The sequence below is a fragment of the Paenibacillus sp. NPDC057886 genome (genome assembly GCF_042796655.1).
Taxonomy (GTDB): domain Bacteria; phylum Bacillota; class Bacilli; order Paenibacillales; family Paenibacillaceae; genus Paenibacillus.
The window spans coordinates 346,029-403,699 of the sequence record NZ_JBHVMZ010000003.1; the positions used below are offsets into that span (position 1 = coordinate 346,029).

The window sequence follows — 57,671 nt, forward strand, 5'->3', positions numbered from 1 at the left end:
CATCTGTTCGTGCTGGATAATCAGGATCAAATCCGATATTCGGCCTCCGGGTACAAGATTGGTACAGGCAAGGAAGCTCTGCAGATTGCTGCTGCGATATCTCAATCATTGAATGGATCGGAGTGAAGAGGATGACGAAATATATTGCTGCTGGTTATGTCGTCGATTCTGTTCTTCCTGACATGTCGCATGAGGATCTGTTGAAGTTAACACATCTGAATGTAGCCTTCGGTCATGTCAAGAATGATGAAATCACCACCGAGCATTTAAAAAACGGAGAGGTTATCCGGAATATTAAGCGGGAGCATCCGAGTCTAACGGTGCTGCTGTCCGTTGGCGGATGGAGCGCGGGTGGTTTCTCTGAAGCCGCCTCAACTCAGGCGGGCAGGGACAGCATGGCCGCATCGGCGGTCCGGGTGCTGGAGGAGTACCCTTTTGACGGAATTGATCTGGACTGGGAGTACCCTTGTTACGGTGAAGCCGGTATCGCATCAAGTCCTGAAGATAAAAGGAACTTCACCTTACTTCTCAAGGCGATCCGGGAGACACTGGATGCCAAGGGCGCCGAGGATGGCCGTCATTATCTGCTCACGATTGCGGCAGGGGCTGATCAATACTACGTCGACGGTACAGAGATGGCTGAGGTGCAGCAGTACCTGGATTTTGTGCAGTTGATGACCTATGATATGCGCGGCGGTTTTCAGGTTCTGACCGGACATCATACGAATCTGTATACGCCAACCGGAGATCTTTTCCGAATTAGTACAGATGCTTCTGTGAACCTGTTCGTTCGCGCCGGCGTTCCGAAGGAGAAGATTGTTATCGGCGCTGCGTTTTACTCCCGGATCTGGACTGAGGTTCCTGACCGAAATCACGGCCTTCACCAAATGGCCGGTAGTACAGGCGGCTATGGTCCGGCATTTGCTGAGCTGGAAGCCAAGTACATCAATAAGAATGGTTACATCCGTTATTGGGATGAGGAAGCCTGTGCGCCGTTCCTGTTTAACGGGTCCACGCTAATATCTTATGATGATGAAGAGTCGATTCGGTGCAAATGCGATTACGTGAAGGACCAAGGCCTGGCCGGGATCATGTTCTGGGAATACAGCTGTGATCCGACCCGCCGTCTGTTGGGTGCGATCCATCAAGGGCTTCAAGGTATTTCGGCTGCAAAATAGAAGAAGCTCGGCGTACGAGGTCGTTCAGATCTCTCGAAAAGTGAACTTGAAAATACGAAAACCTCCCCTTAATCATACGGTAAAAGGGAGGTTTTCGTATTTATTCGGTGAATCGGTTATCCGATGCATTCCTTAACGACGTCGTTCGAAGCCTTTATCCGATACACTCCTCGTCGTCATCATCCGGGGAATCAGCGGAGCCGTTGGGACGATGCATTTTGCGGTACTGTCCGGGTGTGTAACCCGTCTCTTTCTTGAATCTGCGGATGAAGTTCGGTGTATCCAAGTAACCGACGCGCGTGATGATATCTTTTAACGGATCGGTTGTATGCAGCAGCAGCCGGATGACTTCATCCATCCGTTTCTGCCAGATGTATTGGGTAAAGTTCATACCGATCTTCTCTTTGAAGGAACGGCTGAAATACGATGAAGAGATCGTGAATTTAGATGAAATCGTACCCAGGCTGAGGTCATAATCCGAGAAATTGGCATCAATATAAGCAACGATCTCATCCATGAGGGAGCTTTCTGCTGTCTCACTCTTCGCCTCGACATGAGCGCAGATTTCGGCGGCGAGACCTGTCAGTTTTTTCTCCAAGTCCTCCAGCGAGTCATAGGAAGTGATCCTTGGAAGTTGATTAACCACGTGATGAATGCCGAGCTCCGAGGCCGTTTTGAGCATTGTATTCAGAATATCAAAGCAGATGCAGCGCAGCAGCGGTACAGACGGCATTTCGGATTTCAGGGTATCCAACGCGGTCGATACCATCTGAACCGCCACATCGTAACTACCTTGTTTCAAGCTCTGAACCAGCTTCAGCATCACATCCTTAGCTACCCAGAAGGAAGAATCCTGTGCACCGGAACCGGAAAGGGCGTTGAAGAAGGTGCTGCTGCCTTGTCCGTGCAGCATGGATGCTTCCAGCGCGGTTGATGCCTCGATGTAGGATTGGTTCAGCTGCAATGGAGAACTGTAGCTGTTACCGATCCCGATCGCGGGAGCTACTCCGACGTGCTCTGTTACCATCGATTGAAGTGATTCAACAATAGACTCCATACGAGCATTCAAGTTAGATTCATGGCCAATTTCGGCATCAAATCCGACGATGAGGGCCATTTGGTCTGGCTGCGGAAGCTCCACGCCATAAGCATAAGCAGACAACTCCGGCAGTTCCATATCGTTGATCAACTGCATGGCAGTACGCTGTTCGGGATGATCTCCGCTGGGAAAAGCGTGCATTTCCAAGCCCAAGGTCATGACAAAGTAATGGGATCGGTTAAAGCGTATGCCGAGATTGTCCGTAAACTCAGAGGGGAGCTCTCCGGTATGTCCATGCTTCAGTAGCATGAGCAGAATATGATTCCGAGCGTAGGGCTCCTGAAGGTCCACGCGCTGGCTGTAATCATGCAGCGTTTTCTTAATCCATTCCAGCTCGTTGCTGGTTGTGGCAGGTTCAGGATGATTCTTTAAACGAATGAACTCCATCAAGTCTGAAATCGGATGATATTGTCTTCGGGCCAACATAATGGCGAGGAACGTGCCCATCACCACCACGAAGGAGAAAACAAGAACAATAAAGGTACGAATATGGACGATTCGGCTAAAAAATTGATTGCTTGGCATAGCGGTTACATAAGTCCAGCCAGCGTCTGATTTGACGGATACAACCGAATGCGGTTCTTGATTTAAGGAGAGACTGTGCGTTCCCGGCTCAAGTGCAAACAGAGATTTGACTTCCTGTTCGGTAATGGTTTCCCCCTTATAATTGGCGGCCAGCACCTGCCCATAATTATCGAAAATATAAGTCATCCCATGGTAGTCGCTGAGAATGGAATCAATCAATCCGGTCAGATTGGACTCGTGAATCAGGTACATGACAGTGCCGTGGGCGGGCGTATTGTTAGGCGCAATCGGTACAAGGTAGGCCAGCATGGAATTGGGTATTTTGGTTCCTTGAACGACTTGCTCTGCCGGTCTGATCGTAGGAAACTGAACGTTATTCAAATCCCGGATCATGTCCGTTTCGTTCCAGGTGTTAAATTTGTAGCGGCCAGTGAATACATCCAGGTTCTCAGAGCCCTGGGACGAGTAGATGCTCTCATCTCCGCGGAAGAACAGGAATAGTTCATCGATAATGGAACTGGTGGCTTTGTATTTGACCAAGGCACCAATCGATTCCCGGCTATAATAGGGATGATGGGTCCAATACCGCGTTAGCTGCTCATCGTAGGCGATACGAAATGCGATGTCCTGTAATTCCTTCATGCGGTCATCAATGACCGTTTTTGCTTGGGTCAATTGATTGACATTGGTCTGTTCAATCTCTGAACGGAGCGTGTCCACAGCATTGTGATAAATAATAATAGTTAATATAACAAGAGGTATAAGGAAAATGGAGATATAGGATAGTGTGTACTTAAGCAGAAGCTTGGACTTGAAGTGATTCCATTTCATATCTGCAACCTCCCGTTTTTCTTTAGAGCTGCAGCGATAGCGCTCTCATAAAGACAGTAAAGCTGTTGCCATGATGCCGAGCTATTGGGTGTACCTACTAAAAATACTAGGAGAACTTCTCTAATAAATCAATGGATCTTTTCTGAAATTTAAGGGAAGTCATGCAGAACGTTTCTTGAGAGAATCGATGTATGTAACCATAGTAAAATCCCCTTCAAGTTCACTCCTTTCCTTATGTTACCACACAAGGCTTTTCAAAGAGTATCTACTTGAAGGGGATAATGATAATAGAGAGTATATTTTGTTTTTTACATTAAACGTGTTAGATCAAACCATTATTTAATCCAGCGGTTCATAATCAAACCAATCGAACAGGCTGGGTGCACCTTCTCCCGATGGACTGTAGGCATACATGGCAATGATGACTCCTGTGAAGCCACCCGCCACTTCAGTAGAGAGCAGATGGGTTTCGCCTGAGCCGAGGACAGCGGCAGCTGTTGAACCTTGCTGTACGGAGAATGTGAACATATCACGCTGGGCCTGAATCTGTAATATTGCAGGTCCAGCTCCACAATCCCGAATTACCTCTGTTCTTAAAGAACCAACCGTTCGCCGGAATATCATTTTTTTGTGACCGTCGACCCGCGTTATAGCCAGATCATAATGATATTTCTCATTCATGTAGACGGTCAATCCCGCTTCGTCGCCATCATGCGTTGGTTCAAAGCTCAGTTTGGCAGCCATGCTGCATAAGAAATGGCTCAAGCGACGACCGATAAAGGCGGGGTTTCTGCCATCATTGAGAGACATGGGGTTCCCTCGCAGAACAAGATGGCCCGGGTGTTCTGTGAGTGACCAACTGTCAGGATCCGGATTTCGCAGAAAGATCCAGTCCAGGTCCAGTATGGATACATCGAAATCATCCCGGATTGCCTTGTGAGGCCAATGAACTTCAGGCAGCTGCGGTCCGGTCATGACGGGCTCAATATGTCCGTCATGACCGATTATCGGCCATCCGTCATTCGTCCACGTCACGGGTGCGAGGAATGTCTCACGCCCCAAGTGATGCCGCATGGGGTAGGCAGCAGGGCGAATTCCCAGGCATACCGCCCACCAGCTCCCGTCATGGGCTTGCACCAGATCAGCATGTCCAGTGGCGTGAATACTGCTTTTCATGCTTCGGTTCGACAGGATTGGATTGTGAGGGCAGGGATCGAATGGCCCATACGGATCAGTGCTTCGCGCAATGGTTTCCATATGCCCGTATTCCGTTCCCCCTTCAGCAATCATTAGATAATAGAGGCCATTTATCTTGTACAAGTGAGGGGCCTCAGGTGCAGCACCGCCGGTTCCTCTCCAAATGAATTGGCTCTCTGTCAGCTTGTTACCCGTCAAGATGTCGATCTCACATTGATAAATTCCTTCTCCTGCATCACCATTACAGGCGGATTGAAAGTAAATACGACCATCATCATCAAAGAATAGGGAGGGGTCTATACCGTCCTGGGCAACAAAAATGGGATCGGACCAAGGTCCTTCAGGTTGCTTGCTTCGTACATAGAAGTTGCCGCCTCCGCTTACATTGGTAGTTATCATGTAGAACCAGTCATCATGGTGGCGTAGGGTCGGTGCATAAATGCCGCCGGAACTGCCCGCTTTGGCGAGTGGAAGTTGTTCGGCAGAAGTGAGAACATGGCCGATCTGGTGCCAATTCACAAGATCTTTGCTGTGAAAAAGAGGTACACCTGGGAAATATTCAAATGTGCTGGTTACGAGGTAATAATCTTCGTCTACCCGACAGATGCTGGGATCTGGATAGAAGCCCGGAATCACGGGATTGGTGTAGTTCATCATGTAGTGCTCCTATTCATTCCAGAGTTTAATGCGATCCTGGACGTATTTGGTGAATCCCTGCTCCATTTTTTCGACACCTGCATCAATAAGCTTTTGCTGATAGTCATTCCAGAGGGCATCGAATTCTTCCGGTTTGGCCATAACGGCCTGTGGAATCTGCTTCCATGTAATGTCCTTCACCTTGTTAGCTATAATGTTGATTTCATCTTCACTAGGCACAGATAAATTCCATACCGCTCCCCATGGTTTTACCGGGAAATCCTTCTCGTTTGGAAACAGATCCATCCAGGTCGTTGCATCATAAGCTTTAAGGGTCTCTTTCTCTGCATCCGTGTAATTCTCAATAATCTGTTCCGGGAAGTTCTTAGTATAATAATTGCCAGTGGAATCCTTCACACCATCCCCGTAATGACCACCAATATTGGTGTAAAGGCCTACGCCGGATTCTCTGGTAAAGGCGATATTGTCATTGATAATGCGCTGCTGCACATCCGCAGGCACAACACGCTTACCATCCTCTACGGTATATTGCTTGCCTTCTATGCCCCAATAGTTGAGGATCTGGCCTTCTTCGGAAGCGAGGAAATCCAGAAATTTAATGGCTCGGACCGGATCCTCTGCGCTTTCAGTTATGCCTACTCCCCAGCCAGCCATGAACCCAGTGGACTGATGTCGGTTATCCTTGTACTGGTCAGACAGTGTGACTGAATAATGTCCATAGGTTTGATCATTTTTTCCTGCAGCCTTCAGCGCCTTCTCTCCATCGGAGTAGCCCCAGTCTGCATCGATCAGACCAATGACGCGACCAGAAGCGACTTTGGCCAGATATTGATCGTTTTTCTGAACAAAAGATTCCTGATCAAGCAACCCGGTATTATACATATGGTTAAGCCATTGGAAGTACTCTTTCTCACCTTCCGTGCGGAAATGGTAAGTTGCTTCATGCGTTTCCGGATCAATGTAGTACTCTCCATCACCAGATTTACCAGTGGTCTCAGCTGCAGGATTTGTCACGGTAATTTGAATATGCCAGTCATCAGCGTTCAATGTCATTCCGATATTTTTGTTGCCGTTCTCATCGGTAGGGTGCTTCTCCAGATAGGATCGAATGACATTTTCATAATCTTGCAGTGTATTGATCTGTGGATACCCGGCTTCCTTCACAGCACGATGCTGAAGCTCGAAACCTGCGCCTGCCACAAAGCTGACTCCGTCTATGGCGGAATAGGTAGGAATGACATAGATGGAGGGGTCATCGTTACTGTAGCGCAGACGTTTGATTTGGTCACCGAAGAGCTTCTTGATGTTTGGCGCATGTTGATCGATCAAATCGGTAAGGTCCAGCATTGCTCCTGCATCAACCAATTTGCCCAAATCCCCCTTGGGACTAATCAGATCAGGGTAATCACCACTTGCTGCGATCAGTGCCAGTCTCTGCGAGGGGTCCGATACTGCGAATTCGGCATCCAGTGTGATGCCTGTCTGCTTGGTAATCTCCTTGCCGACATCATCCTGCATCTTATTCCAATTTGCGTTGGAATCTGCTCCGAAGAAAGTCAACGTCATCGGCGAAGTTTCACTGGCATTCTCTTCATTGCTTTCCAAGCTGTCATTGCCACTACTGCATCCTGCCAGCAAGCTTAACGAGAGTGCAAGTGCGACAGAACATTTTGGAATCTTTCTCGATAGTTTAGTCATATTAACCCCCTGATATGATCCATATAATTGGTCTGAGAGACTTTCTGACGCATGTTACGTATAGAGCCCGCTAAAAGAAGCCTCTATAGAATTGAATGCGTTTACAAAATGGTGATGAGAAACATGCACTCGACAGATTAACGGTATGATGTAATCTCTAACCAACTGCACCCCCTTAGATGTCAGGTTCTTCTACAGTTACAAGAGGAATTATATCGGCTCAGAGATCGACAAACCTTGATTTTTCGGTCCTGGAGTAGCATGATATAGACATTCAGCCCAACAATGTTCGCGGAGGGGGATCTTTTGAGTAATGCATATTTGAGGTGGTTTACTTCAGACCACGAATTTCCATTTTTTATTCAATACGGCGGACACGACGAAGACATGGAACTTCATAGGCATGTTGATTTTTCTGAACTCGTGATCGTACTGAATGGGAATGCCACGCATATCGTCAACACTGAGGAATCATTTATCAAGAAGGGAAATGTATTCGTGATCAATGGGGACACGCCGCATGCATACAAAGACCCCTATGATTTTCAGATATGCAATATTATGTTCAGACCGGAGATGCTCGCTTCGACTGGACCGGATCTGAGGAAATCCAATGGCTTTCAGGCACTGTTTGTTTTGGAACCGTTTTATCGTAATCTTCACTCTTATCCGAGTAAACTGGCTTTACCTATCCCCAGCCTGGAATATGTTGAATTGCTGATTTCGGTTATGATTGAGGAGTATAAAAGTAAGCAGCAAGGGTATCAGACAATGCTGATCTCCCGTTTTACGGAGTTGGTTGTCTATCTGTCGAGGCATTATGATACACAGGAGAAGGCCATAGAAGGCAATAATTTGATGCATCTGGCGAATGCCATTTCTTATATTGAGGATCATTATTTGGAACCCGTGTCCTTGGAAGAGATTGCAGGTAAATCGAATGTTTCGGTAAGGCATCTGAACCGGATCTTTCGATCCTATTATCAGATGACACCGATCTCCTATTTGCAGAAGCTGCGTCTGGAAAAGGCATGCAATCTCTTAAAACACGGGAACCTGTCCATTACGGAAATTTCTTATAAATGCGGGTTTAACGACAGTAATTATTTTACCCGCCAGTTCACAAAGGCGTATGGCATGTCTCCCAAAACGTACAGGCAATCTCTATAACATTCCACTGTGGTGTGATGGACGGAAGGAGGGTGAGTGTGAGAGGAACTTGTGTTCCAACTGGCATGGCGCCAAAAGATACCGGCTTTGGATCCCAAAGTTGAATATTCATTATCGGAACGGGGGCGTTCACTCATGCCACTATTAAATATGATGTGTGATTGGGGAGAAGCCAATATGGTGTCTGCCCCGGAGCATGTAAAACGATAGTGAGGCCGAATACAAAAAAACAGGATCACCTGATTAGGGAGGTCCTGTTTTGCGTTGCAATGACAAACTTCAGCATTTTGATCATTCGATTCAGTGGTTCTAGCGCATTTTAATAATCAAGAAGACGTCCATGCTCCTGCAACCAAATTCTCAAATCTTCCCTCGATGTTCCTTCAATTTCCATCGATGAAATATCATCCATTTTCTCTATACTGTAGCGGGTTCCTGGTACCAAAAAAGGGCATAGTCGTTCATGATGGATGCGTGACCTAACTGATGCAACATGGTAGACACATTGCCTCTGTGATAGGTCCCGTGATTGACCAGTTGCAGCACAATTTCCGAAAGGCGGGTTTGGCGGATTCTTGCATATGGATTGTCGAGCAGGATCGTTTGCTCGAGATCATCTTGGCTTTGGAACCATTCTTTGTATTCGTCCGATAACTGGGCAAACAGATGGATGTATTCATCTGCTGAATCCAGGATGTTTTCATTTAACGGCATACATGTTTGCAGCGCTTCTCGCATATCCATCCCGGTCAAAACCAGATACCACGTCTTATCAACCACATAGATATGGTTAAGAGCATGTGCGAGGGTTGGGAACGAGCTGTTTACTTCCTGACTCAGCACAGAGGACGGGAGTTCCTTGATTCTTCCCAAGATCGTTTGGTTGGCCCATGTGTGGTAGTTATACATTTGTTCTGGATGGTTCATTTGTATCGTCTCCTTTGGAATGGTTATGGATGTGATTGTTTATAAAATGATTATAAAAAAAGAAGTATGACAACAGACTGTCATACTTCCTCATAAAGTTGGAGTGCGCTTTGAAGTTGTTCTTTTATGATTCCTCGCAGTTCAAGAGGTTCAAGGACTTTAACCCCACTACCCAAGCTCAGTAGAAAAGAGCAAAGCCATCTCGCTTCCAGCGGTTGATAAACCGAGATGCGCATCGTCATACTTCCATCGTCATGAAATTGTTTATCCGCTTCGTGAAAATGATCCATGGCCTCTGCCAACGCCTCCGGGCTCACTCGAAACACCACATCACGAACCTCATTTTTCCATTCCCTGTTAGACAAAACAACCTCTTTTGGCACATCGAGATGAGGCTGAAAGGATTCCTCTGTCAGGGACACATTCATCATCCGGGATAGTCGAAACTCCCGATAATCCTGTCGTGTTCGGCAAAATCCATAAACGTACCAGTTTCGATATTTAAAATGAAGTCTCACCGGTTCCAAACCACGGGTCGTACGTTCATTTTTTGTATTGATGTATTCAAAAGAGATGACTTTACGCTCGGTAATGCCCGTGCGTAAATCACGAAGTACATCCGGATTCGTTCGATGAGTTTCAAGATTAACCTCTAGACTTGACGTTTGCTGCTGCGTTCCAACTGTTTTCAGTCTTTCAATCGTCCCTTGCGCTCGCGTGTCTTCAAACACGGTGGAGAGACTGCTAATTACGGTGATCAGGGAATCGACATCGTACGAACCGAGCAAGCTTTTATCCATTTTGTATCCGTCCATCATGCCATATCCGCCCTTATGTCCTTGAAACGATATGACTGGGAAGCCAGCAGCACAGATGGCATCGATATCCCGATAGATGGTCCTTTGGGAAACTTGAAACTCTTCGGCAAGCCTAGAGGCAGACAACACTTCATGATTCAGTAGCTTGAAGATGATTGAGATCAATCGCTCCAATTTCATATATAATCCCCACCTGTTATTCCATTTCGTAACATGGTGATTATTATTACAGATTGTCAATAAAATTCAAATAGCCTGTGTAAGTTCCATTTGAATTATTCAATAAAGATAAAGGTAGGACTCCATAAAGAATATTCCTTTACAGGAATATTCTTTATGGAGTATACTTTGGATATCAGGAAGAAGAACATTTTGGTGAAGGAGATGAAATTCTACCGATACACTATAACTGAATGAGGTGAAAGGCATGTCAGGACACAATCCGGGTATGGACATGACCTTGCTGGGCGCTTTGGCTGAACCGAATCGTATGCATATCGTCGAACTATTGCGTGATGGTCCTCTTACGGTGGGGGAAATTGCTGAACGGCTGGGATTACGCCAGCCTCAAGCTTCGAAGCATTTGAAAGTGCTCAGTGATAACGGCATTTTAGAGGTAAAGGCCGAAGCCAACCGCAGGATCTACAAGCTCCGTCCCGAACCTTTTCAAACATTGGATGCCTGGGTGCAGTCGTTTCAGAGCGTCATGGAAGAACGTTTTGACAATTTGGATCATTATTTGCGTGAACTGCAAAATAAGAAAGACAAACCATAAGTATTCTTAATTCATAAGGAGGAATTATAATGTTAAACAACGGAATGGTTTCGAGAGTGGAAAATGAACAGGTACTTGTACTTGAGCGTGTTTTTGACGCACCTCGTGAGCTCGTGTTCAGCATGTTCAAGGAATCGGAACATCTTCAGCGCTGGTGGGGACCGAGAGGTTGGTCGATTCCCGTCTGTAACGTAGATTTTCGGCCAGGCGGCGTTTGGCATTACTGCATGAAATGTGAGGATAAGAACCAGGGTGATTTTTACGGTATGGAATCCTGGGGGAAAGCTGTGTATAAGGACATTGTTGAGCCTGAGTTGATTGTATACACGGATTACTTCTCTGATGCCGATGGGAATACGGATGAGAGCCTGCCGTCAACTGAGGTGACGATGCAATTTATTGACTTCGACGGCAAGACGAAGATCGTCAACCGCTCTGAATATGTATCCGCAGAGGCACTCCAAACGGTCATGGATATGGGAATGTTGCAGGGAATCACGGAAACCTGGGACCGTCTTGCAGAGCGTCTGGGCGAGGTTAAGTAACAGAAATGAATATTAGCCGCCATGCTTTCGCTTGGCGGCTATTTGTTGATTTTTTAAGTTATAACACGGTTTATTTGTGACCTATTCCTCTTGCACATTATAGAGTACACGGGCAAGCAGGTTTTGCCCGTAGTTGCCGAAATTCTTGCCAAAGATCGTCAATCCCCGCTTGTTCAAAGGTCCATCTGTCACGGCAATACGAAAGTGGATATCGCTTTTGTAATCCAGTCCGATTTCGTCCAACGTTACGTCCGAAATGCGGCATCCATCGATGTAGCTGCCTTCCTGCGTAATGCGGATTAGTTTGAGCATTCCGTATTGATTGAGATGGGGCGGCCACCAGTCCGGGTTGAATGTACCGCGTGTATTGCCGAAATCACCTGGACTCGTCCAGCACCCAATCTCAATCCCGTTGACGTAGAAATAAATATCCGAAGGGTAATTGTCGCAAAAGCCCGGTGCCTCCGAACCCAGTTCCATCGACAGCTGAATTTCGCTAAACGTCTGATTGGGCTTGAGATAGTTAGGAATCCGATACTCCAGATAACCTTCAGCCAGCCAGATCATCTCCGCATCAATTCGCAGCGGATCAGCAAAGTAGCGTGGATCATCGAACTCACCGACGATGCTGTCGCGGGTAGCGAGACCACATGTAGGGGCTGCCTGATAATCGCTGTAATGACCTACCTGAATTTCAACCTCGTACCGGTTATTAATTTCCTGTGAACGCAGGTCCACCATTAGTTTTTCCTCATTGAGATAACAAATCTTCTGAATTCCGTGTTTGCCAACCGCAGTATTGATCTCAATCAATCCGCTTTCTTCCAACTTTTTGATATGCATGGTGATGGCGCCGTTGCTCAGTCCAAGTTTGGTTGCAAGATCATTGAGATTAAGACTTTGGTTCTTCGCCAGCAGTTCAATGATCTGAATCCGTATTTCCGAACTGAGCGCCTTGAAAATATTCACACCCGACATTAGATCTTTAATATAAATCATAGGTGGAGTTCCTTTCCCCGTTCTGAACAAAGCCCTTCTGAATCATGGGCTTCTGCACATTTATATGTTTTATTTCAAATAATTATAAATGATTACCCGATGGAAGGGAAGGGCGGAGAAAAGGAAGCCAAATCCCTTGTATACATAGCATAAATGAGCGTATTATTCATAAATCGTTGAATATTTACTTTAAAAAATAACTTAAATCAATTCATATATATTTGAAATATACCATTGAATTGCGATGTAACCGCTTTTATAATCCTAGTATACCTAAATTGATTTAATACTTCATGAACCAAATTAACTATTTGATCAGGAGAGGTGGAATTCGATTTGGAGAAGTTCAAAGGAATGACAGGATTCAGAAAGAAACGTTGGGCATTACCCGCACTGCTTGTACTTGTATTGCTACTGGCGGGTCAATCTCGGGCATTCGCAGCATTCTGGAATTTGACCGGAGATATTGCAGTCCACGATCCTTCCATCATCAAAGAGGGAAGCTCATGGTACACCTTTTCAACCGGTCCGGGCATTCAGGTACTGAAATCGGATAACGGGTCATCCTGGTATCGTGTTCCACAAATCTTTCTGAGCAAACCTTCCTGGTGGGCCACTGCCGTTCCGGGACAGAGCGGTTTGGACGTATGGGCACCTGATATTGAGCAATATAACGGTAAAGTGTGGCTGTATTATTCCATTTCTACCTTTGGCTCGAATAGATCCGCAATTGGTCTTGCATCTGCGAACAGCATAGGTGCGGGGCAGTGGAAGGATGAGGGGCTGGTGCTTCAGACTACATCTGCCAATAACTACAACGCCATTGATCCGAATCTGGTCATCGATGCCTCAGGCAACCCCTGGCTGGCTTTCGGTTCTTTCTGGAGCGGCCTGAAGATTGTGAAACTCGACAAAACCACGATGAAACCGACCGGAAGCATATCCTCCATTGCGGCGCGTCCGAATAATGGCGGAGCCATTGAAGCTCCAAGTATTGTGTACCGGAATGGTTATTATTACTTGTTTGCCTCGATTGATTCTTGCTGCCAGGGCGTGAACAGCACGTACAAAATGGTCTATGGTCGTTCAACGAGTATAACAGGTCCGTATGTGGACAAAAACGGCGTGAACATGTTGAATGGCGGAGGAACCCTATTGGATTCGGGGAATGCCAAGTGGAAGGGACCCGGCGGTCAGGATGTGTATAACGGTAATGTGATTGCGCGCCACGCGTACGATGCCGATGATAATGGCAATCCGAAATTGCTAATTAACGACTTGCTGTGGGATTCCAGCGGATGGCCAACCTACTAGTTTATTTTAAATAAATATAAAATGTTTTAATAAAGTATTGACTAAAGTGATCTGGGTTTGATAAATTTAACAACAGAAATCTTATTTTACTGAATTGAATACGGTTACAAATCCAGATCAGGAGGGGTTCAGATGGTAAAGAAAAAAAGATTGGTCACACTTATGCTTCTAATGCTGGTAAGTGCACTCGTGTTTGCGGGCTGCGGAGGAAGCAGCGGATCAAGCGGGGACAAGGAATTGACATTCATGTTCCGGGGTGGCACGGATGAACAGAAGGCATATCAAGCAGTGGTTAAGAAATTCGAAGAAGAGCATCCCGGCGTCAAAGTCAAAATTATCGTAACAGCTGCGGATCAATACGCAACAAAATTGAGAGCTGCCATTACAGGCAACAGCTTGCCGGACGTGTTTTATTTTAACCCTGGCGATGTGAAAGCTTATGTAAACAGCAATGTACTGATGAACCTGACACCTTACATTGAAAATAATGCGGACGTAGATCTGGACAACATCTGGAAATATGGTATGGACTTGTATCGCTATGATGGCAAAATGGCAGGTCAGGGCGATATCTACGGCATGCCGAAAGATTTGGGTCCGTTTGCACTCGGTTATAACAAGACGTTATTTGAAAAAGAGGGCATCCCATTCCCTGACAAGGACAAGCCATACACATGGGAAGAATTCATCCAAGTCAACCAGCAAGCGACCAAGGATACGAATGGCGATGGTAAACCGGACGTATTTGGTACGGGCTTTAACGTACAGTGGGCGTTGCAGTCCTTTGTATGGAGCAATGGTGCAGACTGGCTGGATGAGAGCAAAACGAAGGTAACCATTGATGATCCGAAATTCGCGGAAGCACTTCAATTCTTTGCGGACATGCAAAACAAATACAAAATCACGCCTTCCATTGAGGAAGCGCAAACATTGGATACGTATCAACGCTGGATGAAAGGGGAAATGGCCTTCTTCCCTGTAGGTCCGTGGGATATGAGTACATTCGAGAAACTGCCTTTCGAGTATGATTTGCTGCCTTTCCCTGCGGGCTCTACCGGAAAATCAGCGACGTGGATCGGTTCCCTGGGTATCGGTGTATCGGCCAAAACGAAACATCCGGAAGAAGCTGCAGCATTGGTTAATTACCTCACAGCTTCGAAGGAAGGCATGCAGCAACTAGTGGATGCCAAAGTACAGATTCCTAATCTGCTTGATATGGCAGATGAATGGGCCAAGGATACTTCAACGAAACCTGCCAACAAACAGGAATTCATTGATATCGTAGAAGATTACGGCCGTGCTCTGCCAGGTAACTACACGTACAATGCGGAGTGGTATGACCTGTTCTTCACCGACATTCAGCCGGTGTTGGATGGCAAGATTACAGCTGCAGATTATGTGAAGCAGCAGCAGCCCAAAATGCAAAAACTGTTGGACAAAGCGGTAGAGCAAGAGAAGAAATCTCAGAAATAAGCATTTTGTAAAGTGCTGAACTGTGAATGAAAAGATTGAAGGGTAGGTTCTAGAGAGAAGCAGCCTACGCAGAATGGATAGAGTAGTGAATTCCGTGTTCAAAAAAAGGCGGTGCCAGCAGCCTGCTATCACGCTGCTGGCATCATTTTGGATTCCATGCGGGCATGTTGCATGAATTGATCAAGCAAGCAGGCATCCATCGATTCATGCAACATGCTGATATTAGAAACAGGGGTGAGCGCAGTGATTACAAAATCTAGTTTGTATCGCAAAGAGAGGCTGTACGGATATTTGTTTATTTTGCCTCCGGTTCTTGGTTTGCTGATCTTTGTCCTGTTCCCTTTCCTTTATTCCTTGTACGGTTCGTTTACGGATTGGGATGGCTTGGGACAGATGAACTTTATCGGTTTAGCCAATTTTAAGGATTTGCTCACGGATGATCTGTTTTACAAAGCGATGTTCAACACCTTTTATCTGATGCTGGGTATCCCGATTGGTTTGTTGCTTGCCTTGCTGCTGGCGATGGGTCTGAATCGTAAAATTCCCGGCACAACGACGTTCCGTGTGATCTATTATATTCCGGTCATTTCTTCCCTCGCAGCGGTGTCGATCATGTGGAACTGGGCGTACAACGGGGATTACGGATTAGTAAACCAATTCCTTGATCTGTTCGGGATTGAAGGCCCTAACTGGCTCGCAAACAAAAACACGGTTAAACCGGCCCTGATAATTATGACGGTGTGGAAAGGCCTGGGATACACGATGTTATTGTACCTGGCTGCATTGCAAAGTGTATCACGTACCTATTACGAAGCCGCTGAGCTGGATGGAGCGAACGGGTTTCAGATCTTCCGCAACATTACCTGGCCGATGGTGAAGCCGGTTACCTTTTTCCTCGTTGTTACGAATATTATTGGTGGTTCCCAAATCTTTACCGAAATGAACATTATGACGCCTACGGGTGGTCCTGAATATTCATCCGCATCAATTGTCTTCTACATCTGGCAGAAAGCCTTCAGTAACCTGCAAATGGGTTATGCCTCTGCAATGGCCATGATTCTTGGTATTTTCATTTTTGTCATTACCTTGGTGCAATTCAAAATGAACGAAAAATCAGCCTATGATGGGGATTAATGGTCTAGGAAAGGAGTGAACCGGAGATGTCTTACAGTCAAAAGAGGAGATTAACGAACTCTATCATTTTTATCGTTTTGGCGATTGGTGCTATTGCGATGATTGCACCACTGATCTGGATGTTGTCTACTTCCGTGAAGGAGAAACAGGATGTGTTCGCACTTCCGCCCGTGTGGATACCTGAAGTGTTCCAATTCGGAAAGTATAAGGAAATCTGGGAAGCAGGTCCGCTACTCAGCGGGATCAAAAACAGCTTGATCGTGGCGGTAAGTGTTACCGTTGTCGGGACGTTTACGTCCAGTATCGCTGCCTTTGCTTTTGCCAAATTGAGATTTCCGCATAAAAATAAACTGTTTCTTGCTTTGCTTGCATCCATGATGATTCCGTATCCGACAGTCATGATTCCGCAATTCATCATGTTCTCGAAGCTGGGCTGGGTGGACACGCTGTTACCGCTGATCGTTCCAGGATTATTTGGTAATGTTGTCATGATCTTCTTCCTTCGTCAATACCTGCTTAGTGTGCCTGATGCCATTATTGAAGCAGCGAAAATTGATGGCAGCTCCTATTTCCGACTGTACTCGAGCATTACGTTCCCGCTCATTAAACCGGCGATTGCAGCTCAACTGATTCTCTGGTTCATGGGCATCTGGAATGATTATCTGGCACCGATTATTTATCTGAATTCACCTGAAAAACAGACCTTGCAGCTCGTCATTGCGAACTTCAATGCCACGTATGCAATCCAGACGGATTATCCGCTCATTATGGCGGCGTCTATTGTTGCGCTGTTGCCGGTATTAATTATCTTCCTGATCTTCCAGAAGCAGATTATTGAATCGGTAGCGATCTCTGGAGTGAAAGGATGAATCAGCGGAGAGCATTCCGCAGGTGGACAAATTCAGGAAAAGGAGTTGTTGTTTCCATGTTGCTGCTGCTGTTGGTTGGAGCTACAGGCTGTTCTGGAAATGGAGTGGGGGAAGCCGTTTCCCCACCAGTTTTTCCGGATGCTCCCCAAGATACTCCATTGTATGACACCTCCATTCTGGACGACGAATCCCGTTGGACGGTGAACAATGCACATGACCCGGCCATTATCAAAACAGATCAGGGATATTACGTCTATTCCACAGACGTTCGTGTAGCAGGGGAAGCGAAACCCGGCGTCATGGTACGCAAATCGGATGATCTGATCAACTGGTCATGGGTAGGTCAGGCTTTGCCGGGTATTCCGAAGGAAGCCCTCGATTGGACTGGGGCAGTAAATCTGTGGGCACCGGATGTGATTCAGGTTGGCGACACCTACCGGATGTATTATTCGGCTTCGACCTTTGGCAGTACACGTTCGGCTATTGGTTTGCAGACATCCTCGTCCCCGGAAGGCCCTTGGACAGATGAAGGGTTGGTTGTTAAAACATCCGAGAACGAAAAGGATAAGTTAAATGCCATTGATGCCAATCCGGTATTGGATGCCGAAGGCAATTCATGGATGGTCTACGGGTCCTTTTTCGACGGAATATACATTGCACCTCTCGATCCGGAAACCGGAAAGTTCAAGGAGGAGGGGTATGGTACCCGCATTGCCGCCCGCGATCGTGCTACGGAAGAAGGTGCGGTGGAGGGTCCATATATTGTGTATAACCCGGAGTTTAAAAAGTATTATCTCTTCGTCTCATATGATTCCTTATTCGAAGATTATAACGTACGTGTAGCCCGCGCTGATTCCATTACAGGCCCCTACACGGACGTAAATGGCATGAACATGCTGGATACGGAGCACCTGCCTCAATATGAAGTCGGAACCAAAATTCTGGGCGGCTACCGCTTCACCGAAGGTGAGGGCTGGGTTGCACCTGGGCATAACTCGGTCCTTCAAGATGGCGACGATTATTATATCGTGCATCATGCGAGAGGCGAGACAGATAAAAACTGGCCGTATCTGCATGTACGTAAAATGCTGTGGACCAAGGACGGATGGCCTGTTGTGTCACCAGAACGTTATGCAGGTGAGTACGCACAGGACATTCCGAAGTCGATGATCGCCGGGGAGTGGGAAGGCCTGGCTGTTGATCCGTCGGTGGACGGACAGGTGCAGGCAGTGCCTTACACCTTGCAAGGCAGCGGCAAAATCAAAAGCGAAAACGGTTCAGGCAAATGGACGTTTGATGGCAAACAAACACTGACGTTGGAGTGGAAAGAAAGCCCGTGGGGCGGAGCTTCCACAGAAGAGCTCAAGCTGCTCCCATCCTGGGACTGGGAGCGAAGCCAGCCTGCGCTTGTGGTTACGGGCCTGAACGACCGCGGCATTGCCGTCTGGGGCAAGCAGATCAGCGCCGCGGAGGAATAGCGAGCCATAGATATGGCTCGAAGTTAGGTGGAGTCGACCGAGCGAAGCGGTCGACCCATAGACCGAGCCACACCGATGGCTCGGAGTTTGGATTTGGTTCAGCGAGCGCGGTTAGAGCGAAGCTGTTGCTTTTAAGGTGCACAAGCAGCGTAGGGGGAGGAAGGAGCCAAAGGAGCGTCTTTGGCATCCGATTTCAACCGCCAAGAGCGGTGTGAAAGGAAATCGGAGGACAAGAGAGCGACAAGGCCTTACCACCCCCGAAGCGTCCGTGGTGCACCAGCATAGGTTTTACGTTTTTCGCTCAAAGGCTACAAATCTTACTCCGAGCCATACACACACATTTGAGGGGAGCATTCCCATGACTGATTCCATTACATTTACCAATCCCATCTTGGAGCAGCGTGCTGATCCGTGGGTGTACCGTCATACAGATGGTTACTATTATTTCTCTGCTTCCGTGCCAGCCTTTGACCGGATTGAGATCCGCCGTGCACTGACTTTGGAAGAGTTGAGAGATGCCGAGCCCGTAACGGCATGGTACAAACATGATACAGGACCGATGAGTGCCAACATCTGGGCGCCCGAAATCCATTTTATCGATGGCAAATGGTACATATACTACGCTGCTGCCCACACGAGCGAGACCAACGAAGGTCTTTTCGACCACCGGATGTATGTATTGGAGAATGATTCTGCGAATCCACTGGAAGGTGAATGGGTAGAAAAAGGACAAATTCATACGCGCTGGGAGACGTTTGCACTGGATGAAACGACTTTTGAGCATAAGGGAATCCGTTATCTGGTCTGGGCGCAGAAAGATCCAGCCATTGTAGGTAACTCGAACCTGTACATTTCCGAAATGGAAAATCCGTGGACACTGCGTGGAGAACAGGTGATGATCGCGACACCTGAATTTGATTGGGAGATCATCGGCTTCAAGGTAAATGAAGGGGCAGCAGTACTGCATCGCAATGGGCGGATCTTCATTGGCTACTCTGCGAGTGCGACCGACTATAATTATTGTATGGGTTTGCTCACTGCGGATGAAGACGCCGACTTGCTTGATCCAGCGAGCTGGGTGAAATCGCCTAAGCCGGTATTCCAAACGTGTGAAGCGAATGGTCAATATGGTCCGGGTCATAACAGCTTTACGGTATCTCCAGACGGCAAAACGGATATTCTGATCTATCACGCACGAAACTACAAGGACATTGAGGGAGATCCTCTCTACGATCCAAACCGCCATGCCCGCGCGCAGGTCATTCGCTGGAACGAAGATGGCACGCCTGACTTTGGAGTCCCTGTTCCAGATGGGAAGGCTGCGGCTGAAGCGAAATAATAATACTGCTAAAGTTTTAATATAGTAAGCCCTTAGTCAGCGAGCCATGCTGATTAGGGGCTTTTGCTTATGTACACATTGAGAGGGGAGACTTGAAGATGACTATGGTGGTCTGCATAGAAGCAACCATCCCCAGAACTCTGCGTATGAGGAGTATACAATTCACTATACACATAACATTAGGAGGCCATATATGGATTCGCGCGAGACATTGGACCGGGAGCTGGAACAGATTTTAAAATGGGAAAAAGGGCAAAAGGACTTGTTTATTTGGGACAAAATTGGACGTTTGCCATTTGCCATGCTGGATAAAGTGATGCCCAAAGCGCTGAAACAGAAGATTGGAGACTCGCTGAACGAAGTCGGTCAGTATGTGCAGAATGGCGGAAAATTTCTCGTTCAGAAAAAGAAGGTGGCGGAGCTGCTCCAAGAGGAAGCGATCAAATCCGGTTATTCCATGAAGGCCGATACCTCTTACGATGAACAGGATGGAGAGACAAAAGATACGACGAAAATCCACAGTGTGGAAGGTTTACCGCTTGAAGTACTGGATCGCACTGCTGATAGCATTACGAACAGTCGAACGAGGTTTGCTGCCGCACAAGGGGCCGCAACAGGCATTGGAGGCATTGTAACGATTGCGGCGGATATTCCGATGGTGATGGGGCTTTCCCTGAAGGTGCTGCAGGAGATGGCGCTATGTTACGGATATGATCCCGACGAACCCCAAGAGCGCATATTTATCGTCAAATGTCTGCAATTCTCCTCCGCCGATATTGTGGGCAAGAAAGCGATTATTGATGAACTCGCCGATTACGATAATCCGGACAAGCAGGTTGAGGTTATTTCTCAGATGCAGGGCTGGCGGGAGGTTTTTAATTCCTACAGCGAATCTTTTGGTTGGAAAAAGCTGTTCCAGCTCATTCCGATTGCCGGCATGGTATTCGGTTCGGTGAGTAACAAAAATACGATTCGTGATGTTGCCGAAGCCGGAAAAATGTTATATAAAAAGCGGCTGATTCTTCAGCGTTTGAAGTAGCTTAAAGTAATACACCATATAAATAAAGGGTTCCTGCCGTCTGTTGTAAACACAGATTGAGGCAGGAACCCGTTTTGAAGTGAGTCTATCTTGGCTAGTGAGCTGAATTTCAGACCACTACAGAAAGTGCAAAACTAAAACCAATCTTATCTTTATTCTTCGCTACCGTTCTCTTCCGCCCAACGGTTGAGCAACTTATCCGATGGAAGTAGGAAGGTGAAGATACCGATTAGTGGCAGGAAGCTGCACATTTGCATGACTGGAGATACGCCGAACACGTCGATCCAGTTCCCCAGCACGAGTGCCCCCAAACCGCCCATACCAAATGCCAGACCAGTGATCAGGCCAGAAACGGTTCCAATTTTGCCTGGAATCAGCATTTGGGCATATACAACGGTCACCGAGAAGCTGGACAACATGATGAAACCAATAATGCTCAGCAATACGGCTGTCCAGAACAGATTGGCGTAAGGCAGCAGCAGCGCCAGTGGAGCGGCTCCGGCCATCGACAGGAAGATCATGTTGCGTTTACCGAAGCGGTCCGCCAGTGGACCACCAAAGAACGTACCAAGAGCCCCTGCCGCCAGGAACAGGAAGATATAGATCTGTGCGTCCTCTGTGGACAAGTTGAATGTATCCTTCAGGTTAAACGCATAGAAGCTGCCGATCGAAGCGACATACCACGAACGGACAAAGACGAGCAGAATCAAAATAGTTATGGCAGCAGCAATCTTTTTACGTAATGCCGGATTGGGTGCACGACGGGCTGCCGCCTGTCTACGCAAATACCCTCCCGATTGCAGCATGCGTCCATACCAGCGAGCGATATAGATTTGGACTGCGATCCCCGCAGCAGCAATGCCCGTGAATCCGATGGCGCCGAACAACCCAAACGGGATGAAAATCCATCTGGTAAGCAATGGAGCCAGAGACTGACCGGCGTTACCACCCACCTGGAAGATCGACTGAGCCAGACCCCGACGAGGCCCTGCAGCCATATGGGATACCCGTGAACCCTCCGGATGGAATGCCGCCGAACCGAGACCAACAAAGATGACGGAGATCAGGACAGCCATATAACTGTCGGCGAAGGCAAGCAATAGCATGCCGGTGAACGTAAAGCCCATGCCGATGGGCAGAATGGAGGGCGTCGGTTTTTTATCAGCAAACCAGCCTACAACAGGCTGCATAATGGACGCAGTAAAGTTAATAGCAAACGAAATCCATCCGATCTGCGTATACGTGAGATGCATGGAGTCTTTCAGAATTGGAAAAATAGCTGGAATTACAGATTGGATCGAATCATTGAACAAATGAACCAGACTGATGGCAATTAAGATCCGGTAAACGGTACCTTGGGCATCCAATCCGGGTGGAGCTTTCGAGCGCGCAGCGGCGTCTTTGGATAATGAATTTTGCATGGACATGTACAGTTCTCCTTTGGTCGCGGTCACGAGGGATCAGCGCCTGATGATGTGATGTGCCTAAGCATATTGTTACATAATAGGATAGATTTTAAGGGGCGACAAGGGGAACAGATGAAATTAACGCCCGCGTTCGGATATGGGATTGCACGGAATAAATGAATATACTACATAACTATTACAAAAATGGGTATTTTCATATACTCTTCGGAATACGTTATTAATAGTTCTTTTCCACATTTAACATAATACTGCTCTCCATTTAACAAAGCTAAGCTATGCTTTTTATCGTACAACCTATTGTATCGTGACTAGATTAAGCATTCGTAGGTTTCAAGAAGACTAGAGAGGATTGATCAGAAAAATGAAATCACTCAAGAAACAGGCATCCGTTGCTCTACTGGCTGTACCCTTGCTACTAACTTCTGTGGGAGGCAGTTACGCAAGTGCGGCAGCTTCTACAGACGTATCGCCTGCACCGGCACCAGCATGGGGATATTTTGTGGACACGTACAAAAATAATAAAGCGGATAACCAAACACCGGAGTCCAATCCGGCTCTTGGCGTGCTCTCGGGCTTCTCGCAGTTATGGAAAACGGGGGAAACCTGGGACACAGGAACCAAACTGAATGCAAGCGTGCTCGACCTTAATATTCGCAAAGTATTCAACACGTACATGCGCCGCACGGCGAGTGAGGCCGAATCAGCCTATCTGGATGACCGCAGAAGTCAGAGCTATAGTGTTATTGATGGTTTCGGACCCTATGCAGATACATATCGCTCCAAAGCGGAAGCCAACACAACAATCAAGGATGTTGCTGCCGACGCATTGACTACAAAATATAGTGATGAGGGCAACAATGCAGGTAACCCTGATTCGAGTCTTGGTAAAATGGTGAGCCTGGTTAACACCCTGCGTGGAGACTACTCTTCCACCAATCCATCCAAAACATATTTTAGTTACCCGCGGCCGTTTCGCTGGGTAGACAACTCACTTGTTGTCAACACGCTCCTCCCTGTACAAAATGCTGATGCGGAGAAAGACGGAGGATTTCCGAGTGGTCATACCAATGCCGCTTTCCTTAGCGCCTTTGCTTTTGCTTACGCGACACCTGAGCGTTATCAGGAACTGCTGACTCGTGCTTCCGAGCTTGGGGAGAGCCGTGTTATCGCAGGAATGCATTCCCCCTTGGATGTCATTGGTGGGCGGGTGCTGGCAACGGCTTTATCCGCGGCCATTTTGTCAGACCCAGCTAATGCTGAATTGAAGCAGGCGGCGTATGAGGAAGCACATAGCGTATTGTTATCCGACAAGGGCACTGCAACAGATGAATACAGCGACTACGCAGCTAATAAAAAAGAATATACCGAACGTTTAACGTTTGGATTTAAACAAATCGGTTCAAAAACAGAGCCAATGATTGTGCCAAAAGGTGCGGAAGTGTTACTTGAAACCCGCCAGCCTTACCTCAACGATACACAGCGTCGTGAAGTGTTGGCTACAACAGGATTGCCGTCCGGTTATCCGGTACTGGATGACGCAGAAGGCTGGGGGCGTCTGAATCTGTTTGCCGCAGCAGATGGTTATGGTGCCTTTAACGGTAACGTTACAGTTACTATGGATGCGGCCAAAGGTGGTTTCAATGCCAAAGATCAATGGCGCAATAATATCTCTGGTGAAGGAAAGCTGACGAAGAAGGGCACAGGAACATTGACGCTGCAAGGCAATAACACGTATACAGGCGGCACACAGGTTGATCAGGGAACCCTCGAGGGTGGATCGAAAACGGCCTTTGGTAAAGCGAGTGTAACCAACAATGGAGGAACGGTTGCCGAGGATGTGAAGGGGCAATTCGTAATCGGTGGAAACTTTACACAATCCTCCAAAGGAACGCTTGAACTGAACCTTGCAGATAAAACCGATGTACTTAACATCACGAAAACAGCAACGCTTGGTGGCAAATTGCACCTGAATTTCACAGATGGATACGTTCCTGACGATAACGCTACGATTGTGACATTTGATAAACGGGTCGGAACGTTCTCTTCGGTGGAAGTTTCCGGTCTGTCTAGCCATGTCAAAGTTAGCGTGATTTACAAAGCAGATAACATTCAGTTGAAAGTAATGAAATAACGCATCTAACATACTAAAAACAAAGAGCCGAACTTCTTCAGATTGAAGAGTCCGGCTTTTGTGCATTTTATGATTTTATTTTATACATAGCAGGATAGATGAACTATCGATTAACGATTATCAATCGTTTCTGTATACATATCATGATTCATCATGCGGTGCTCAGCCATTTGTTCGTACTTCGTACCTGGTTTGCCGTAGTTGGTATACGGGTCGATGGAAATGCCGCCACGCGGCGTGAATTTACCCCACACTTCAATGAAGCGTGGGTCCATCAGCTTGATCAGGTCGTTCATGATAATGTTGACACAATCCTCGTGGAAATCTCCATGGTTGCGGAAGCTGAATAGGTACAGCTTAAGTGACTTGCTCTCCACCATTTTCACATCAGGGATGTAGCTGATATAAATGGTAGCAAAGTCCGGCTGACCTGTAATCGGGCACAGGCTGGTGAACTCCGGGCAGTTGAATTTGACAAAATAATCCCGGTACGGGTGTTTGTTATCGAAGTTTTCCAGAATTCCCGGATCATATTCAAACGTATATTTTACGGCCTGGTTACCCAGCAACGTCAAATCTTGCATTTCATCAGGTTGTCTCATGATTCGTAAACGCTCCTTTAGTTCCGGCGCTGCACGAAGCTTACCGGTATATATGATAGGCCATCTTAGCCTCTGCATGTTCCCAAAATTACATCATGCTGCCCATTCCGCCCATATAGCCCATCAGACGCCGCGTTTGTTGCCCCACACAAGGGTATGCAGCTGTGGCAGCACACGAACGTCGTTGAGATCATCGGATGCACTGACTTGGTCAATCAGCCACTCATAACGGGCAAGCAACGAAGACGCCAGATCTGGGGTGTCGGCAGAAGTGACATCCGGGTTCCCGGTCTGCAAAAATAAATCCGTGCCCGGATACCGTGCATGCACACGGCGGGCATAGTCCAAGTCTGTCTCATCGAAAATTACGATCTTCAGACTGTGGCTTCGTTCCACCGGGCGAGCAGCCAGTCGGCCGATCAGATCATCCAGCACAGCCCAGTCGGTGTTCATGCCTGAGCTGGGAGGCTTGGGCGAGACGGTGACTTCGTCAATGTCCGCCAGCCAAGACTGCCAACGGGAGCCCTGCGTTTCTACCGCGGTGCGGATGCCGTTCTCCCGAAGCAGCTTAACCAATCCGCCCAGCGAAGCGAGCAGGGCAGGGTTGCCGCCTGAGATGGTCACATGGGAGAAGCGCGAGCCGCCAACGCGGCGCAATTCCTCCCACACGTCCTCCGGCGTAATCATCCGAATTAGGTCCTTGCCGCTGCCGTCCCAGGTAAAGGCCGAGTCACACCAGGAGCAGCGATAATCGCAGCCCGCGGTGCGGACGAACATCGTTTTCTGCCCAATAACCATACCTTCACCTTGAACCGTAGGGCCAAAAATCTCCATCACAGGAATCCGTGCCTCTTTGCCCCGTTCCACACTACTCATCAATCATCCACTCCCGTCTGGCCTCGGCGTAACTGGTCGGTGTCTCGTATAAGCGGACAAACTCTGTTCGACCACCTTCGGTCAGTGTGGCATACGGTTCGGTCTGCAAGGCATGTTCCATCTGCTCGAACAACCAGACGACCATATTTTCAGCTGTCGTGTTCATGAGGGGAAGGGTTTCGTTCAAATACTGATGATCCAGATACCCTTCAATTTGTGTTTTCCATATATCCTTGATATGTCCAAAATCAACTGTCAGTCCGGTCTCACCCGGATAACCGCTAATGCCAAAAACAACTTTATACGTATGCCCGTGCAAGTTCTTGCACTTGCCTTCATAACAATGCAGGTGATGTGCCGCGTCAAACGTAAACTCCTTGCTGACCAGCACACGTTTGCGATGATAGCGAAGCTGTGCAGGAAGAATATCTTCCCCAATCCGCTGCAACCGCTCCACAATACGGAATGTTCCCGGCTCTCTCATCGTACGTCCGCTCCCGCAGTTCCAGCTGAAGCAGAATGAGTGCGTTGCTCCACATAACGATCCAGCCCGGCTTTGCGCAGTTTGCAGGCAGGACATTCTCCGCAGCCATCGCCGATAATCCCGTTATAACAGGTCAGTGTACGTTCGCGTACATAATCGAAGGCTCCAAGATCATCCGCCATTTTCCATGTCTGGGCTTTGTCCAGCCACATCAGTGGGGTGTGAATGACAAACGGGTAGTCCATGGACAGATTCAGCGTAACATTCATCGATTTCACAAACGAATCCCGACAATCCGGGTAACCGCTGAAATCCGTTTCGCATACACCTGTGACGAGGTGACGAGCCCCTTTTTGCTTCGCCATAATGGCCGCAAAACTGAGGAACAGCAGATTCCGCCCATCGACAAACGTACTTGGCAATTCGCCTTCTTCATGTGTAATCTCCACATCCGTACGGGTGAGTGCATTGGGTGCGAGCTGGTTTAACAAACTCATGTCCAGTACCGTTTGCTGTACACCCAGATCGCGAGCGATCTCTGCGGCGCATTCAATCTCCAGCTTGTGACGCTGGCCGTAATCGAAGGTAACCACCTCAACCTCGGCAAATTGCTGTTTGGCCCAGAACAAACAAGTCGTACTGTCCTGACCACCGCTGAATACAACGACTGCTTTTTCTTCGTTCAACATAAAAAAACCTCTCCATCTTCTTAAGATCAATCCATGCACATAGGCACAGAGTGTCGGAAGAACAGAGAAGTTCATGAACTGGCATCCATCAAAAAACACACCTTCTCGCAGGCTGCTTCAAAAAAGCAGGCACGATCTAGTGTCCTTAGTTTTTTACGTACGTTGTTACCAAAATGTACGCAAGACTATTTTGACCTTAATGAAGGTCGAGTCTTATAGAGGGAGTTCGCGAACCTCTCCCATGCCTTAGGCATGGATTTTCTTCTTCAATTGTCCGATACAGTATAACACAATTCTAGGATAGTGAGCATGCTTTCCATGAGAACCCATTTAAAACCGAGCCGAATGTCATCTGGACTTATTTGATCAATACATTTCCAAAAGGAATGACTTCCTTCAGAATGCGCTTAAATAAGCCTTCATCATTCATATCCTGTTCCAGTCTATGGTTTTCACGTCCGGCCTGAAAGAGTACAGAGCCATGTCCTGTCATCTTCCAATGGTAGTTCATATGCTGGCTGGCAAGGTTGTTCCCATATACGGTAAGTTCAAGCTGCGCGTTCTCGGGATAGGCGATAATGCTGCCTGCATCCACGTATAGTGGTGCAGTAGGGTGCAGTTCCTGCTGGCAGACCTGACCTTGTGTCAGCAATCCAATTTTGCCTTTACCAGAAAACTTCATTTTCACGGCATCCCGGGTAATCAGCATGTTTTTGATTTTCTGAATTTTGGTATGCATCGTGACGCCGTCAGCGTAGAAAAAAAGGTGGCGGAAGTCGTACAGCAGATCGCTGTTCTCGCTCAGTTCAACTTCCTTCATGGTGAATCCGGGAGGCAGGGCGGCCACAAATTGACAAGGGCCGGTAATTTCGGATTTGATCAGCTTTTTTTTGCGATAGATACCTGAAATATTCATAAATTTATCATTGCGACTGCTGCTTGGGCCGCGAAAAGCGACAATTTGCTGGGGGTGGAGGATATGCAGGCGGTCGTCCTGGATCAACGAGAACGTGACCACTTGTCCGGCTCCGCCAGCTTCGGCATTATTCAGGTGTATGTGCATGCGGTTGCTCCTGTTCTTTTATACTCGGCCTGAACGGCGACGCATTCCCCAGCGCATCACCCGAATCAGAATGAAGTATCCCAATATGAGTGAAACGGCTGTGATAATCATCGTTTGAATGCGTTTGGCAGTTGCCGTTTTGGCATCCTGATCATTTTGCAGCTTGCTCACCATGTCGGTCAGTTTTTCGTTTTGCGCCAGCAGCAACTCGTTCTGGGCCTTGAATGCTTCGACATTCGCCTGGGCTTGTCCCAATTGCGTAGAGGTCTGATTCAATTGCTCCAGTGTCTGTTTATAGCTTTCCTGCAAGGCGTTCACTTCTCCAGGAAGCTCGGAGACTCGTTCCCAACCACTATAGATATCGGAGAATATATTGGCATTTGCTGCACTGACTGTTGAAGTCAAAGAAACAGTAAACAATACACATGTGGTGAATAACACCCGAATGAAATAACCCTGAATGGATTTTGGCATGAATGGCACCTTCTTTCGGTTACATAATCGTTTGTCGATTTCGTCGTTATTTGTTGAAATACGGCTCTTACATTATACGTCAAAACCGGGACAATGGGTTCAAGATGATGTAGTTTTAATTACCCTATTTGAGAATAAATCAATACATGTGGACAACTGTTTAATTTTAAGAACGTCGGGGTAATAGAAGGACAGGGAGCACTCCGGACGGTCTTGACCTCATTCTTTTACTTCAGTTCCGTGTGCCTGCTATTCATATTAACGAAATTTGTAATTTAATGAGTGAAATCAATATATCCGATTTTTATGAAGATCGTGAATACGAAGGAGTAGAAACATATGTACACAACTAAACAAGCTGCAACAACCAAAACGATTATGATTACTGTAAATGGTGAGCCGATTGGGCGTGAATTGATTATCGACAGTATTACTTATGCTCCAATCACAGAACCTGATTCTATACAAAATTCACACAAAATGGGATTGAATACTTCTACGATTTAAGTTAGGACTTGTCATATAAAAGTGGTCTAAAAGCTTGGCATACTGCCAAGCTTTTTCGTCGTTTATTGTCGTAATTTCACGGATTTAGGGGCGAGAAACTAATATTATGGAAAAATTTCCTGCGAACATATGTTCCGTGACAATATAGTGTCCATTTACCCTGATAACTTAGAAGATAATACATATAAATCGGGGGAGAGACTACCAGTGAACTCAGTCTTTGAAGTATCTTATTCGTGGAATAGAGAGGCCATACCGACAGGGGGAGCGGACCCCGTATATATGATGGTAGAGTGGCGTAACGGAGCCCCTGCCAAAAGACTCAGGAAAATAGCACCCAAAATTGTGTCGAGAGACTTGGAACTTTTGCTCAAACCAGAATTTGGAATTCAGCTCAAGGGTATCTATGGCTGTCGTTCCAAAGAAACGGATATCGGTTGGGTTCTAAGACTAGGAGATGTGTATAAGGGAGAGAGTAAACAAATCTTACTCGAATTCGCCATGGGACCTCGTGTATCGGGGAAAAGTGCCGTATGTTCTGCTTATTGGAGTACGCGAAAATTGAAACAAAGCCAGAGAGTGCTGCTGCGAAGAGAACAGTTGTATATTCAGTACACCAGTCATCTGGGCATGCTGCGCCAGCCGGAAGATCCCAAGGTAGAGAAGACGATCAAATTAAACGAAACCGTTCCTCTGATTAAACAAGCTTTGCGCGCTTATGAAAGAGGTCGTACACAAGAGGGCAGTGACATGCTGCGTCGTCATGCAGATGCACTGTTAATTGAAGCGGCTCGCAGACAAGATCTGGATTATTATGCGGAAGCCGAAATTTTGGAGAAACTTCGGCACCATTACGGGATTACTTTTAATTCCAAGGTTCATAATCGCGGAAAAACGATGTTAGGTGAATAGGGATAAAGAACTAGGGATGTTGGTATGGAAAGGAATGTATCTACATAATTTTTTGAAGGTGAAGTCAAGGAATAAGTCGAATGTACTAAACAACATAATAATAAAAAAATGGATGGAGTTGTATCGAATTTATTGAAACAACATCGTGGAGGGTCCGGCAAAATGACAGACCGACTGATCCGATTAATGCGCATTATAACTCTTGTGCAGGCCAAGCCGGGTATTCTGGCCCGTGAGCTTGCCGAGCGGTGCGAGACAACGGAAAGGACGATATACCGCGACATGGAGGCCCTCAGTGCAATGCATATCCCTATCGCCAATATGGGACACGGGAGAGGATACATGTTTATCAGCCATTTTGCCATGTATCCGCTGAATTGGTCTGATGAAGAAGCTCAAGCCTTTATGCACCTGGCAGAAGTCATGCATAATATTCGTCCGTTGCTGAAGCCTGCTTTTGAGAGCGCGTATGAGAAAGTGGTTGCTTCGAGTCAGAAAAACAAAACAGAGCGAGTGGAATGGTCTGAGCAAATTAGCGGGTTGTTCAAAGTCGGTACATCTGCTTGGCAAAATGAAAGTACCGAAATTTTGAATCATTCACTGGTGACGTTGCTTCAGGCCGGGATTTCCCAGAACACTATTGAAGGAGAATATCTGTTTCAAGGTAAAAAGGGGATTATGCGAATGGATCCCTACTGTCTTATTCCTCGTGAATACCGATTTGATCTATTGGGGTATTGTCACTTGTCAGAGAAACTTAGAATATTTCAAGTGAATCGTTTGCACAGGGTTCGAATTTTGCCACGCACGTTCCGCAAAGATGATTACCTTTTACAATCTCACTTCCGTACGCCACGGGAACTTAGCGGCAGTACGGAGTGGACTGCATTCAAGATCAGATTTTCGCCGCAAGCTGTGGAGCGTGTCATGCAGGAACAGTTTTTTGCACGCCCCATCTTGACGATCGAACCGGAAGGCACGTTGTTGTTTGAGGCCATATTGAGTGATGAGCAAGGGTTTATAACCTGGTTATCTCAATATGGACCCGATGCCGAAATTCTGGAACCTGAGAAATACCGCCTCATGATGAAAGAACGTCTGGAACGTTGGAGGGAGATCTACAACTGAACTTCAGTGCAAATCATGGCTGGTCTGCCTTTGTTCAACATGCAGTCGTATTCAATTATTCTTTGGTTTTAAACAGGTGTGCAAGGTTACCGAAAGGGGAATCCTTCTCGTCATCTTCTGCACTGCTGGAATAGACCACTTTGGATGTGATGCCCTCATCATCTGCGGCGCAATTCGTTTCCAGGTTGAATTGTTCAAATTGATGCATGAATACTTTGGCTGTATTAATGGCATCATCCAAAGCGCGGTGCTGGGTACCATCAAATTCAATACCGCACAGTTCAAGAGCCTGAGCGAGTCCAAGCTGACGAAACTTTCCTTCTTTGCGCACCGTGCGCGACCATTGTTGCTGAAGATCATTGTGGTTGGTGATCCAGGCTACATCGAGCTGATGAGTGCGACAATGAGAGATCAGTTTGGTGCGGTCATCCGGTCCCCAGGAGCACATGTAATAGGTTTCATTTCCCATCCAGGCAATAAATTGATTCAGCGCTTCCGGAAAAAGAGGGGCTGCGTCGATGTCTTTCTGCGTAATACCCGTAAACTGAATCGTATCGGCGGACAGCACCGATTTATTGGATGGACGAACATAAGTGTGGAACGTGTCCGATACGTACAGACCGTTCGCACCTTCCGTTACTTTGACGGCACCAATATCTATAATTTCAGAAGAGTAACGTGTATTGCGACTTACTGTGAATTCAAGATCGTAAATAATATATGGCATAGGACAAACTCCTTTATCAATTAATACATGGTTTCTATTTCTCTATATTACAGGGAACGCACGGCCATGTCAGCCATCGCTCAGCAATTCATTTTAACGTAAAGCTGGCAACAGCGTGGTTGACAATCTCTTGTAAATACACTATGGTGATCAAAATGATAACAGCGATCAACGAGGACACAATTACGTTAGCCAGCTTCATCAGAGAGGAAACCACTTAGTGCAAGGTTTCTGTTGCTGTTTCGTTATTCCTACCTCGCGAGCTGCGGAGGAGAAGGCCCGAACGGCCTGTAACCTTCGCCGGATGGGCCCGTTATGCCCTGAAGGACTGCGTGTTCACGTTTTGCATAGGTTGCAAACGGAGAACCGGTTTTATAGCGAATGCCTTGATGATTTGAAGTCAGGTCAGCCGGCAAAGTGCAGTTAAATAAGGGTGGTACCACGACACATTCGTCCCTTGACGAATGTGTTTTTTTGCTGTTTATAACCTGATTTACAATAACGATCAGAAGGATAAGGGGTGTAACAAGATGCGTCAAAGTGAAATGCTTGTTCCAACATTACGTGAAGCACCAGCAGAGGCAGATGCAGCAGGACATCGTTGGTTATTGCGCTCGGGTATGATTCGCCAACTCGCAGCAGGGATATACAGTTACCTCCCATTGGGGCGTCGTATCTTGCTGAATGTCGAGCGTATCGTTCGGGAAGAAATGGACCGTGCAGGATGTCAGGAAGTACTGCTGCCCATTATGCAGCCGGCTGAGCTATGGGAAGAATCCGGAAGATATACGCAGTATGGCCCTGAGCTTATGCGTCTGAAGGACCGCCATGCAAGAGAATTCGCCCTGGGCCCAACCCATGAAGAAGTTGTGACTGCACTGGCTCGTGACGAGGTGAATTCCTATCGGAAGCTGCCGTTTACACTTTATCAGATTGGAACCAAATTCAGAGATGAACGTCGTCCAAGATTTGGATTGCTGCGTGGACGGGAGTTTATCATGAAGGATGCGTACTCTTTTGCTTCCGATTGGGAAGAGCTGGATCGCACCTATCAGGCGATGAATACCGCATATTCACGCATTTTGGAGCGTTGTGGACTCGAATATATTCGAGTGGAAGCCGATGCAGGCACCATTGGTGGTCAGGGGGAGACCCATGAATTCATGGCACTTGCCGATGTGGGAGAAGATACGATTGTAACCTGCAAGCATTGTGGATATGCCGCAAATCTGGAGAAGGCAGGATATCAGACTTCTGAATCTTCTGCTAATCATTCAGGACCAGCAGATACTTCTGCTGACCTAAATTCGGTTGATAAAGCTGATGTGAAAGCCGAAGGGGATACCTTGGTTCGTATCCAAACGCCAGGAGTACGTACGATCAATGAGTTAAGCGCCTTTGTGGGTGAGGATGCCCAGCATATGATCAAAACATTGCTTTATCAGGCTGATGGTCAACTGGTCGCTGCACTTGTTCGTGGGGATCATGAAGTGAATGATATTGCGCTGAAGCAGGTATTGGGTGCAAAGGAGCTGATTCTGGCTGATGAAACTGCCCTTGCGAGTCATCCGAAATTAACTGTAGGCTTCCTGGGTCCTATTGGACTGGATCTGCCGATTGTAGTAGATGCGGATGTAGCTGCAATGGAACGTGCCATTACAGGAGCGAATGAAGTCGATGTACACTATTCGAATGTAGTTCCGGGTAAAGATTTTGCTTTGGACAAAGTAGATCGAATCCGTTTCGCTGCTGAAGGCGACGGCTGCCCAACCTGTGGAGAATCGCTTGTATTCACAAAAGGAATAGAAGTGGGGCATATCTTCAAACTGGGAACCAAGTACAGTGACGCTATGGGAGCATCCTTCCTGGATCGCAATGGTCGGCAGTGCGCACCTGTAATGGGTTGTTACGGTATCGGTGTGTCTCGTCTGATGGCCGCTATTGCTGAACAATATGCCAGAGAGGATGGCATCCGTTGGCCAGCAGTCATCGCACCTTATCATGTACATCTGATTCCAATGAGCTGGAAGGATGAGCAGCAACGCGAGCTCACGCTGGAACTGGAACAACAACTAGTAGATGCCGGATACAGCGTACTGATCGATGATCGTGATGAACGGCCAGGAGTGAAGTTCAAGGATTCGGAATTGATTGGTTTGCCTGTCCAGATTGTAATTGGTCGAGGTGCGGCAGATGGACAGGTGGAATTTGGATCGCATGTTCTTGCAGCACAAGGTGAATCCAAACGGATCAGTATGACAGCACAAGAGGCTGTAAGTCAGGTGAAGGAACAGCTATAGTCCGGAATTAAAAAACACTCATCCTTATGGAACTATGCTACGTGTCTCTATATAATAGAACGATGTATAATAGGTCCGGATATTATGCGGTAAGAGATGTTTGTGGTTATGTAACGGGTTAAAGCGTTAAAAAGAGGGCTATAGTCATATAAGGATGCAACAATATTTGCGTATTATCATACAAAGTAACTAGAAATTGAAAAATTGTATTCTGTATACAACAGGTTTGTCCATAAGAGCTTCAGACGTGGTGTACCCGTAACGTGTGCATGTGCAAATATGCAAAAGGTGGACGAAAAGCATGTCGATTCAAATGTGAAATATCCGCATGAGAGTGGCAATTATGGGGATTTCTTCTATAGTCCGCGGTTGGAGACAAGCAATAAAGTGATTTCTCAGAGTGCATCCTGGGATTTATTTTTTGCAGCAAAGCTATGTTCAGGTAAACGGGAGTGTCGAACATCGTTAGGTAACCGTTTATTGATGTGATTGATTGGTAAAATAGAAAGGGTGTCCATCAGCCGGTTATGGCTAGGGACACCCTTTCTTTGAATTAAACTATCTGCTCGTCTCTGAACTTAAGAGGCTGCAGGCAGTTTCAATTGTTGACCTGGATAAATCCAGTGTGGATTTTTGATCTTATTCAGCTTTTGCAGAGCTTGCCAAGTTGTACCGTATTGTTTGGAGATGGAATACAGGGAATCTCCGGATTTTACAACATGCACTTTGGCTGGAGCTGGTTTGCTTGGCGTCGGTTTCGTCGGTGTTTCTGGTTTTGGAGTCTCTGGTTTCGGTGTAGTTGGTGCTGGTGTTTCCGTTACCGGTGCTTCCGGTTCAACCGCAGGAGCTTTTGCTTCCTTGATTCGGCCGTCTGTTTTGATTTCTACAGCGCCCAGTTTTTGCATGTATCCGATCAACGCTTCATCCATGGCTCCGTACATGCCTGACGTTGTGTATTTCGTAAACATCGTGTACTCGTCACCACCAACAGCAGTGAAATCATTCGTAGCCATTGTGTACGTTGCTTTCGGATCAAGAGCTTTATCTCCGATCATGACGGAGTGTACACGACTACCTTTTGCAGCGGAAGAATCAATGCTGAATGTCATGCCGGATACTTGTGGGAATCCACCACTTGGTTCCGGATAAGATCCGACACCATTTTCAAGGGCTGCGAGTACATCAGAGCCTTTTACTTCAAGCGTTACAACCTGATTACCAAAAGGAAGTACAGTAATAATATCCCCTTTAGTTACGATACCTTTTTCAATGGAAGAACGAATACCGCCACCGTTTGTGAGTGCGATGTCGGCTTTGCTGATGTCACGGATGGCATCTGCCAGCAGGTCACCCAGGTTAGTTTCACCTGCGCGTACTTGTTCACGTTTGCCATCCAGCAGAATCGCTGTATTGGCTACTTCTTCTTTCAGAATGGGTTCTTGTTCTTTCTGAATGGAGTTCACCAATGCGGCAACTTTCTCATTCGGTTTGATGTTTTTTGCTTCAGTTTCATCAATCAGAGTTGCTTGTTTTTTCGTTACTTTGCCGCCATCAACCCACAGGTCGATCACGCCTACAAAGTTTGTATACTCTCCAGCGCTGGCGATCAATGTTCCGTTATCGGATACAAGTCCATCTTGCAGAACTGTATGGCTGTGACCGTCGATGAATACATCAATGCCAGGCACTTCTTTTACAACTTTAAAGCTAGTATCGGTGCTGGACGCGTCTTGTCCAAGGTGTCCCAATACAACAACAACATCTACTTTGCTGCGAATTTCGTTCACGAGCACTTTGGCTTCCGCAGTTGGGTCTGTAATATCAAGACCTTCCACATTTTTCGGATTCGTTTTGTACATCGTTTCCGGTGTAGTCAGCGCAATGATACCAATCTTCACGCCGTCTACTTCTTTAATGAGGTAAGGATCGAAGAGACGAGTTCCGTCTTTCTTTTTCACATTGGCACTGAGCATGGGGAAGTTCATCATATCCGCAAGTTCGATGAGGCGCTCGGAACCGTAGTTGAATTCGTGGTTACCCGGTACAATCGCCTGATAACCGATTTCGTTCATTACTTTGACAATGCTCTCACCGTTAACGAGTGTAGCAAAGGTTGTACCATGCACTGCATCTCCGGCATCCAGCAAGAGGGTATTTGGGTTTTCGCTACGGTATTTGTCCGCAATTCCAGCAACTTTGGCGAAACCCATCGCAGGTGAGGACTCAACTGCGCGTGCGTGCGTGTCATTCGTATGTAGAATAGTAATGTGCTTACCTGTGCCCGGAGTAGTATCCGTTGCAGCAGCGGCAATGCCTACACTGCCAAACAGCAGACAGAGCGTTAGCACAAGTGAAACATAAGTCTTCCAGATTTTCATATGAATCAGTAACCTCCCAAAAATAATAATCTACCTGAGCGTTTGCACAACTCATGTTGTATTTTACCAGACTATTATTAGGAAATCTCGTGATTCACGTAAAAATAGGTAACCTGAAAGTGACATCTGATTTTCATAGTGGAAGAATGAGAGAGAACTTCATTCAAAAGGAACATACGTTCTTAAAAAGACTAAAAAAAATGCTGCACTTCACGTGGCAGTCCAGTACGTAAACAAAATTTCTCCAGTGATTCATCCGGCTCAGGCATCACCCCTGAAGTTAGAAGCTGTATGGCAAAACGATTGGCCTGTCTTTCCAGCTTGCCTGGGGCAAAATAGGAGTGTTCCTCCAGAAAGAACCGGTTTATGCCTTTGTGCAATCGGTCATGTCCAAGTTCATGGGCACACACGAAACGCTGCCATTCCGGCGGTAAATCATTGTGAATGACGATAAATCTGCGACGGAGCTTTCGGAAATACAGTCCTTTGGTAGACTTGCCCAGATTGGTGAACCGGATCTGTATTCCAATGGCTCTGGCAATGCTGAAAGGGCAGTTTGTCCGGTGTTTTCGAATCAGCTTTGTTACAATGTCATCCATATCATCTCACCTGCTGCTTTATTTTGTTCAGCTTGAAATGCTTCATGGGCGCTTGTCCGGATCGTTCGTTTTTTTGCGTTTGTTCATCTGTTTGGCTTCCCAGAACAGACCTGTCAGGACATCCTTGATTCGTTTCTTATCCTCATCATCCAGCGGGATGCCGTCAAACATCAGATCATCCTCGTCCTCGAGCATCCTTTTGAAGTCTCGACGGTCCTTGTAAGTTGCCCATTCTGGAGCGTCATGGAGTCCACTTGTTGTATTTGCGGCTTCCAGATATCCAGCCTGTTTCATCATATTCGCGTAGGGAACCGAGAGTGCGTCGGAGATTTTGCGGATGGTAGCAGGCTTGGGAACACCGCGAACCCCATTCTCAATGCGTGAAATTTGCGAGTTGCTGATTCCTGCTGCTTCGGCGAGCTGATTGATGCTGTATCCCTGTTGCTCGCGCAGTTGTTTCAGATAAGGACCAAAAGCGTGCTCCACAATTCATGCCACTCCTTTGATTCGTACAAGTGCTTGAATTATAAAGAAGACAGTTGGAAGGGGGAGGTAGATGTGCGTTCTATGCCCGTTCCGGATTCGGATCGTTCTTTTGATCGCTGTTATCCCCGGATTTCCTATTTCATTTTCTAAAGGGAGAAATCCGGGGATAAAGGCGAACGCTTCGCTTCTTCAGAATCGATTCCGTCTCCTTCACTACGTATGCGCGTGACCATACTTCTAGCCCATCGTCCAAAACGGAGTAGCTTCTTTATAAAAATCAAATGACTTATACGAGGATCTTTAATTATCTGTACTATATCGTATATATACCATTAGGTAAAGGGATATGAAATAATTATGCCAAAAGGTAAAGGAAATGAGAGCGAGGGTTTTATTTTATAGTTAAAACGACCCAAAATGAAGGTTTACGTCTATCCCCAGAAAGTGGTATCCTCAAATAGAAATACGAACAATATGCGAACGAAATGTAAAGTTGAGACAAGTTGGATGATGGGGAAAATGGAATATTCCTGCTTCATAGCTGACTTTGGTTGATTCCAAAAGGCAACAGGAAAAACTTGAAAAATGCCGTTACTATTTCAGAGAACTGGATAACTCTAATAAAGATGAGATGAATGCGAGTTTAACTTTTATAGAATGAACTTTAAGTTACGCAAACGAAGAGGACAGAAAAAAGCTGGAGAAGCGAAGCGCTCGCCTAAAAGCTTTCTGCAAGAAAGCTACATCGAAAGCATAGGCCATCACTAGATTTTTACATTAGAAAATATAATCAAAAAAAATCTGGGGATAACAGCGATCGTAAGATTTTTCTGTCATCGGAGTGGAACATGCGAAGCTACTAGACTTTCATTCTGTAACGAATGTTAAAGGAGGAGAATGAATATGGAACTGATGCTGCCCGAATTGGACCGACGCAAAACACAGACTGCTGTTGAAGCTGCGCTGGAAAAATACCGGATTTATAAAACGATTGCTTTTGAAGAAAGAGAGGTAATGGTGACGGCGAGTTACGCTGAGCGTTTCCATGGTGCAACGAATGTGACCGGGGATTCCACCGCCAGAACGGCAATCTATAATGTGGATGTGCAGCGCGCACGTCAGGCGTACTGCGATACGATTGATTTTGTGGTATCTCGGCTGAGCGAGAAGGAACGTGTACTTGTCAGCGAACGTTATCTGAAGGATGATGATGTATTTGACTATAAAGTGTATAACCATGTGTTTGATCCGCCTGTCAGCAAGGATACGTATACGAAGATTCGGACGCGTGCTTTCTATAAAATGGCGCTGGCTCTGTCGGACCGTGGTCTGATTAATATGGAGCCTTTATCTGCATCTCGCAAAGAGCGACAGAAGCTGGGCTAGATGTGAAGCAAGAAGTTCATCCTTTTATATCCTTCGACGATTGTATACAATAATTGAAAACAACACTAAGGATCAGTCAAAGGAGAGGAATCCGCATGACGGAACAAGCCGGAATGCAGGAGATGTATACACTGAAGACGATCGCGGAAACGCTCAACACATCCAACGACCTGAATCTGATGCTGGATACGGTACTCGGCAAACTGATGGAACTGACGGGATTGACGACGGGCTGGGTGTTCCTGATCAATACTCAGGGAGAGTACTCTTGTATTGCTGATTACAGTCTGCCTCCTGCTCTGCTGCATCATGACAAGGAGCCGATGCGCTGCGGGTCTTGCTGGTGCGTGAATCGATTCCGGGACGGGAGATTGGATAATGCCGTCAATATTATTAATTGCAAACGTCTGGAGGATGCCGTCGATCATCAATGGGGAGATACCCATGACATCACCCATCATGCAACGGTTCCGCTCCGCTCGGGGGAGAAGATGCTGGGACTGCTGAATGTTGCTGCGCCAGGGAAAGAGCATTTTAGTGATAGTGAGCTGGCGCTTTTGCAGGCTGTAGCTTATCAGATAGGCAGTGCAATGGAGCGGATGCGATTATATAGCGCAGAGCAAAGGCGAGCGGATCTGTATGTCAGGCTGGGAGAGTTCAGCCGTTCGCTGGGCGTGGCGGTCAACGATTGCAACAGTGGAGATGATATGGCTAAGACGGTTGTAAAGCTGCTCCGGCATCATTACGACTGGCCTTTTGCCGCGCTGTTATCACAGAAGAACGGAAGCTTTATGGTACAGGCGGCTCATTCTCATGGCAAGTCCGAGATGATGACACAATCCCGACTCTCGCCAGAGGTGGATACTCGTATGCTCCGTGTAATTGATTCTCATCGGGCTATGGTATTGTCAGCAAAGGAGATCCAAGACGTTTCGACAATGTGCAATACCCGGCTCCCTATGTCTGTTTTGGCTTCGGGCTTGGCTGCTTCCATCCCATTAAGTTCTCCTGGCGAAACGGCAGTACTGGTGGTTGGATTGGGCTCGGCCAATGGCTTCCTTCAGGCAGATCGTGAGGTTTTCGATGCACTCGCTGAACATATTACAGCCTCGTGGGAAAGTCTGAGGCTGGTATACAAACGCCGGGAATTAACCCGACTGGAGGAACGAAACCGACTGGCTCGAGATTTGCATGATTCGGTAAATCAAATTTTGTTCTCCCTGTCCCTGACAGCGAAAGGTGCGGAGAGCATGTTATCCGGATCACTACAGCTGCATCCGGCCGCGGAAGCGATGAAGGATATACGTTCCTTGTCGCAGGAAGCATTGAAGGAAATGCGTGCCTTGATTATGCAGCTTCGTCCGGCGGGTTTGGAGTCTGGTCTGCTTAGTGCATTGCAGGAATATGGTACAGGACAGGGATTGCAGGTCGTTGTACATCGGACAGGTATGCGCTCTTTGCCTCAAAGTATCGAGGAAGGATTATGGCGTATTGGACAGGAAGCGCTGAATAATGTACGTAAACATGCGGGAGTCCCTTCCGCTGAGATAGCTCTCCAGCTAAGCGACCAGGAAGCGGTATTAACCGTTACAGATCGTGGGAAAGGTGGAGCCAAAAGGCGTGAGGCTTTACCTGCCAGTTCACTTGGTCTGTCCATCATGAGGGAGCGGGCCCAGTCGCTGGGCGGCAGACTTGAACTTGTGAGTTCATCCCGTAAGGGAACATCGGTAACGGTAGTCATTCCACTTCCGTCCGAATCTGTATAAAATCAGGGGGAAGCAGACATGCCGATTACGATTTTACTCGCTGACGATCATGCAATGGTGAGGCGAGGGTTGCACGTTTTTTTGTCCACACAGCCAGATATGGAGGTCGTCGGAGAAGCGTCGAACGGACAGGAAGCACTGGAACAAGCAGAACAACTGCATCCGGATGTGGTGTTAATGGATCTGCATATGCCAGTGCTTGACGGGATCGAGACGGCGAGAAGGCTTCGTTCGATCTTGCCTGGAATTCGTATCATCGTACTTACGTCCTTTTCGGATCAGGATCATGTAGTACCAGCCGTACGCGCTGGAGTGAAGGGATATCTGCTGAAAGATATTGAGCCAGAGGATCTTGCCGTTGCCATCCGCAATGTGCATGCAGGTCAGGTAGAACTTCATCCAGCGGCAGCAGGACAATTAATGCATGTGATGGCTTCGTCTGAACTGTCGATGAATGAAGGGCGTGCCAATCCTCATACCTCTACTCGGCTTCCAGAGCAAGAGCGGGTTGGGCTGGCACAAGAAACTTCTCAGGGACCGGACATGCTCACCCGTCGGGAACGAGAGGTTCTGGGGCTGATCGCACAAGGATTGAGTAATAAAGAGATTGCCATAAAACTAATCATTACCGAGAAAACGGTGAAAACGCATGTCAGTCATCTCCTGGACAAATTGGGACTGGCGGACCGCACGCAAGCTGCGCTTCATGCTGTAAGAAATGGTTGGGTCGTCTGATCCATCTTCCGATATTCTCAGACTAAAGTCGTAGAAACTCAACCCAAAGGTTGAGTTTTTTTGTGCTGCAAGTTAAGTCTATCTGCCGACGATTCCGAGGTGGAAGCAAGGTAAGATGAGGGTAGAGAAAGTTGAAACGAAGAGATGAAATGTTTATATAAAATCGAAGGAGAGTGACATAGATGAATATCATCATTTTGGCAGGCAGTAATCGGAAAAATGCAACCAGTACACGTTTAGGGGAATATGCCGTGGAGGTAATCAGCGGTCAGGGGCATGAAGCCAGCTTGTTCGATTTATATCAGACACCGCTCCCATTCTATGCACCGGATGAAAAACAGAGCGATGATCAGAACCTCGCCGACCTGAACACACGTATGCTCGCAGCAGATGCCATTATTCTATCTACACCAGAGTATCACGGCAGCATCAGCGGTGTACTCAAAAATGCATTGGATCACCTGAGCCAGGCTCATTTCAGTGGTAAACCGGTATTGTCCATCAGCTCAGCAGGAGGTGCGGTGGGAGTAAGTTCGCTTTTGCAGCTGCAGGCGATCATTCGCAATTTGCACGGGATTAACGCGCAGGAGTGGATTTCCATTGGTGGTGCGCAGCGGAGACGGTTTGAAGCAACGTTTGACGGATACGAAGAATTTGAAGGCAGTCAGGACATTGAAGACCGAATCAAACGCGTGCTTGGTTCATTTTTGCACCTTTCCGAGACGTTGACTTCAGTACGGAAACCATCTGCAAGTTAAGAGAGGGAAGTAGTGTAACTGGATGCTAACCATAGATAAAGAGAGAGAAAAGAGGTTTTCATCATGATTAAAGGCATATTTGAGACGCATCTGAACGTAACGGATCTGGAGAGATCCCATCATTTTTATGAACAGATCGTTGGATTGCAGCACGCTTATGGGCAGAAGGAACGTGGGAACTCCTTTTACTGGATTGGCGGTGAAGGCAACGCGATGCTCGGATTGTGGCAAAAGGACCCTTCCGAGGTGCAGCGACAGCATTTTGCTTTTCAGGTATCATTGGAGGATATGAAGCAAGCTGTCACTTATCTGGAGGATAAAGGGATCAAGACGCATAACTTTCTGGATGATGATATTGGCGAGTTGTATGTATTTGGTTGGATGCCAGCTGTGTCCGTGTATTTTACCGATCCCGATGGTCATTCCCTGGAATTCATATCGATGCTCCCGGATGAAGCGAAGCCGGAACTCGGCATGGTGCCTTGGAGTGAGTGGGAGAAGATGCACGGTCGGGTGAAGGGGGACACAGCATGATTTTTGAAGAAGTCCAATTATATACAGCACGATTGGAAGACATCAAGCACTTTTATATCAACACTCTGGGGTTGAACATGGCGGAAGAGTCCGATCATTCCTTCACGCTGCAGATTGGTTTAACGAAAATGATATTCATGCGAAGTGAAGCAGATCAGAATCCGTTTTACCACTTCGCCTGGATGATTCCAGCAAATCGTTTTCAGGAGGCCAAAGCATGGGCAGCGGCACGTGTCCGTCTAAGCAGGCATGAAGGTGATGATGAGACTTATTCAACCAGTTGGAACTCGAATTCGCTTTATTTCGAAGATCCTGTCGGTAACATTCTGGAGCTGATTGCTCATCATACCGTTCATAACGGGAGTGATCGCCCCTTTTCGGAGAAGGATCTGCTGCAGGTGTGTGAGGTGGGACTTGTCACGGAAGATGTGCTTTCTGCGGTAGATGAACTTGAGCAGATGGGATTGAAACGATGGAGGACGATTAGCGATACCTTTGCCCCTATAGGGGATGTGAACGGTTTGTTTATTGTGGTGAAGAAGGAGGGAACCTGGTTCTTTTCCGAGCAAAAAGCAAACATATATCCGCTGGAAGTGTCCATTCGTGATGTTGGCAGACTTCGGATCGGCTAAAATGCGCGGAACAGCAGGCAAAACGGTCATATGTGCACCATTTGAATCATCTTATAGAAGTAAACGCTTTAAAAAGAGTGTTTTGCTAAAAAACTGTTGCTGGTCGTGTGTGTATCAGGGTTCGCATCGATGAAGGGTGGTGGCATGTTGGATCGACGTTTGTTGGAAGAAGGGCTGGCCATAATTGTGTCCAGTCGGGAGCGTACAGGAGATTTGTGGCACGCCCATTATGGGGCGGGAGCTATTGCGGCTTATTTTTGGGTGAGGGAAAATCGTCTCACTGCCCTTGCGGCGGGCAGTGTTACGGCTGAGGCGAAAGCCATGCTTCGCCAGCACGGATTGAACGATGGCTTGAACTCCCTGAAGGGAGAGGTTTTGCCCAGAGAAGAGGCCGAAGCGCGTATTACGGCAGCGCTGGATCGAACCATCGGAGAGCTGCACTGGGTTGGCCATCAGGCCATCTATGGTGCCCTCAGTCTGAAAGCCATTCGGGAACTGGATGGTTGGGGTACGGAGCATGACATGAATCAGATGGTTGAGCTTATTGATTCTTTTGAGCGAACCATTCCAGGTAGATCCTGGGTAAACACGACTGTGAAAGAAATTCGCAGCTTGAAGTTAAATGAGGCAGACGGATTCCCTGATATAGAACGACCGGAACAATTGTCCCGGTTGATTCTGGATGAGCTTGGCGCATTCCGTACCATCTATCAGGCAGAAGCACATCATGATCTGATCGGCCACATGCTAACCTACGGGCACGCGCTTAACATATTATATGAACTGGATTATCCTGCTTTGTTCCACAAAGGCATTCCACCTTTTCTAACGATGGTCAAGGCGCTGCGACTGAGCCGGGATGTGGATGTTGAACAGGAGATGCCAACGCTGCAATCTCCAGTCGATCGACTGCCATTGATTCGTGCAGAACGCTCTGTTGCACTTCCACATGAACTGGAATATTGGCTCACGGACAGACGTTCCCGCGATTGGCATGGAGGTCATGTGTTCAAATTTCCATTTAGCTTCTACCATCATGCCAGAAACGGAAATTCGGTTCCGGAAAGCTGGGAAAACTTCCGCTATATTATCGCGTGAGAAAAAATACTTTTAAGAGAGCACAGCCTGAGAAGGCTGTGCTCCTTTTTTATTATTTTAAAGGAGCCAAATTTCAAGGATAAACAGGATCAGAATGACTGTGGACGCCAGCATGTATGGTGATTTTCGTATGGGCTGACGCGCTGTCCATATTCCCCAGGAACTCATAAGTGCAATACTCCCCCAGAACAGCCACAAGGGAATGCCTTCGGGCGTAAATGGAAAGGACAGCGAGGGCAGCCCTGTGTTGCCAGCCCCAAGAAGAACAGTGGTCATATAGACGAGTACAAGGAAAAGTAACTCGAAAAGCAGAGTTTGCAGCCAGAAATAATAGATGTGGAGCACTCGAAGCAGAATGACTGTGACCAGAATAAACAGGATACCAACGGATGAGAATGTTGCAGCGGTCCATCCAATGAGTGATGAAGTTACAACATCTGTTTCCTGATAAAAGGTGTACATTATCAAAGCATACATAATGGGGCCAGCCATATAACTGATAATAGTGATCCACAGATAGAACCAGAGCTTTTTTTTCATGATCGTATCCATCCTTTATTGTAGATAGGGTTAGAAAGGCTGCTTATATCATATAAACAGCATCAGGAATGTATTTGTTGGGTTATCCGACAGAAGTCTCTGCAAGAAACCGACGTTTAACCGCCGTGAGAGCAACAACAAATAGACGTAATCCATACGGATAACCATCAGCGCGACCGATTTTAACAAGTAAGATGATATTATCGGATCAGTAGCAAGTGACATATCCCGATAAGCACATACGCTAATGTACAGACCGGCCAAGGGGCCGTTTTTTTGTATACGGTGATTGCACCCTTGCTCTGATCGGGTACTAAATAAAGATTGAATATATCTTTATAAGTTGAATTTAACTTTTACACCAAAACGGAGAGTGCAGAACTAATCTGAAGAAGCGTAGTGTTCGCCTTTAGCACCGGATTTTCCCCTTGAACTAGGGGATCAAAAAAATCTGGGGATAAGAGTGATCGGAAGATGGTACTGCAATCGCAGTGACAAGGTGTAACATCTCTAGTTCAACTTATCTAACAGGAGGTTTTAGGAAATGAAAACAGTATTGTATGTTCCACTGGATGATCGTCCAGCGAATCTGGATGACGTCGTTGTACAAGGAAAAGCAGCCGGTATCCATATCATTACACCGCACCTGGATGACATTCAAAATCGTCTGGATTCCGAAAAAACGGTAGAAGGCACCACATTGCTTGGAACGTCTACGCCTACGTATGGGAAACCGTCCAACATTCATGATTTCATTTTGAAAAATGCCGCTAAAGTGGATGGCTTCATCATTTCTTCGGATATGCTGGCTTACGGTGGTCTGATTGGCAGTCGTCAGCTTCGTGAAGATGGAGGTGGCACTTATCCTGATTACGATCATGACACCACCCGTTTGCTCGATGTGATCAAAGCAGTTAAAGGGAAATATCCACGCAAACCGGTGTTTGTGATGGATACCATTATGCGACTCGCTACCACCTCATTTGCAGATGGTCTCGCATTGGATGCCTACAACGAGTCACGTGCACTGATGCAGCGGCCACGCCAGTCCTTTACGGCATTCGAGGATATTGTGAACGGGTACAACCTTTCTCCAGAGTCTACGGAATATGGGGAAACGACGTATTTTAATAAAGAACAGTACTACAACACCAGACAACATAAATTCAAAACGAATCTGTACATTCTGGATAAGCTTGCTCGCAAAGGATATATTGACTTCCTCGCCGTAGGAGTCGACGATGCGAATACGCAAGGCGTTCAGATTAATGAGATCAATTATGTGGAAGCAAGGATCAATGAATGGCTCGGTGGGACGGATGGACAAAATCCGGATCGGGCGATCATCCTTCCAGACGCGGATGGCCTGGGTCACGCTCTGGTGGCACGCATGGCTAACCAATTGCTTCGTGGTGGGAAGAAGGCGCGTTATGCAGTAAAATATTTCGGCCCTCATGGTTCCACGATTATCAATGCCTACGAATATATGAACGTTCACGAGAATGTGGTGCGCCATGTGGATATTGTAGGTGGTGTGGTTGTGGCGGATTCCCCTTACCCGGCACCTGATGTGGCAACGGATACAACTTCCGATGTGGACAATGGAAATGAATTGACGAGTGTTACATCTGTCGATGAAGCTTCTTCGTTTGACATGGCGTCTGAGCTGGATCGCATGACGAACCGTCAGCCAGGAAAACCGGGTAAAAAACCGGTGGACATTGAGATTATTGCCATTACGGCGCTGGATCAGGTGCAGGCGGCTGTGGCGCAATTGACGAGTAATAGTGAGAAGGGTCTTCCTTCGGTGTTGATTGATTTTGTAGGAAAAGGTCCGGCCAACGTCGATGTAGCCGAAGCACTCCTGAACAGTCCGTATACGGGCCGGGTTCTGGGTTACAGTGCATGGAATACGCCGGGGAACAAAATCGGTATGGCTGTGGGTATGGGACAATCCCGTTATGCTCTGATTACAACTGAAACACATGCCCATGCGTTGAGAGATGCCATGAATGCACAGGGGTCATTGTTGTTCAAACGTTTCCTAAAAGATTACTACTATAAAGCAGTAGCGATTGCAGATATCCGCACATATTCCAGAGCGCATGCGCTGTATACCAATGTGGCAACCCTTGCGGATCAGAACATGTTACTCTTCAACTCCGAAGAAGATTACGCTCATCTGCAGACTTTACTCAGGGATCTGATGCAGACCTATACCACGGCACTGGCGAACAAAACAGCTTTTGCTCAAGGGAACGTAGCGATAAAGCAAATGTGTAATGGCGAAGCAGCTTATGCGGAGTATTGCAATGCGCTGCTGGAATATGCGAATCCCGATTTCATCTGGGGACGTGCGTTTGAGATCACGTTGAATCCGAAGGTTACGCTGAAATAGGGTGTTAATGGTATGAGACGCGCTGAGTCGTCTTTTTTCCACCCTTAATCGCACCGAAGTCGTACGAATCACCATCCGCGCTAGGGATGAAAGGGTGTAAGATTGTATTATCGGATCAATAGCAAGGACACACACCGAAAGCACATACGCTAATGTACAGACCGGCCACAAGGGGCCGGTCTTTTTGTTGCGGTGAATGGTGTCCAGCTTTCGCGCCGGTAGATACGCAGAGGCTGAGTTAAAGGGGGAATTCGCTGCTGCAACATTGTCGCTGCACAATGCGTGCAGATAGCAAAAACTTGCAGCTGAAGGGGGCGAAATGAATGTGTCTATGAGTAGTGGGTTAAACAACACGGCAGGCACAGGGCAAGTGAGCAACGTCATCAGGCGAACGCTGAAGCAGAAGCTGGAGGCTCTTGTCCCGGCATGGAATGGCCGAGTACAGGATATTCCTGCACCGGGAGAGGTGTTAGCCGGACCCTGTGCCGTGATTGCTTTTGCAGAAGAAGTGCCGAAATCTGCTTGGGCGGGGTATAGGAGGATCATCAAAATCTCTCCATATGCACGCCCCAAGGATGGAGGTGCTGAACAAGTGGAGGCATGGTCAGCAGAGCTGATGGAAGGACTGCATCAGGTCAGGCTGGAGGATGAAGAGGGCGGGGCATTTACCTGTATCTATCTGGGTTCTTCGGATTGTGATCGTGTGGACGCCAGTTCTGGACTGGTTACGCGCAGCCTGCGGTTTGGGGTGTATGTTCCGGAAACGGTGGAATACACTCAGGCTGAAACAGCAGATTCGTGGATGGCTGCACTTCATGGCTGGACACGAACTCAGCTTGGACAGGAATGGTCCATATATGGGGATGTCTGGCCTGGAGGTTATAGGGCCAGATCTATACTGTGGCGATTGACGGGATGCAGTACAACTGTTGCGGGGACTTCGGCGTTGGAGATTCGTAAGCAATGGATTGGGCATGTGCTGTCTGCGAATGTGGCAGATGTCCGTCAAACGGTCACACATCTGGTTGAACAACTGGCTGTGCAGACCCGTATTGCTTTGACGGATACAGACGGTACGCGATATGTGACGGTGGATGAAGTTTCTGCCGACTTGCAGGCAGACGCCTACTTGAACGGACAGATTCGTCTGACGTTGCAGCAGCGTATTCGCCGTCCGGGTACGGAAGTGCCATTGATTCGCGAGATTCACCATAGCAAAGGGATAGAGTGAAGGTAGAGTAAACGTTAACCTGGAGGAACTCTTGATGGGGTTCCAGATGAGAAAGTTGCTTTAGCATCAAATTCATAGGTTCATAGGTTCGAAAATGAATAGGTTTATAGGGTCATAGGGACAAAAATTCATAGATCAAAAAGATAGTGTCAAGATCAGGTTCAACGAATTCAGCAGTCCAACAGATGAGGTGAGATGGTAATGGCAAGCTCTGTGAAAAAAAACAAACAGGCTGCCCCGCAGTATACGCGGGCCGAGCTGATGAATCATGCCGAAGCCCTCTTTGCCGTTAAGGCAGAGGTGCTGTACGGTGCGCTGTACGAAGCAGCGCAAGAGACGTTTTCCATTGAGGAAGCGAAGGGACGAATCAACCAATTTATGAAAGCGAAGGTGAAGGGATAATGGCAGGCGGAACTTGGGAGCAAACGAATCGTCCGGTACTTCCGGGCTTATATATGAATTTTCAGGCGGCAGCGTCTTCAGCTATTCAGGCTGGTAATCGCGGAACGGTTGTTGTGCCGATTAAGGCAAACTGGGGTCCGGTAGGTACTTTTGTGGAAGTGGGCAGTGAAGCTGCAATTGAGCGTATTTTCTCGGCGCATGCTCTGGATAACGGGACAGCCTATACCTCATTGAAACTCGCCCTGCTGGGTGGACCGAAAAAGCTGCTCGCTTATCGGGTAGCCGGAGAATCGGCAAAAGCAGCAACGCTTACGCTGAAAGACAGCAGTGATGCAGCCGTGCTGCAGCTGGACGCCAAGTATCCGGGTGACCGGGGGAACGGGTTCTACGTCACTATTCAGCCGGGAGTCATTGATAATACGAAGCATGAAGTACGGTTGTTTGAAGGCAACCGGATGCTCTATGCACTGCTGACTGCGGATATTTCGGCAGCGTCGCTGGCGAAAGAGATCAACGCGGATGACAGCAACATCTGGATTAACGCTCAGGCGATTGGCGATGGTACAGGTGTTGTTGCAACCGTTGCGGGAGCAGCGTTCAAAGGTGGTGCAAGTGGCAACGATGGATTGACCAATGCGGAGTATATTAGCGTGCAGGGCGCGCTGGAAGGCGAACAATTCGACGTATTGGCACTGGATCATGCGGCGGATGCGCCTTTGCTGGCGAGCTTTGCAGCTTGGGTGAAACGTGTACGCAGTGAGGGTAAACCTGTGATGGCTGTATTCGGCGGCACTACGGCGGATGATACTTCCGCAACAGCAGCACAGAAGGCTTCTGCACGTTCACTCACGTTGAATCATGAGGGTGTAATCAATGTTGGTACGGGTGTGCGTCTGGGAGATGCGTTCTACAGCTCCGCGGAAACGTCTGCTTATGTCGCGGGCCTGATTGCCGGACAACGTCTGAATGAATCCACAACATACGCACCTTCACCGTTCGATGACGTGACGCGTCGCTGGACTCGTGCAGAACAGGAGCAGGCGGTACAGAATGGCGTATTTATTTTCTTCCACGATGGACGTCAGGTGAAGGCGCTGCGCGGAGTGAATACACTTGTATCCCCTGCTGCAGGGCAAAATAATGCTTGGAAAAAAATCCGTTCGATTCGTGTGATGGATGCGATCAATACGGACTTGCAGCGCTCTGCTGAAGATACGTATATCGGCAAAGTGAACAATACGGAAGAAGGACGCCAAGCGCTGATCGGTGCAATGAAGGCCTATCTGGCGCTGCTCGCACAGAGCAATGTCATTGAAGCTGAGGGGTACGATGTCGTTCTCGACCCGGCGTATTATGGTGCTGCACCGATCCTCAAGCCAGAGGCGGATCAGGTATTCCTGCAATGGAATGTGAAGCTGACGGATGTGATGGAGCAGTTGTTTGGAACGTTTTACGTGCAATAAGTCAGGCGTGTAGAAGAAAATGGTGTTTTAAAAGAAACTACTGTTCGTTGAACGGATGGTATGTACGATATTTCTAATCTCAAGGAGGAATTGTCATGTTGGATGCGTCAAGAGTAATTCTCGGTACCCATGGTCAGCTGCATATCGATGGTGTGTGGCAGACAAATATTAATAAGCTGGAGGCCAGCGTAGAAATTGAGAAGCGTGAGTTGAATCTGGTTGGCAATGACTGGAAAGTACACAAGAATGGTGCGAAAAAAGGAACAGGTACGATGACGGGGTACAAAGTCACTTCGGACATGATTCAGCGCGGCTTCACCAAGTTTCAGATTATCTCGAAGCTGAACGACCCAGAATCTTATGGACATGAGAGTGTCTTGTTGAAAGGTTGCATGGTGGACAAAATCCAACTTGCCAACTGGACAGCGGGTGAGGAAGTACCGGAGGAAACAAGTTTTACATTTGAAGGATTTGAATTGTTGAACCCGATTGTTGCGAACTAAGGATGGAATGACTTCGAACTTCGGAAAGACCTCGTAACGAAGCCTGTCTGATCAGGAGTACGGGCAACGAGACTTAACAGAATGGGATACACATGCAGGCCGAGAAACTCTCGGTCTCTTTGTTGTCCCTGCATATGGAGATGTATTAACCCAATTGTGAAATGAGAAGGAGATCGCACCCCATGAGTATGAACGAGAATATGTCTGAAGAACAAATTTTGGATCAGTTGTTTGAAGCAGCAGAACGTTTGCCGGAAGAGAATGTACGCATTCAACGTTTGGATCTGTTGCTGACCCTGCGTGGATTGACGTCCTCGAAAGTGGATCAGATCCGCGAACGCTGTACGATTCGCAAAACGGTCAAAGGCCGCACCGAGGAAAAGGTGGATACCGAGACCTTTAACGCGCTGCTGATTTCCGAAGCCACGGTTAAGATGAATGTGCGCGGACTCGAACTGTCCGGTTGGGGAGACAACCGCATCACAGGTCGCATGAAGCTGTCCGGTGGCGAACAAGCAGTTCGCCGTATGCTGCTCGCGGGTGAGTTGGATGCCGTTGGCGACAAGGTACTGGAGCTGTCCGGCTTCGGTGTGGAGATTGAAGACCTAAAAAACTGATTCACTCCGGCGGGATGACTACGTTCTTATATCACATGTGGGTTCGTCATCATCTACGGCCCGGAGAATTCTGGTCTTTGCCACGCGGTGAGCGTTCGCTGTTGATTGCTTTCTCGGAAGAGGAAATGGCAGCGATCACCTCGCAAATGAATCGATAATTAAATCAGACAGGGGGTGAAAGAAATGGCAGAAATGATTGTGGGTTTATCCAAATCCAATACGGAAATGCGGACGACCATCCGGTATTTGGATCAGATCCAGCGCTCGACGGAACGTCTGGGCAGAGTTCGTTATCAGAGCTTGATCAAGGTGAACAATGAGCTGAGAACAACCGGGCGCAGGCTGGAGAGCATTTATAGTACAGCTGTGCGATTGAGCAGACTGCGGATTACACCCAAGATTGGATTGGATGACCAACTAAGTCCGGCACTTGATCGCGCCCTAGTGAAACTGAACAGCTTCAGGAACCAGGTGGTGAAGGCATCAGGAACGGTATCGGTTGAGGTGAAGCAAAGGGTTGAAATGGCGATGGGCAAGATGAATCCGGCGAGTGCATCGTCCATGTCAGTTGTGATCGGGAGTCATAATACAACCATTAATAATGTGGCTAAAGAAGAAGATAAAAAGTGGTATGAACACCTTTACGAAATTACGGACTTTGTGAATAATCTGACAGACATTGGTGAAAAAGCAAAAAAAATGTTCGGTGGAAAATCTAAAAAAGATAAGGCAAGTAACCCAAGTAAAGGCCCAAAAGGTAAAAGCCAAACTCGTAACAGTTCAAGATCTAGTAATGCCAACCCGAGTGAAACTCCCCCAAGGAGAGTAGGTGGACGAGGCGGTGGAAGGTATCGATCATCAACAGCAACTCCTGTCCCAACGCAAAGTCCGATCAGTACAGATACTTCAGATCGTGCTGTTAATGAAGCCAAAAATGTTGCGAGAAACAGAAGGTTTGGCGGAGGCGGAAAATCCAATTTGTACTCTGGCATCATGTCGAGTTCTCCCATGGCAATGTCTAACCTCTTCTCGGGCAATGGCATGTTCGGAAAACTGAGCGGAGGGCTTGCTAAGGGAGCGGGGAAATTGCTTGGACCAATCAGCATGCTCGCTGATGTAGCGAATATAGCGTCCGCACCTCCTGAGGAGCGGGGCCGAGCGGTGGGTTCCATGATTGGCGGCACAGCAGGTACTGCGATTGGTAGCGCCATCGGTAGTGTTCTTTTACCAGGCATAGGAACATGGGTTGGTGGTGCTGTCGGTGGTTGGGCTGGAAGTGCAGCAGGGGGCTGGATTGGAGACAAGGCGAAGGATATTGGTAGCTTTATGTCTACCGCTACTGAAGGAGTAGGTAATGCATTGTCGGGTGCAGCGGATTACGTTTCTGAGAAAACGAAGAACATCACCGATGGCATATCCAGTTTCTTCGGTTTTGGTTCCAAAAAAGAAGAAAAGACGGTCTCGGCAGCAACGGTGGCTGAACCGACTCCAGTGCCGACAGGCCCGGCGATGCCACCTCCCTATATCCCAGCTGCGCTTACTGCAACCGGGCCAATGGCTTATATGAACAGCAAGGGAGGCCAACCTACGGCAGCAGGATTCATGGGAACAAGCGTGATGCAGACACAAGCCATGGCGCTCGGTAACGGATCTCCGACGAATGCCAATGGAAAATCGTCCACGATGACGGTACAAATTTCTGAAGACCAGATGAGCAGTCTGTCCGGTTACCTAAAGGATTTCAAAACCGAGACGACCAACCAGATTACCGTCAATGTGCCTCAAGGGGCTGTGCAGGTGACCGTCCGTGAAAATGCCATTGATTACGATGCCATCTCACATCAGGTTGGAATGAGATTTGCAGGTGAAGTGCGCCGTGCGATGGAGAACCGCAAAACGATTATGGCCTAAGCAGAAAGGAGGCCTGTCATGACTGTATTTAAAGATAACGTGGAAGGTGTCAAAATGGAATTTACCCTGATCGATGGGAAAACGAAGTTTCAATTTCCGGTGAAACCGGAAGAACTGACGATCTCCCGATCCAAAGGGTACGAAACGATTAATATGCTGGAGCATGGCGAGTTTGATTTTGCGCAAGGGGAGAAGGTGAAGGAGATCACCTTCTCTTCTTTTTTTCCCAAAGAATATGATGCGTCCTATTGCATGTACGAGCCTTTGCCTGATCCGCGTGTAGCGATGAACATGCTGAATACGTTTCTGATATCGAAGAAGCCGCTGCGCTTCATCATTACCAACACGGGGGTGAACGTGCCGGTGTATCTGATCTCTCACAATACGACCTTCCGGGGCGGAGAGAGCGGGGATATTTACTTTGACATTACGCTGCGAACGTGGCGGGATTCCAAAGTGGAGAAGGTTGGCGGTGCCACATCAGCAAGCAAATCGGGTTCTCGTACTGATCTAAAAACGAACAGCAAGACATACACCGTCAAATCCGGTGATTCCCTGTCCAAAATAGCAAAGCTTGAGCTGGGCAGCAGTTCCAAATGGAACGAGATTTATAAGCTCAACACGAAGACCATCGGCAGTGATCCGAACCGGATCAAGCTAGGACAAAAGCTGGTGATGCCATGACCTACAAGGTCATTGTGGACGACAAATATGACATCACCAAGCTGGTGGAGACGATTACGTTGAAGGACTCGCTCGACCAGATTGCCTATCAGGCCAACATCCGGCTGGCGGTGTCTGCATCTTCAGGTCTGCCTGCGATCTCACCAGGCATGGCGGTGCGGATCAGCGGGATTCCTTTTGGCGAAAAATCCATGGTTCACCTGCTGCACCCTGCGGTCATCTGGGAAGTGGAAAGCTCGAACAGTGGCACCAAGCGACTGTCCCTGACTGTCTACGACCGGATGATTTATCTGGAAAAATCAGAGGATGAGTTCCTGCTGCCCAAAGACCAGACTGCCACACAGCGACTCAAAACGTACGCCAAGGAATGGAAAATCCCATACGCCGCGCTGCCGGATACCAAAACAAAGCTAAGCAAAGCGGTGTATCGGTCGCAGACGATTTTTTCGATGATGTTTGCCGATCTAAAGGAAACGGTGAAGTCTGGTGGGGATATGTATCATCCGCGGATGACGCCGGGCGGGTTGCAGCTGTTCAAGGTGGGCAGTAATGCAAAGGTGCACGAACTGGATCGGCTGATCGATCTGACCCAGATGCGTACGCTCGAAGGCGCGGTCACGAAAGTTAAAGTGATGGCGGCCTCGGAGTCCAGCAGCGGTAAAGAGGTTCCTTCCAAAGTGCTCGCGATTGAGCAGGATGGTGTAGCAGAACTGGGAACACTGCAAAAGCTGATCGAGGACGATCAGGTCAAAACAGCGACTGCTGCCAAGAAGCTGGCGAAAAGCCGTTTGACCGGTATTCAGGAGACCTTTACCGTATCTGCACCAGATGTGAATACGATTCGTGCCGGAGACGCAGTGCTGCTCAAAGGGCTGAAACTGATCGTCATGTCGGTTAGCCGTGATCTGTCTGCTGGACCTGGAACGATGACGTTGGAGCTCGGCACGGTCGAGATGGTGAAAAGGAGGGTTTATCTTGAATAAAGAAGATCCGTACGGGCATTTTGCCGAGGTCATGCGGGGTGCGATGAGTACGCATACTCGTCAGGCCGTGAGCGGCATGGGCGCGGTACTGGGTACGATGACTTCATCCGGCGTGAAGCTGGATGATTTCAAGCACGAAGTACAGGATTATCTCGTGGCCGAGTTACCGGGCACGCTTGGGTTGCCGGAGCGCGAGGCTGCTGGTGCGATTTCCGGTATACCTGACGTGGCGAACGGCGGAACGACGAGCACGGGAAGGTTTCTTTTGCAAGAAGAGGAAGTGGAAGAAGCGGTTTGGTCTTTGGATAAAGGCTTGAAGGCTGGGGACCGAGTGCTGGCGATGCGGGTGAATGGCGGTAACGACATTGTGGTGCTGTGTAAGGTGGTGAGTGGGAATGCCTAGTTTGTTCCCGGAAACGGGTGTGGTATGGGGAGATGAGGAAGATCTGTCGGGGATGGCTTCGGAAGAGGTCAGATTTGGACGGAGCTGGCGATTCGATTACGATGCGGGGGATTTTGTGCTGACTCCAAGTGGCAAAGTAGCTGCGGCAGGTGCGCATGAGGCCTGGGTACAGTGGTGCATCAAGGCGGTGAAGACGCCGCGGTACAGACATGTGATTTACTCCCGAAACTATGGATCAGAGCTGGATGAGTTGGTGGGTCAGGGTGACAGCCGTGGAGTGATGGAAAGTGAGATTACCCGGATGGTTACGGAGACGCTGCTGGCTGATCCACGCACGGATTCGGTAGACCAGTTTACGTTTGATTGGAATCGGGAGCAGTGCATGTTCTCGTGCCGGGTGGCGAGTGTGCAGGAAGAGATGTTTATTTTGGAAAGTGAGGTGATCTGACGGGATGGCTGAGATTCCGAGTTATTTGGAGGACCAGACGGAGGAACAGATTATGCAGCGTATGCTAGATCGTCTGCCCGTGGATCTGGACAAGTCGGAGGGTTCGTTCCTGTGGGATGCGGAGGCTCCGGTTGCGTTTATGCTGTCCGAGGCGGCGCTTTGGGCACAGGAGTTGCTGCGGCGCGGATTTGCCAGTACTGCGGCGAGCAGTGATCCGAATTTTCGTTCGGAAGAGCTGAATCTGCGGGCAGGAGAGCATGGCATTACGCGCCGGGCAGCGGTGGTTGCACAGGGTACAGTGAAATTTGCTGGTACGCCAGGTAAAGTGGTGCCAGCGGGTACGGTTGTGGCGACTTTGGCGGATGAAATCTCCGGTGAGGCTTCGCTGGAATATGAAACTGTTGGTCGTGTGGAGATGGGAGGAGATGGTCTGGGTAGTGTTGGCGTGCGGGCGCTCGTTGCCGGAAAAGAAAGCAATGTGCCTGCGGGCACCGTGACCGTGCTTTCCACACCTGTGAGTGGCGTTACCTCTGTAAACAACGTTGAGGTGATCAAAGGCGGTGCAGATATCGAGGCAGATACGGCGCTGCTGGAACGCTTTTATGCCAAAGTCCGCAATCAGGGAACAAGCGGCAACAAATCGCAATATGTGCAATGGGCCAGTGAAGTACCAGGTGTTGGTGCAACGCGGGTTATTCCGTTATGGCAAGGGCCGGGTACGGTGGGATTGTATTTGCTGGATACGGACAAACGTGCGGCGGGGAGCGATCTGGTAGCGGCTGTGCAGAAATACGTGGACCCGACGCAGGATGGACAGGGTGAAGGCGTTGCACCAGCTGGCCCGGTGGTGACCGTGATGCCAGCAGAGGAAGTACCGATGAACATTCAGGTGAAGCTGACCCTGGCAAGCGATGCGACGTTGGCAGATGTACGGGCGTTGATTGAACGCGGGGTGACTGCGTATCTGAAGCAGTTGGCTTTTGCCGATCCACTTGTGCGCTATACCCGTATTGCGGCCATCCTGCTCGACATTCCGCCGATTATCGACTATTCGGAACTGACCGTGAATGGTGTGAGCGACCAGAATATCGAGATGACGGCGAGTCAGGTGGCGGTGCTGGGGACGGTGGATGTGCATGAGTAGCGCAGTGAAGATGGTGGATGATGAAGTAGTTTGGGAGTGTGGAGTTGAAGGCAGGTTGGGAGATGCTACGAACGTCGAAGTGAAAGGAAGGGAGGGGACCGAGCATGAGTGCTCCTTCTGCTGTAAATGTTGGACTGACGAGTGAGAAAGGGATGGAGCTGTTCTCGTATTTGCCAAGTTATTATGA

Annotated in this window: 55 protein-coding genes and 1 pseudogene (2 of these 56 cut by a window edge); 38 read left to right on the forward strand and 18 right to left on the reverse strand. The window is 47.8% G+C overall.

The features are described from left to right. On the forward strand, positions 1-126 hold the final stretch of the coding sequence (locus ACFVQB_RS12165; RefSeq protein ID WP_379438834.1) for a transglutaminase domain-containing protein. 2,508 nt of this gene lie to the left of the window's left edge; only the last 126 of its 2,634 coding nucleotides appear in the window; the start codon falls outside the window, past its left edge; its stop codon occupies positions 124-126. Positions 127-131: 5 nt separating this feature from the next. Continuing rightward, complete coding sequence (locus tag ACFVQB_RS12170; RefSeq protein ID WP_379438837.1) at positions 132-1,178, forward strand: glycoside hydrolase family 18 protein; 1,047 nt, start codon at positions 132-134, stop codon at positions 1,176-1,178. 154 nt (positions 1,179-1,332) lie between these two features. Here ACFVQB_RS12170 and ACFVQB_RS12175 read toward each other — a convergent pair whose 3' ends face one another. The 3 genes from ACFVQB_RS12175 to ACFVQB_RS12185 form a co-directional block, all read right to left on the reverse strand. Continuing rightward, a complete protein-coding gene (locus ACFVQB_RS12175) occupies positions 1,333-3,633 on the reverse strand; it encodes a helix-turn-helix domain-containing protein (protein ID WP_379438840.1) in 2,301 nt (766 codons plus the stop codon). Between the two features lie 339 nt (positions 3,634-3,972). Next, complete coding sequence (locus tag ACFVQB_RS12180) at positions 3,973-5,484, reverse strand: glycoside hydrolase family 43 protein (protein ID WP_379439718.1); 1,512 nt, start codon at positions 5,482-5,484, stop codon at positions 3,973-3,975. 12 nt (positions 5,485-5,496) lie between these two features. Continuing rightward, complete coding sequence (locus ACFVQB_RS12185; RefSeq protein ID WP_379438842.1) at positions 5,497-7,185, reverse strand: ABC transporter substrate-binding protein; 1,689 nt, start codon at positions 7,183-7,185, stop codon at positions 5,497-5,499. 306 nt (positions 7,186-7,491) lie between these two features. Here ACFVQB_RS12185 and ACFVQB_RS12190 point away from each other — a divergent pair, with 306 nt between their 5' ends. Both ACFVQB_RS12190 and ACFVQB_RS12195 read left to right on the forward strand, forming a co-directional pair. Next, a complete protein-coding gene (locus ACFVQB_RS12190) occupies positions 7,492-8,355 on the forward strand; it encodes a helix-turn-helix domain-containing protein (RefSeq protein WP_379438845.1) in 864 nt (287 codons plus the stop codon). Positions 8,356-8,424: 69 nt separating this feature from the next. Next, a pseudogene (locus tag ACFVQB_RS12195) lies at positions 8,425-8,565 on the forward strand (winged helix-turn-helix transcriptional regulator); the annotation flags it as partial. A gap of 207 nt (positions 8,566-8,772) precedes the next feature. Here the strand turns inward: ACFVQB_RS12195 and ACFVQB_RS12200 are convergent. Continuing rightward, complete coding sequence (locus ACFVQB_RS12200; protein ID WP_379438848.1) at positions 8,773-9,282, reverse strand: DinB family protein; 510 nt, start codon at positions 9,280-9,282, stop codon at positions 8,773-8,775. Positions 9,283-9,362: 80 nt separating this feature from the next. Then, positions 9,363-10,280 carry a helix-turn-helix transcriptional regulator gene (locus ACFVQB_RS12205; protein WP_379438850.1) on the reverse strand — a complete coding sequence of 306 codons (918 nt, stop codon included), beginning with the start codon at positions 10,278-10,280 and terminating at the stop codon, positions 9,363-9,365. A 247-nt stretch (positions 10,281-10,527) separates the two neighbouring features. Here ACFVQB_RS12205 and ACFVQB_RS12210 point away from each other — a divergent pair, with 247 nt between their 5' ends. Together ACFVQB_RS12210 and ACFVQB_RS12215 are read left to right on the forward strand one after the other, a co-directional pair. Next, positions 10,528-10,875 carry an ArsR/SmtB family transcription factor gene (locus tag ACFVQB_RS12210; RefSeq protein ID WP_379438853.1) on the forward strand — a complete coding sequence of 116 codons (348 nt, stop codon included), beginning with the start codon at positions 10,528-10,530 and terminating at the stop codon, positions 10,873-10,875. A gap of 29 nt (positions 10,876-10,904) precedes the next feature. After that, positions 10,905-11,420 carry an SRPBCC domain-containing protein gene (locus ACFVQB_RS12215; RefSeq protein WP_379438855.1) on the forward strand — a complete coding sequence of 172 codons (516 nt, stop codon included), beginning with the start codon at positions 10,905-10,907 and terminating at the stop codon, positions 11,418-11,420. Positions 11,421-11,501: 81 nt separating this feature from the next. Here the strand turns inward: ACFVQB_RS12215 and ACFVQB_RS12220 are convergent, their stop codons facing one another. Beyond that, positions 11,502-12,419 carry an ArsR/SmtB family transcription factor gene (locus ACFVQB_RS12220; protein WP_379438858.1) on the reverse strand — a complete coding sequence of 306 codons (918 nt, stop codon included), beginning with the start codon at positions 12,417-12,419 and terminating at the stop codon, positions 11,502-11,504. A gap of 354 nt (positions 12,420-12,773) precedes the next feature. On the opposite strand from ACFVQB_RS12220, the gene abnA reads away from it, so the two are divergent. The 7 genes from abnA (at position 12,774) to ACFVQB_RS12255 (ending at position 21,065) form a co-directional block, all read left to right on the forward strand. Next, a complete protein-coding gene (abnA, locus tag ACFVQB_RS12225; RefSeq protein WP_379439721.1) occupies positions 12,774-13,733 on the forward strand; it encodes an arabinan endo-1,5-alpha-L-arabinosidase AbnA in 960 nt (319 codons plus the stop codon). A 132-nt stretch (positions 13,734-13,865) separates the two neighbouring features. After that, positions 13,866-15,206: an ABC transporter substrate-binding protein gene (locus ACFVQB_RS12230; RefSeq protein WP_379438860.1), complete on the forward strand. Its 1,341-nt coding sequence runs from the start codon at positions 13,866-13,868 to the stop codon at positions 15,204-15,206. A gap of 243 nt (positions 15,207-15,449) precedes the next feature. Then, positions 15,450-16,340, forward strand: a complete 891-nt coding sequence (locus tag ACFVQB_RS12235) for a carbohydrate ABC transporter permease (RefSeq protein WP_379438862.1) — start codon at positions 15,450-15,452, stop codon at positions 16,338-16,340. 26 nt (positions 16,341-16,366) lie between these two features. Then, complete coding sequence (locus ACFVQB_RS12240; RefSeq protein ID WP_379438863.1) at positions 16,367-17,209, forward strand: carbohydrate ABC transporter permease; 843 nt, start codon at positions 16,367-16,369, stop codon at positions 17,207-17,209. A 56-nt stretch (positions 17,210-17,265) separates the two neighbouring features. Continuing rightward, positions 17,266-18,687 carry an arabinan endo-1,5-alpha-L-arabinosidase gene (locus ACFVQB_RS12245; RefSeq protein ID WP_379438866.1) on the forward strand — a complete coding sequence of 474 codons (1,422 nt, stop codon included), beginning with the start codon at positions 17,266-17,268 and terminating at the stop codon, positions 18,685-18,687. 358 nt (positions 18,688-19,045) lie between these two features. After that, positions 19,046-20,026, forward strand: coding sequence for a glycoside hydrolase family 43 protein (locus tag ACFVQB_RS12250; RefSeq protein WP_379438868.1), 981 nt, complete (start codon positions 19,046-19,048; stop codon positions 20,024-20,026). A 193-nt stretch (positions 20,027-20,219) separates the two neighbouring features. Beyond that, on the forward strand, positions 20,220-21,065 hold the full coding sequence (locus ACFVQB_RS12255) for an EcsC family protein (protein ID WP_379438871.1): 846 nt from the start codon (positions 20,220-20,222) through the stop codon (positions 21,063-21,065). Positions 21,066-21,217: 152 nt separating this feature from the next. On the opposite strand, the gene ACFVQB_RS12260 is transcribed toward ACFVQB_RS12255, so the two are convergent. After that, positions 21,218-22,486: an MFS transporter gene (locus ACFVQB_RS12260; protein WP_062324021.1), complete on the reverse strand. Its 1,269-nt coding sequence runs from the start codon at positions 22,484-22,486 to the stop codon at positions 21,218-21,220. 367 nt (positions 22,487-22,853) lie between these two features. Here ACFVQB_RS12260 and ACFVQB_RS12265 point away from each other — a divergent pair, with 367 nt between their 5' ends. Next, the gene (locus ACFVQB_RS12265; protein WP_379438874.1) at positions 22,854-24,623 is read left to right on the forward strand and encodes an acid phosphatase; all 1,770 of its coding nucleotides are present in this window, start codon (positions 22,854-22,856) and stop codon (positions 24,621-24,623) included. 110 nt (positions 24,624-24,733) lie between these two features. Here ACFVQB_RS12265 and queF read toward each other — a convergent pair whose 3' ends face one another. The 6 genes from queF to ACFVQB_RS12295 form a co-directional block, all read right to left on the reverse strand. After that, positions 24,734-25,225, reverse strand: a complete 492-nt coding sequence (queF, locus tag ACFVQB_RS12270; RefSeq protein WP_379438876.1) for a preQ(1) synthase — start codon at positions 25,223-25,225, stop codon at positions 24,734-24,736. 123 nt (positions 25,226-25,348) lie between these two features. Further along, positions 25,349-26,101: a 7-carboxy-7-deazaguanine synthase QueE gene (gene queE, locus ACFVQB_RS12275; protein ID WP_379438878.1), complete on the reverse strand. Its 753-nt coding sequence runs from the start codon at positions 26,099-26,101 to the stop codon at positions 25,349-25,351. After that, positions 26,094-26,585, reverse strand: a complete 492-nt coding sequence (queD, locus tag ACFVQB_RS12280; protein WP_379438880.1) for a 6-carboxytetrahydropterin synthase QueD — start codon at positions 26,583-26,585, stop codon at positions 26,094-26,096. The genes queE and queD overlap by 8 nt, the downstream gene beginning before the upstream one ends. Continuing rightward, positions 26,582-27,271: a 7-cyano-7-deazaguanine synthase QueC gene (gene queC / locus ACFVQB_RS12285; RefSeq protein WP_379439725.1), complete on the reverse strand. Its 690-nt coding sequence runs from the start codon at positions 27,269-27,271 to the stop codon at positions 26,582-26,584. The genes queD and queC overlap by 4 nt, the downstream gene beginning before the upstream one ends. Before the next feature lie 361 nt (positions 27,272-27,632). Then, positions 27,633-28,337, reverse strand: a complete 705-nt coding sequence (locus ACFVQB_RS12290; protein WP_379438883.1) for an AIM24 family protein — start codon at positions 28,335-28,337, stop codon at positions 27,633-27,635. A gap of 18 nt (positions 28,338-28,355) precedes the next feature. Further along, positions 28,356-28,811, reverse strand: coding sequence for a hypothetical protein (locus ACFVQB_RS12295; RefSeq protein WP_379438885.1), 456 nt, complete (start codon positions 28,809-28,811; stop codon positions 28,356-28,358). Between the two features lie 339 nt (positions 28,812-29,150). Here ACFVQB_RS12295 and ACFVQB_RS12300 point away from each other — a divergent pair, with 339 nt between their 5' ends. The 3 genes from ACFVQB_RS12300 (at position 29,151) to ACFVQB_RS12310 (ending at position 31,358) form a co-directional block, all read left to right on the forward strand. Beyond that, positions 29,151-29,318 (forward strand): hypothetical protein, encoded by a 168-nt coding sequence (locus ACFVQB_RS12300; protein WP_379438888.1) that lies wholly within the window; start codon positions 29,151-29,153, stop codon positions 29,316-29,318. Positions 29,319-29,525: 207 nt separating this feature from the next. Continuing rightward, a complete protein-coding gene (locus ACFVQB_RS12305; protein ID WP_379438890.1) occupies positions 29,526-30,230 on the forward strand; it encodes a hypothetical protein in 705 nt (234 codons plus the stop codon). A gap of 162 nt (positions 30,231-30,392) precedes the next feature. Continuing rightward, complete coding sequence (locus tag ACFVQB_RS12310) at positions 30,393-31,358, forward strand: helix-turn-helix transcriptional regulator (RefSeq protein ID WP_379438893.1); 966 nt, start codon at positions 30,393-30,395, stop codon at positions 31,356-31,358. Positions 31,359-31,413: 55 nt separating this feature from the next. On the opposite strand, the gene ACFVQB_RS12315 is transcribed toward ACFVQB_RS12310, so the two are convergent. Further along, positions 31,414-32,085 (reverse strand): 3'-5' exonuclease, encoded by a 672-nt coding sequence (locus tag ACFVQB_RS12315; RefSeq protein ID WP_379438896.1) that lies wholly within the window; start codon positions 32,083-32,085, stop codon positions 31,414-31,416. Between the two features lie 530 nt (positions 32,086-32,615). Here ACFVQB_RS12315 and ACFVQB_RS12320 point away from each other — a divergent pair. Further along, positions 32,616-34,385 carry a proline--tRNA ligase gene (locus tag ACFVQB_RS12320; RefSeq protein WP_379438898.1) on the forward strand — a complete coding sequence of 590 codons (1,770 nt, stop codon included), beginning with the start codon at positions 32,616-32,618 and terminating at the stop codon, positions 34,383-34,385. Between the two features lie 578 nt (positions 34,386-34,963). Here the strand turns inward: ACFVQB_RS12320 and ACFVQB_RS12325 are convergent. From ACFVQB_RS12325 to ACFVQB_RS12335, 3 genes are all read right to left on the reverse strand, one after another. After that, positions 34,964-36,763 (reverse strand): 5'-nucleotidase C-terminal domain-containing protein, encoded by a 1,800-nt coding sequence (locus ACFVQB_RS12325; RefSeq protein ID WP_379438901.1) that lies wholly within the window; start codon positions 36,761-36,763, stop codon positions 34,964-34,966. Positions 36,764-36,954: 191 nt separating this feature from the next. Next, positions 36,955-37,362, reverse strand: a complete 408-nt coding sequence (locus ACFVQB_RS12330) for an ImmA/IrrE family metallo-endopeptidase (protein ID WP_062323893.1) — start codon at positions 37,360-37,362, stop codon at positions 36,955-36,957. 42 nt (positions 37,363-37,404) lie between these two features. Then, positions 37,405-37,851 (reverse strand): helix-turn-helix domain-containing protein, encoded by a 447-nt coding sequence (locus tag ACFVQB_RS12335; RefSeq protein WP_379439728.1) that lies wholly within the window; start codon positions 37,849-37,851, stop codon positions 37,405-37,407. A 900-nt stretch (positions 37,852-38,751) separates the two neighbouring features. Here ACFVQB_RS12335 and ACFVQB_RS12340 point away from each other — a divergent pair. The 7 genes from ACFVQB_RS12340 (at position 38,752) to ACFVQB_RS12370 (ending at position 44,757) form a co-directional block, all read left to right on the forward strand. Next, the gene (locus tag ACFVQB_RS12340; RefSeq protein ID WP_053783401.1) at positions 38,752-39,234 is read left to right on the forward strand and encodes an ArpU family phage packaging/lysis transcriptional regulator; all 483 of its coding nucleotides are present in this window, start codon (positions 38,752-38,754) and stop codon (positions 39,232-39,234) included. 95 nt (positions 39,235-39,329) lie between these two features. After that, a complete protein-coding gene (locus tag ACFVQB_RS12345; protein WP_379438906.1) occupies positions 39,330-41,000 on the forward strand; it encodes a GAF domain-containing sensor histidine kinase in 1,671 nt (556 codons plus the stop codon). 18 nt (positions 41,001-41,018) lie between these two features. After that, positions 41,019-41,735, forward strand: coding sequence for a response regulator (locus tag ACFVQB_RS12350; RefSeq protein ID WP_379438909.1), 717 nt, complete (start codon positions 41,019-41,021; stop codon positions 41,733-41,735). A 182-nt stretch (positions 41,736-41,917) separates the two neighbouring features. Continuing rightward, positions 41,918-42,493: an NADPH-dependent FMN reductase gene (locus tag ACFVQB_RS12355; RefSeq protein WP_379438912.1), complete on the forward strand. Its 576-nt coding sequence runs from the start codon at positions 41,918-41,920 to the stop codon at positions 42,491-42,493. A gap of 63 nt (positions 42,494-42,556) precedes the next feature. Beyond that, complete coding sequence (locus tag ACFVQB_RS12360; protein WP_379438915.1) at positions 42,557-43,027, forward strand: VOC family protein; 471 nt, start codon at positions 42,557-42,559, stop codon at positions 43,025-43,027. After that, on the forward strand, positions 43,024-43,659 hold the full coding sequence (locus ACFVQB_RS12365) for a VOC family protein (RefSeq protein ID WP_379438918.1): 636 nt from the start codon (positions 43,024-43,026) through the stop codon (positions 43,657-43,659). Before ACFVQB_RS12360 ends, ACFVQB_RS12365 begins: the two co-directional genes overlap by 4 nt. 144 nt (positions 43,660-43,803) lie before the next feature. Continuing rightward, positions 43,804-44,757, forward strand: coding sequence for a hypothetical protein (locus ACFVQB_RS12370; protein WP_379438920.1), 954 nt, complete (start codon positions 43,804-43,806; stop codon positions 44,755-44,757). A 57-nt stretch (positions 44,758-44,814) separates the two neighbouring features. Here the strand turns inward: ACFVQB_RS12370 and ACFVQB_RS12375 are convergent, their stop codons facing one another. After that, positions 44,815-45,297 carry a hypothetical protein gene (locus ACFVQB_RS12375; protein ID WP_379438922.1) on the reverse strand — a complete coding sequence of 161 codons (483 nt, stop codon included), beginning with the start codon at positions 45,295-45,297 and terminating at the stop codon, positions 44,815-44,817. Positions 45,298-45,841: 544 nt separating this feature from the next. Here ACFVQB_RS12375 and ACFVQB_RS12380 point away from each other — a divergent pair. From ACFVQB_RS12380 to ACFVQB_RS12440, 13 genes are all read left to right on the forward strand, one after another. Continuing rightward, positions 45,842-47,695: a DUF4127 family protein gene (locus ACFVQB_RS12380; protein WP_379438925.1), complete on the forward strand. Its 1,854-nt coding sequence runs from the start codon at positions 45,842-45,844 to the stop codon at positions 47,693-47,695. A 325-nt stretch (positions 47,696-48,020) separates the two neighbouring features. Next, the gene (locus ACFVQB_RS12385; protein WP_379438928.1) at positions 48,021-48,926 is read left to right on the forward strand and encodes a hypothetical protein; all 906 of its coding nucleotides are present in this window, start codon (positions 48,021-48,023) and stop codon (positions 48,924-48,926) included. Positions 48,927-49,127: 201 nt separating this feature from the next. Continuing rightward, positions 49,128-49,328: a YqzN/YkzM domain-containing protein gene (locus tag ACFVQB_RS12390; RefSeq protein ID WP_379438931.1), complete on the forward strand. Its 201-nt coding sequence runs from the start codon at positions 49,128-49,130 to the stop codon at positions 49,326-49,328. Beyond that, a complete protein-coding gene (locus tag ACFVQB_RS12395; RefSeq protein ID WP_379438935.1) occupies positions 49,328-50,791 on the forward strand; it encodes a phage tail sheath subtilisin-like domain-containing protein in 1,464 nt (487 codons plus the stop codon). The genes ACFVQB_RS12390 and ACFVQB_RS12395 overlap by 1 nt, the downstream gene beginning before the upstream one ends. Before the next feature lie 95 nt (positions 50,792-50,886). Then, entirely contained in the window at positions 50,887-51,294 is a 408-nt protein-coding gene (locus ACFVQB_RS12400) for a phage tail tube protein (RefSeq protein WP_163756289.1), read from the forward strand. Positions 51,295-51,476: 182 nt separating this feature from the next. Continuing rightward, positions 51,477-51,911 carry a phage tail assembly chaperone gene (locus ACFVQB_RS12405; protein ID WP_053783415.1) on the forward strand — a complete coding sequence of 145 codons (435 nt, stop codon included), beginning with the start codon at positions 51,477-51,479 and terminating at the stop codon, positions 51,909-51,911. Positions 51,912-52,094: 183 nt separating this feature from the next. Further along, positions 52,095-53,822, forward strand: a complete 1,728-nt coding sequence (locus ACFVQB_RS12410; protein ID WP_379438940.1) for a hypothetical protein — start codon at positions 52,095-52,097, stop codon at positions 53,820-53,822. 54 nt (positions 53,823-53,876) lie between these two features. Then, a complete protein-coding gene (locus ACFVQB_RS12415; protein ID WP_379439730.1) occupies positions 53,877-54,506 on the forward strand; it encodes a LysM peptidoglycan-binding domain-containing protein in 630 nt (209 codons plus the stop codon). Then, entirely contained in the window at positions 54,503-55,489 is a 987-nt protein-coding gene (locus ACFVQB_RS12420) for an XkdQ/YqbQ family protein (protein WP_072734386.1), read from the forward strand. Before ACFVQB_RS12415 ends, ACFVQB_RS12420 begins: the two co-directional genes overlap by 4 nt. Continuing rightward, positions 55,482-55,892 carry a hypothetical protein gene (locus ACFVQB_RS12425; RefSeq protein WP_379438944.1) on the forward strand — a complete coding sequence of 137 codons (411 nt, stop codon included), beginning with the start codon at positions 55,482-55,484 and terminating at the stop codon, positions 55,890-55,892. Before ACFVQB_RS12420 ends, ACFVQB_RS12425 begins: the two co-directional genes overlap by 8 nt. Beyond that, on the forward strand, positions 55,885-56,340 hold the full coding sequence (locus tag ACFVQB_RS12430; protein ID WP_379438946.1) for a DUF2634 domain-containing protein: 456 nt from the start codon (positions 55,885-55,887) through the stop codon (positions 56,338-56,340). Before ACFVQB_RS12425 ends, ACFVQB_RS12430 begins: the two co-directional genes overlap by 8 nt. 4 nt (positions 56,341-56,344) lie before the next feature. Further along, the gene (locus ACFVQB_RS12435; protein ID WP_379438947.1) at positions 56,345-57,484 is read left to right on the forward strand and encodes a baseplate J/gp47 family protein; all 1,140 of its coding nucleotides are present in this window, start codon (positions 56,345-56,347) and stop codon (positions 57,482-57,484) included. A gap of 104 nt (positions 57,485-57,588) precedes the next feature. Further along, a protein-coding gene (locus ACFVQB_RS12440) for a YmfQ family protein (protein WP_379438949.1) crosses the window boundary here: on the forward strand, positions 57,589-57,671 show its beginning. It continues 508 nt past the right edge of the window; the window shows 83 of its 591 coding nt (coding positions 1-83); the start codon lies at positions 57,589-57,591; its stop codon lies beyond the right edge, outside the window.

What these genes read in the sequence shown, in the direction of transcription:
- ACFVQB_RS12170 (WP_379438837.1), top strand. Translation starts at nt 132, where the DNA reads ATGACGAAATATATTGCTGCTGGTTATGTCGTCGATTCTGTTCTTCCT.
- ACFVQB_RS12175 (WP_379438840.1), bottom strand. Translation starts at nt 3,633, where the DNA reads ATGAAATGGAATCACTTCAAGTCCAAGCTTCTGCTTAAGTACACACTA.
- ACFVQB_RS12180 (WP_379439718.1), bottom strand. Translation starts at nt 5,484, where the DNA reads ATGAACTACACCAATCCCGTGATTCCGGGCTTCTATCCAGATCCCAGC.
- ACFVQB_RS12185 (WP_379438842.1), bottom strand. Translation starts at nt 7,185, where the DNA reads ATGACTAAACTATCGAGAAAGATTCCAAAATGTTCTGTCGCACTTGCA.
- ACFVQB_RS12200 (WP_379438848.1), bottom strand. Translation starts at nt 9,282, where the DNA reads ATGAACCATCCAGAACAAATGTATAACTACCACACATGGGCCAACCAA.
- ACFVQB_RS12205 (WP_379438850.1), bottom strand. Translation starts at nt 10,280, where the DNA reads ATGAAATTGGAGCGATTGATCTCAATCATCTTCAAGCTACTGAATCAT.
- ACFVQB_RS12210 (WP_379438853.1), top strand. Translation starts at nt 10,528, where the DNA reads ATGTCAGGACACAATCCGGGTATGGACATGACCTTGCTGGGCGCTTTG.
- ACFVQB_RS12215 (WP_379438855.1), top strand. Translation starts at nt 10,905, where the DNA reads ATGTTAAACAACGGAATGGTTTCGAGAGTGGAAAATGAACAGGTACTT.
- ACFVQB_RS12220 (WP_379438858.1), bottom strand. Translation starts at nt 12,419, where the DNA reads ATGATTTATATTAAAGATCTAATGTCGGGTGTGAATATTTTCAAGGCG.
- abnA (WP_379439721.1), top strand. Translation starts at nt 12,774, where the DNA reads ATGACAGGATTCAGAAAGAAACGTTGGGCATTACCCGCACTGCTTGTA.
- ACFVQB_RS12230 (WP_379438860.1), top strand. Translation starts at nt 13,866, where the DNA reads ATGGTAAAGAAAAAAAGATTGGTCACACTTATGCTTCTAATGCTGGTA.
- ACFVQB_RS12240 (WP_379438863.1), top strand. Translation starts at nt 16,367, where the DNA reads ATGTCTTACAGTCAAAAGAGGAGATTAACGAACTCTATCATTTTTATC.
- ACFVQB_RS12245 (WP_379438866.1), top strand. Translation starts at nt 17,266, where the DNA reads ATGTTGCTGCTGCTGTTGGTTGGAGCTACAGGCTGTTCTGGAAATGGA.
- ACFVQB_RS12250 (WP_379438868.1), top strand. Translation starts at nt 19,046, where the DNA reads ATGACTGATTCCATTACATTTACCAATCCCATCTTGGAGCAGCGTGCT.
- ACFVQB_RS12255 (WP_379438871.1), top strand. Translation starts at nt 20,220, where the DNA reads ATGGATTCGCGCGAGACATTGGACCGGGAGCTGGAACAGATTTTAAAA.
- ACFVQB_RS12260 (WP_062324021.1), bottom strand. Translation starts at nt 22,486, where the DNA reads ATGCAAAATTCATTATCCAAAGACGCCGCTGCGCGCTCGAAAGCTCCA.
- ACFVQB_RS12265 (WP_379438874.1), top strand. Translation starts at nt 22,854, where the DNA reads ATGAAATCACTCAAGAAACAGGCATCCGTTGCTCTACTGGCTGTACCC.
- queF (WP_379438876.1), bottom strand. Translation starts at nt 25,225, where the DNA reads ATGAGACAACCTGATGAAATGCAAGATTTGACGTTGCTGGGTAACCAG.
- queE (WP_379438878.1), bottom strand. Translation starts at nt 26,101, where the DNA reads ATGAGTAGTGTGGAACGGGGCAAAGAGGCACGGATTCCTGTGATGGAG.
- queD (WP_379438880.1), bottom strand. Translation starts at nt 26,585, where the DNA reads ATGAGAGAGCCGGGAACATTCCGTATTGTGGAGCGGTTGCAGCGGATT.
- ACFVQB_RS12290 (WP_379438883.1), bottom strand. Translation starts at nt 28,337, where the DNA reads ATGCACATACACCTGAATAATGCCGAAGCTGGCGGAGCCGGACAAGTG.
- ACFVQB_RS12295 (WP_379438885.1), bottom strand. Translation starts at nt 28,811, where the DNA reads ATGCCAAAATCCATTCAGGGTTATTTCATTCGGGTGTTATTCACCACA.
- ACFVQB_RS12300 (WP_379438888.1), top strand. Translation starts at nt 29,151, where the DNA reads ATGTACACAACTAAACAAGCTGCAACAACCAAAACGATTATGATTACT.
- ACFVQB_RS12310 (WP_379438893.1), top strand. Translation starts at nt 30,393, where the DNA reads ATGACAGACCGACTGATCCGATTAATGCGCATTATAACTCTTGTGCAG.
- ACFVQB_RS12315 (WP_379438896.1), bottom strand. Translation starts at nt 32,085, where the DNA reads ATGCCATATATTATTTACGATCTTGAATTCACAGTAAGTCGCAATACA.
- ACFVQB_RS12320 (WP_379438898.1), top strand. Translation starts at nt 32,616, where the DNA reads ATGCGTCAAAGTGAAATGCTTGTTCCAACATTACGTGAAGCACCAGCA.
- ACFVQB_RS12325 (WP_379438901.1), bottom strand. Translation starts at nt 36,763, where the DNA reads ATGAAAATCTGGAAGACTTATGTTTCACTTGTGCTAACGCTCTGTCTG.
- ACFVQB_RS12330 (WP_062323893.1), bottom strand. Translation starts at nt 37,362, where the DNA reads ATGGATGACATTGTAACAAAGCTGATTCGAAAACACCGGACAAACTGC.
- ACFVQB_RS12340 (WP_053783401.1), top strand. Translation starts at nt 38,752, where the DNA reads ATGGAACTGATGCTGCCCGAATTGGACCGACGCAAAACACAGACTGCT.
- ACFVQB_RS12345 (WP_379438906.1), top strand. Translation starts at nt 39,330, where the DNA reads ATGACGGAACAAGCCGGAATGCAGGAGATGTATACACTGAAGACGATC.
- ACFVQB_RS12350 (WP_379438909.1), top strand. Translation starts at nt 41,019, where the DNA reads ATGCCGATTACGATTTTACTCGCTGACGATCATGCAATGGTGAGGCGA.
- ACFVQB_RS12355 (WP_379438912.1), top strand. Translation starts at nt 41,918, where the DNA reads ATGAATATCATCATTTTGGCAGGCAGTAATCGGAAAAATGCAACCAGT.
- ACFVQB_RS12360 (WP_379438915.1), top strand. Translation starts at nt 42,557, where the DNA reads ATGATTAAAGGCATATTTGAGACGCATCTGAACGTAACGGATCTGGAG.
- ACFVQB_RS12365 (WP_379438918.1), top strand. Translation starts at nt 43,024, where the DNA reads ATGATTTTTGAAGAAGTCCAATTATATACAGCACGATTGGAAGACATC.
- ACFVQB_RS12370 (WP_379438920.1), top strand. Translation starts at nt 43,804, where the DNA reads ATGTTGGATCGACGTTTGTTGGAAGAAGGGCTGGCCATAATTGTGTCC.
- ACFVQB_RS12375 (WP_379438922.1), bottom strand. Translation starts at nt 45,297, where the DNA reads ATGAAAAAAAAGCTCTGGTTCTATCTGTGGATCACTATTATCAGTTAT.
- ACFVQB_RS12380 (WP_379438925.1), top strand. Translation starts at nt 45,842, where the DNA reads ATGAAAACAGTATTGTATGTTCCACTGGATGATCGTCCAGCGAATCTG.
- ACFVQB_RS12390 (WP_379438931.1), top strand. Translation starts at nt 49,128, where the DNA reads ATGGCAAGCTCTGTGAAAAAAAACAAACAGGCTGCCCCGCAGTATACG.
- ACFVQB_RS12395 (WP_379438935.1), top strand. Translation starts at nt 49,328, where the DNA reads ATGGCAGGCGGAACTTGGGAGCAAACGAATCGTCCGGTACTTCCGGGC.
- ACFVQB_RS12400 (WP_163756289.1), top strand. Translation starts at nt 50,887, where the DNA reads ATGTTGGATGCGTCAAGAGTAATTCTCGGTACCCATGGTCAGCTGCAT.
- ACFVQB_RS12405 (WP_053783415.1), top strand. Translation starts at nt 51,477, where the DNA reads ATGAGTATGAACGAGAATATGTCTGAAGAACAAATTTTGGATCAGTTG.
- ACFVQB_RS12410 (WP_379438940.1), top strand. Translation starts at nt 52,095, where the DNA reads ATGGCAGAAATGATTGTGGGTTTATCCAAATCCAATACGGAAATGCGG.
- ACFVQB_RS12415 (WP_379439730.1), top strand. Translation starts at nt 53,877, where the DNA reads ATGGAATTTACCCTGATCGATGGGAAAACGAAGTTTCAATTTCCGGTG.
- ACFVQB_RS12420 (WP_072734386.1), top strand. Translation starts at nt 54,503, where the DNA reads ATGACCTACAAGGTCATTGTGGACGACAAATATGACATCACCAAGCTG.
- ACFVQB_RS12430 (WP_379438946.1), top strand. Translation starts at nt 55,885, where the DNA reads ATGCCTAGTTTGTTCCCGGAAACGGGTGTGGTATGGGGAGATGAGGAA.
- ACFVQB_RS12435 (WP_379438947.1), top strand. Translation starts at nt 56,345, where the DNA reads ATGGCTGAGATTCCGAGTTATTTGGAGGACCAGACGGAGGAACAGATT.